The organism is Agrobacterium tumefaciens (genome assembly GCF_009649785.1).
GTDB lineage: Bacteria > Pseudomonadota > Alphaproteobacteria > Rhizobiales > Rhizobiaceae > Agrobacterium > Agrobacterium tumefaciens.
Genome location: NZ_WJOK01000011.1, coordinates 113,001 through 170,671, shown reverse-complemented (window position 1 = coordinate 170,671; position 57,671 = coordinate 113,001). Strand labels below are relative to the sequence as shown.

Below are 57,671 nucleotides of genomic sequence, written 5' to 3'. Positions count from 1 at the left end.
CAGCCATTCTCGGTCGGAAAGCTGAGTTTCGAGTTTTCCAAGGACCGCATGGGCGCGACTAATGACTTCTTCCGGATTGAACTTGGCACCAAAGACGGTGACCAGGCGGGCCGCCGCCGGACCATAAGCGATCTCACCGGCAGCTACCGACAACCAGCGTTGGACCGCTGCGGCGCTCTTCAGGTCATCGGGCAGCCAGTCCGTCCGTCCGGTTTTCTTGGCAAGGTAGACCAGGATCGCGTTGGAATCCGATACGTATTCGCCGTCGTCGTCGAGAACCGGAACCTGGCCAAACGGGTTCATCTTGAGGAAATCGGGCGTCTTGTGCGCGCCGGACATGAGGTCCACCTCAACCAGCTCATGCGGCAGGTTGATCAGTGAAAGGAACAGACGGGCCCGATGCGAGTGGCCCGACAAAGGATGATGATAGAGTTTCATTGTGCGCTCCTGCGAGTATCGTTCGGGTCAATTCCCGATCCGCACCTGCAGATTGCTATTATTACGTGGTGATGAGAACGATCGCGCTTCACACTTCATCATTACGCCAGGTGCAACAATGGCCGCCCAACAGGGTTCGCTCGACGGTATGTGGCATCAGGCCACGCAGCTAAAAAGTTGCGTGGCCTTTAAATGTCACGACAGTACGGCACGGGGTTCGAGAAAGGCCTCGAGCCCAAAGACGCCGAATTCCCGCCCGAAGCCGGATTGCTTGAATCCGCCGAATGGTACCATTGGGTCATGCGGCGCATCGTTGATGAACACGCGGCCTGCCTCGATCTGGTTTGCGACGCGTTTTGCCCGCGCGACGTCGGAAGAAAAGACGTGCGCCTGCAGGCCGTAATCGGTGTCGTTCGCGATCGTGATGGCGTCTTCCTCGTCGCGGTAGGAGATCAGCGATAGCACGGGGCCGAATATCTCCTCGCGCGCGATGCGCATGTCGTTGCGGACGCCGGTAAAGATGGTGGGCTTGACGAACCAGCCGCGCTGCAGCCCTTCCGGACGACCTTCGCCGCCTGCCAGCAGTCTGGCGCCTTCCTCCTGTCCCAGGCGAATATAGCTTTGCACGCGATCCCACTGCTTCTGGCTGACCATCGGACCAACCTGAACCTGTTCGTCGGCCGGTTCTCCCGACCTGAAGTCTTTGATGGTGTGGCTTAGCCGTTCCTCGATTTCACCGAACCTGCTTTCTGGAGCAAGAATGCGGGTTCCGGCAATGCAGGCCTGACCGCTGTTGCGGAACCCTGCCACCAGCACCTGCGGGATGGCGACCTCAAGATCGGCATCGTCCAGAATGATGCTGGGGCTTTTGCCGCCAAGTTCCATTGTGACGCGCTTCATAGTGGCCGCGGCCGCCTGAACAATGCCGCGACCTGTGGCAGTGGAACCGGTGAAGGTGATCTTGGACACGTCGCGGTGAGCCGTCAGTGCCGCACCAACGACGCCTCCATACCCGGTGACGATATTGAAAATGCCATCGGGAAGACCGGCCGCGTGCAGACATTCAGTGATCACCTGCGTCTGCAGGGCGCTCATCTCCGAAGGTTTGATCACCATCGTTGCTCCGGCTGCAATGGCGGCGGAGAGCTTGCCGCAGATAAAACTGTAATTGCTGTTCCAGGGCGTGATCGCCACGGCAACACCCGACGGTCGCATCTCGACATCGGCGCTGCCCATGCGGCGTTGGAACTCGTAGTCCTTCAGCGTTCTTGCCATGTCGAGAAAGACGCTACCTGCGCGTGACGCTGAAAAGCCGATGAAGCCCGATGGCGCACCGTATTCTTCACGCATGGCGGACGCCAGATCGTCGGTTCGGGCGGACACCGCGGCATGCAGCCGGTTCAGCATGTCGATCCGCTCTTTTCTGGTCGTATTCGAAAAGGCTGGGAAAGCGCGTTTGGCGGCAGCAACTGCGCGGTCGGCGTCCCGCTCATCTGCGAGCCGCACGCTGCCGATCTGGTCCTCGGTTGCCGGATTGAAAAGCGGCGCCCATTGATCGCCGTGCGGCGTGACAAACGCCCCGTTGATATAGATCCGATCGATGATGTGCATGTTTCTTCTCCTGTGATGGCTTCACAGCAAAAATGGCATGCGGTAAGTGTTGCGTGTAGTAGGACAAAATCGGACAGCCTGATGAACTGGATTGCGCAATGAGGGCAAGCCTGATCGAGCTTGAAGCGGTTGCCGGCGTCGCGCGTCACGGTGGATTCCGGGCTGCCGCGCGCGAACTGGGTATGTCGTCATCGGCTTTGAGCCATGCGATCGCCGCACTTGAGGAGCGCCTTGCCGTCAGGCTTTTCAACCGCACCACGCGTAGCGTGTCCTTGTCTGCAGCCGGTGAGCAATTCCTATCTGAAATCGCACCTGCCCTGCAGACGCTCGAGAAGGCGATCGAAAATGTCGGTGAACATTCAGATCGGCCCTCCGGGAGACTCCGGCTGAATATGGCGCCGGGCGCGGCGCGCATTCTGCTGCAGCCGCTCATCCTCGAGTACAGCCGTCGATACCCGGATGTCGACATCGAGATAGTGACCGAAAATGCGCTCGTGGATGTGATCGGCAAAGGTTTCGATGCGGGCATTCGTCTCGCCGAGGCTATCTCGCCCGACATGGTGGCCGTACCGATCATTCCGAAAATGCGGTCTTTCGTCGTCGGCTCGCCGCGCTACTTCGACGGCCGTTCAAAGCTTGTCGTCCCAGCCGATCTCGCCCGGCACGTCTGTATCCAGATGCGCATGACAAGCGGGAGACTCTATCGCTGGGAGTTTGAGAAGTACGGGGAAACACACTTGATCGATGTCAGCGGCCATCTGACATTTGATGGGTCTGACCTTATTCTGGAGGCCGCTCTTGCCGGATTTGGGCTCGCCTATCTGGGTGAACATGCACTTGCGCCCCATATTGCCTCAGGCGATCTCATTCCTGTTTTGGAAGACTGGTCTCCCGAATATCCGGGACTTAGCCTTTATTTCTCGCAACGGCGACACATGCCAGCCAAACTGCGTGCCTTCATCGAGCTGATCCGAGAGCGTTCGACTGGCGACAATTGATAACGAGGATGCCTATCTTTGTCGTAAGCCTGGTCGTTGGTGCATATTTTGTCGATACCGGTCTTCTTGCAAACTTGCGAGAAGGCAGTCTGAACAGTCTTCGACGCGACAAGATTCGGCGTGGTGCGCCACTGGAGAGGCGCGATGTTTCCAGCGAGCTCTTTTTTGGTATCGGCGCGCCGATCCTCCAGCCTCGGCGTCCCCTGTATTGTAGGGCGAACAGAGACCGACTTCACGTTTTGAAATGAACGGTCACCGAAAATGAGTTCCCATTCCGTGCCAATGCGGTCATGTCTTTGCAAAACTTGCACGAGCCAGTGTTCGATGACAAACTTTAAAGAGTTGACAGCATGGAAAATCCGGTTGCATTGAATCGCCTTTCTGAAAACACGGTCTTCCGTAAAGGCGACGTTTTCGTACTCTTCGGCGAACTGTTCGGCCGCGGATACGCCACCGGCTTGCTCGACGAAGCGAGACGGGCTGGAATGGAGATTGTGGGGATCACCGTCGGGCGGCGTGACGAGAACAACACGCTGCGGCCGCTCGACGCCGATGAACTGTCTTCGGCGGAGGCCCAGCTGGGCGGCAGGATCATCAACATACCTCTTATGGCGGGTTTCGATCGCGATGCGCCCGCAGACGGGCCGACTCCCACCGATCTCCTGGCAAAAATGACGCTTGAGAGCTGGGAGCACGACAAGCTCGACTGGGACTATGTCAGGCAATGCCGCGACATTGCCAATGCGCGTTTTACGGAATCGCTTTCGAAAGTCATGACCGTTCTCGACGGTATGATCGCCGATGGCCGCAATGTTTTCTTCGCCCACACAATGGCAGGCGGCATCCCGAAGGCGAAGGTGTTCCTGGTTATCGCTAATCGGATCTACAAGGGAACCGGAACCCGCCACATGTCCTCGCAGACCCTGCTCGACAGTGACATGGGAAAACTCATCCTGCAGAATTTTGACGACGTCTCCGCAAACACCTTTCGCCATCTCATCGATTTCAGTGCGGCGATCCGCGAGCGCGTTGAAGCTTCAGGCGGTCAAGTGCGATATACGGCCTATGGTTATCACGGATCGGCGGTCCTCATCGACGGAAGTTATCGTTGGCAGACCTACACCAACTACACCCAGGGTTACGCGAAGATGCGGCTCGAAGGCATTGCAGAGGAAGCCTGGGCTAAAGGGATCAAGGCAACAGTTTATAATTGCCCCGAAATCCGGACCAATTCGTCCGATGTGTTCACCGGTATCGAGCTGCCCCTGATACCGCTGCTGCTTGCGTTGAAGAAAGAAAACGGCGGCCAATGGGCAGATGACCAGTGGCAGGCCTGCCAGCAGCTGCTGGTAGATGGCCTAACGATGGAAGACGTCTTCGGCAAGATCGCCGCCATGCAGGCCAGCGATGTCATGCGTCCGTTCTATGACTTTTCGGCATGGCCCATGGCAAACAGCCAGGCGCAGGCTGATCTCACCATCGGCACGTCCAACGAAATCACCCAGATGCATCGGGATAGCAAGGTGATGATCAGCGATCTGTTGAGCAGTCTCGTTGTGACGGCAACAGGGCAGCTAATCTTCGGTGAATCTTCCGAACCCTCCGGTCCAGTTCTGTGGCTCAACCATGACATTGTGGCTCGGCGACTTAACGCGTCCCACGCGCATTCGAAGTCTTCCGCGCCGCTAATGGGATCCGCGCAGCCTGAGATGGCGTGAAGGCTTCCCAGCCTGGCCTGGAGACCGGGTGCTTTAGCCATGAACGATCCAGAACCACATGGGTGGACTGGTCCCTGGTGGTAAGAAACAACTACCCCGATGCCGAGCTTTTTGTTGATCGTCTCTCCCGGGCCTTGGTCGGATCGTCGCTGATCGCGGCGAGATGCGTTGGCAAGTTGCAGGCTAGGGCTTGCAGGACTAACGTCTACGCCAGATCTGAAGGATATAGCAGCGCAAAAAAATCGGGCTTGCTATAAGACAACTTAGGCTCACACCGGGACACAGTGGTGCGAGCCTGCGTTAACAGGGGATTGAGACATGCCATATCATTTCCTTGAAGTCGCCGTGACGCCAAGCGTCAGAGCCGCTCAGTCTGCCATGGGCGTGGACCAGATCTGGTTGGGTAATGATAGCCGTCCCTCCGATACCCTCACAGAAGACGAGATCGCTTTCATCGCCGCACGTGACAGCTTCTATATGGCATCGGTCTCGGAAACGGGCTGGCCCTACGTTCAACATCGTGGAGGCAATGCCGGTTTTCTCAAAGTCGTTGATCAACGAACTCTGGCCTTTGCCGATTATCGCGGTAACCGACAGTACATCAGCACCGGCAATCTGGCTGCCAATGACCGGGCCTGTCTTTTTCTGATGGATTATGCGCGAAGGGCGAGGCTCAAAATCTATGTCCATGTCGATCGGCTGACACTTGATGCCGACCCGACGCTCAACGATTTGGTATCCGACCCCACATATAAAGGCCGTGCGGAGGGGATTTTCAGGCTTCGGCTTGAAGCGTACGACTGGAACTGCCCCCAGCATATTACTCCGCGCTACACCCAACAGCAGGTCGAGCAGGCAGTCGCTCCTCTTCGTGAAAAACTGATGCAATTAGAAACCGAAAACGCAGCCTTGCGAGCACAGTTGGGAGGACTTCAAACATGAATGAAGTTCTACGACCACCATGTCCCCCGTTCAGCGTGGTGGAGAAAGTCCTGCTTGCCGTCTGTTAGGATATCTGGCAGGCGTTCTTGGCCGCTCCTTTGAGTGCGCGCAACACCTGCAGTGATCAGCCTCATGGGGTACTCACGGTCTACCGGAAATAATTGTCAGCTTTCGGGCTTCGAGTTTGCGGTGAGGCCGTCACAACGCTTCCGACCGCCTTGTGTCGATCGCGGTAATTGTGGAAGAACGGCCAAGAATGTTGGCCGAGCCGCTGCCTTGAGGCTTGTGCCAATGCGTATCGGAGCAAGCCATCAGGCAAGCACAAAAAGTGAGAGAAAATGTTCCGTTTTTCAGTGATAGTGGCTGCGTGCTTGAGTATCAGCGGATGCGGACTAACCAAGGTACCTGATTTTGTGCATGATCGCGACGTGAGCAAGCTGGATGCGGTAGGTGTCAGCCTGGAGGCCGCAAGAGCGATGGCGACGCGAAACGGCTTCCGATGCAACCAAAGCCTTGATCGAAACCGCACAGTCGTGGCCAAAGACAACGTCCAACGCAAGACCGATATCCTTGAGTGCCATAAAACCTCCTTTGACCTGGTCTGCCCGCAGCGACGATACGTGGTTTTCAATGCCGATCCGCAGAGCGGCATAGTTTACAGCGTGGGCCGGCGTATAACCCAACATTCCTGTTTCTAAACCGATGAACTTAAAATGCTCCGGCGTTGAACCTGCCGACGAATGTTCTTTCACGGCAAAGATCGCCGCTGGAACATTGACCCTGCCGATGAAATGTCAGGCCAAGTGCTGTGATCGCGCGTGATACCAAGAGTGCTGGCATAAGTGCTTAACGAAGCAGTCCGTCCACGTCGAACTCCTCCCAGCCGCCGAGCTTCGAGGCCGGATCATCGGAAGACGTCGTTGGCCGCTTCGCAACCTTCTTCTTGAGCGACCGCGTCAGCTTCGCCTGATATGCCGCGCGCCGCCTCTTTTCGGCTTTCGCCTCTGCATCCTCCACCCGCCATTCGTCCACAACGCCACGGTCGAGAAGGTCTTCGACCACCTTGGGGTCAAAGACATGGAACGTGATCTGACGGGCGCGGCCATTCAGTCTGACCGTTCGCGTCCCCGCGCTCGGCAGGCGACCGTCGGCAAGCCAACGATGCCGCTCGCTCGTCTTGATAGTCAGGATGTCCTCGATTTCGCGCGGGATTACCGGCAGTGCAGCGGCCTCCGTCACCACTTTTGTGACGATGGTCGCTGCTGCATTGAAGGCGGTCTTTTCACTGGCCGTCATCGCCAGGGTGAGGTCGACTCCTTCGAGCGAGATCAACTTTTTTGCATGAGCGGGCAGCCTTGCCTGTATTTCTTGAAGGACGCCTTTGGCGCGAACGGCCGACCCCATTGTCACGGTAGCCGGCAGGGTCCATGTTCTGATCAGTTCGATGTGATGTTTTTCATGCTTCGGCATGTCGCACAGATGGTGTTTGAGCGCGTTCAAGTCAAACAGCTAATTGATGGCACTCGTTCACTCGGCCAACTCGCTACGAGGCATGGAAGACACGTCTGATGAACATCAGCCGATCTTTCCTCTCCCTTCGTATTGCTGAAATCTTCCATCAGGATACGCAGGAATGGTGTAGCAGCAGGGGCGTTTCTGCCGGCTTTCTGGCCGGACTGCGGTGATGTTCGCCCTGGTGGGGCGAAAGATATCGCTGAGCTCTCTCTCCCGAGGCTTATTTGGGAGCCCTCGTTGTCGGTTTGTCTCAAGCCCAGGGTGAAGGCTGATCTGCAATAACTGAGTTGAAGTCGCCTATGGCAGCGTAGCGCGCGGCTCGCACCTTTCTGAATTTGCTGCTGTCCACCACCAGATGCTTTTGAACCGAGCGTTGCATAACCATCTGCTTGATCGGCACTTCATGAAAATGTGAGCAGGTGACGCCATGCTGTTCGTCCACGCCACCGGCAGACAAAAATGCCTTGTTGATATTGATGCGCTTCAGCACCTCGATACCCTCATCACCCGAAAACGAAGCCGCTTCCGGATGATAGACCCCCCCGAGCATGATCAGGCGGACATCGGTTCTGCTCGCCAGCTCCTCTGCAACATTGAGGGAATAGCAGATGACCGTGACATGGGCGTTTGCCGGAATTTGCCGCGCCAGATGCGGCATCGTCGTTCCGCAATCGATGAATACAGTGTCATATGGTTCGATTAGAGCTGCCGCCTGCGTGCAGGCGCGCGCCTTGGCAGTTGCATGGCTGTCCTTCTCCTGCTCGAGCACATAGTCGCTGCTGATGGCGCCATCCTGAACCGGAATGATGTAGCCGCCAAGACAGCTAAGCCGCTGACCGTCGGCGGCAATGTCGCGGCGAATGGTAATTTCGGATACGCCAAGCCGGGACGCTGCGTCCCGCAGCCTCAGGACACCCGTTTCCTGAACCAGCCCGGCCAGTGCGTCCAACCTGGCATTGTGTGCACTTATTCTGCTCACCTTATCTCCGCTTTCGGTTTGTCCCTGCGCTTCATATTTCGGTGTTAGTTTCCTTGCAATCGCCCCTCTCTACGCTTGACAGAAGAACAACAAACATGAAACGATCGAAACATAATGATCGGATTGTATCATAATAGTTCGCATTATCGGGAGAGGAAGACAACAGGTTTCTGGGTCACATCGTGGTCCATCTACCGGGGCGTGGGAAGCCTTTTCCGGGAGAATGAGGAGGCGTCGGACGCGTGAGGAGCGGATACCGGCGTTAGGGATCGACCATTGTCGGGTGCTGCGACTGGAATAGGTCCGGCACAGTGCAGTTTCAAAGGGAGGAGTTATCCGTGAACAAGATTTTCGCAACCATCGCGCTTGCTGCCACGCTTTCGGCGTCGGCTGTCTTTGCGCAGAGTGCCGTCGATACATCGAAGGTCAACAAGGAATTGATCACCGCGGCGAGTGGCAAGAAATACACCATTGCGACCGTCGTGAAGGTGGATGGCATCGCGTGGTTTGACCGCATGCGCGATGGCGTCGAGCAGTTCAAGGGCGATACCGGAAACGATGTCTGGATGGTTGGCCCAAGTCAGGCCGATGCCGCCGCCCAGGTACAGATTGTTGAAAATCTCATCGCGCAGGGCGTTGACGCCATCGCCATCGTGCCGTTCTCGGTGGAAGCGGTGGAGCCGGTGCTCAAGAAAGCCCGCGATCGCGGCATTGTCGTCATCAGCCATGAGGCTTCCAATATCCAGAACGTCGATTTCGACATCGAAGCCTTCGACAACAAGGCCTATGGCGCGAACCTGATGAAGGAGCTCGGCAAATCCATGGGCGGCAAGGGCAAATATGTCGCCACCGTTGGCAGTCTGACGTCCAAGTCGCAGATGGAATGGATAGATGGCGCCGTCGAGTACCAGAAGGCCAACTTCCCGGAAATGTCGCAGGCGACCGAGCGGCTGGAAACCTATGACGACGCCAATACCGACTACACCAAACTCAAGGAAGCGATGACCGCCTATCCTGATATCACCGGTATTCTCGGCGCGCCGATGCCGACATCGGCAGGCGCGGGTCGCCTGATCGCCGAAGGCGGTCTGTCGGGCAAGGTCTTCTTCTCGGGCACGGGCCTGGTTTCCGTTGCCGGCGAATACATCAAGAACGATAACATCCAGTACATTCAGTTCTGGGATCCGGCCGTTGCCGGTTATGCCATGAACATGCTGGCTGTCGCGGTTCTCGAGAAGAAGAACGAGCAGATCAAGGCCGGCCTGAATATGGGCCTGCCCGGTTACGAAAGCCTGCTGGTTCCTGACGCCTCCAAGCCACATCTGCTCTATGGCGCAGGTTGGGTCGGCGTGACCAAAGAAAACATGGACAAGTACGACTTCTGATCCGAACCACGGAGGGAGGGGCAACCCTCTCTCCTTACACCCCGTGTTTTCCAGCCTTGCACGAGGCCATTATGACTGAAAATCTGATCGAGCTGCGCCATATCGGCAAGCGGTTTGGCGGCGTGAAGGCGCTCGACGACGTGTCGCTGAGCATTCGCCCGGGAGAAATCCATTGCCTTGCCGGTGAAAACGGTTCCGGTAAATCCACCGTCATCAAAATCATGTCCGGGGTTTACACGCCCGAGGACGGCGAGATTCTGATCGACGGGAAGCCTGTTGGCAAACTCGATCCGGTAAAATCCGTTCACCACGGTATTCAGGTGATCTATCAGGATTTTTCGCTGTTCGGTAACCTGACGGTCGCCGAAAACCTGGCGATCAATACATTCTTGATGGAAGGCCGCAAGACGGTCGACTGGCGACAGGTTCGTCAGCTGGCTCAAAAGGCGTTGGACCGCCTCGGCGTGAGCATCGATCTTGATGCGGATGTCGAAAGCCTGCCCACGTCGGGCAAGCAGATCGTGGCGATCGCCCGCGCTCTCATGGCCGATGCGCGCCTGATCATCATGGATGAGCCGACGACGGCGCTAACGCGCCACGAGGTCGATGCCCTGTTCAAGATCGTGCGCGATATTCAGGCGCAGGGCATTGCCGTTCTCTTTGTCAGCCACAAGATGCGCGAGATGCTCGAAATCAGCGAGCGCCTGACCGTTTTCCGCAACGGCAAGAAGGTTGCCGAAGGACCGATTGCCGAATTCGACGAGCCGGCAATCACACGCGCGATGACGGGGCAGGAACTGACCGCCCACAGCTACCAGTGGGCTCCTCGGGAGGGCGCCGACATGCCGGTGCTGGAAGTGCGCAATCTCTCGGTTCCGGGTTCGGTGGAAAATGCCGACCTGACGCTGAGGCCGGGCGAAATCGTCGGTATTTCGGGCTTGATCGGTTCGGGTCGCACCGAACTTGCACTGGCGCTGTTTGGCATGCGCCCTGACTTTACAGGTTCAGTGCGCCTTGCAGGCCGCGAGGTTCACCCGAGGACCGTTCAGGAAGGTATTGCCTGCGGTGTCGCCTATGTGCCGGAGGACCGCCTGACCGAGGGGCTATTCCTGACACAATCGATCGAGCGCAATATCATTGTCACGTCGATTGAGAAATTCGTCCGCGGTCTTTTCATCAATCGTAAAAAGGCCGACGAAACGACCCGCGATATGTTCTCGGCCATGCAGATCGTGGCGCCGGGACCGCACACGCCGGTCAACCATCTGTCCGGCGGCAACGCACAGCGCGTGGTTCTGGCCCGCTGGCTGCTGACGGGCGCCAAAGTGCTGATCCTGAACGGCCCGACCGTCGGTGTCGATGTTGGTTCCAAAGCACAGATTCATAACATCATCCGCAAACTGGCCGAAAAGGAAGGCCTGTCCGTGCTGATGATTTCCGACGATGTCCCGGAACTGGTGCAGAACTGCAATCGCGTGGTGGTTATGCACCGCGGCCGTTTCGTTGATGAATTGTCCGGAGAAGGCATGACCGAAGACGCCGTTAATGACCGGCTCAAGACGCTGAATTGAGGGGCCGCAAAACATGAAATTCTTCAGAAGCACAGAATTTATTATCGCGGGCGTCTTGCTGGCGGCCATGGTCATTATTGGTACTATCAACCCCGCATTCTGGTCGCTGGACAACATTTTCGGGCTGCTGCGTTCCAATGTCGTGATCGGCATTATGGCGCTCGGCGTCCTGCTGGTGATGATTTCCGGCGGTATCGATGTTTCGTTCACGGCCTTTGCCATTGCAGCGATGTATCTGACTGTGCGCGCCATGGTCTATCTGGGTTATGACGGCGTGCTCGTTCCCTTCGTTTCGGCAACGCTGATTGGGCTGGCTCTTGGTGCGTTCAACGGTTTCATTATCCACCGTTTTAGGATGATCCCGCTGATCGTGACGCTTGGAACCGGATCGATCGTGCGTGGTCTGGTTCTAGGCCTCGTCGGCACCAGCATCGTCAACATCAACAAGATGCCAAAGGAACTGATCGGGTTCGGCAAAACCGACGTCATCTCGCTGACGTCGGCCACGGGATCGACTTTCGGCCTGACCGCGATGTTTGTGGTCTATATGGGTCTGGCATTGGTTATCCACCTCGTCCTCACCTACACCATGATCGGGCGCAGTGTTTATGCCTATGGCGGCTCGCCCGAAGCGGCCAAGCGCGTTGGCTTCAATACGGGCGCGACGATCTTCTTTGTCTATTGCGTTGCCGGTGCGCTGGCAGGTTTCTCAGGGCTGCTGCACTCATCGATGATCTGGCTTGCCAACCCGCGTGACTTTGTCGGTCTCGAACTCGACGTGATAGCGGCCGTGGTTCTGGGCGGGGCATCGATCTTTGGCGGACGCGGCACGGTTCTCGGCACGTTGATGGGCGTGTTCATGCTGGTGATGGTCAAAAACTCACTGATCATCATGAAGGTGGACACCACCTGGCAGCGCGTCGTTGTCGGCCTGATCATCATCGTCGCCACCGCCATCACCGCATGGCGCGATCGCAAAAGCATAGCGTAACGGGAGAGCGCATCATGAAAAATTCGTTCGATATGCGCCGGCTTCTCGGCAACGACAACAACATCCTTCAGCTCCTTGTGATCACCGTCATCGTCTTCGCGCTGATGACCTGGATGAACCCCGGCAAGTTCCTGAATTATTACAACTTCGAGTCCATCAGCTATATCATGCCCGAACTGGGGATCCTCTCCATCGCCATGATGATCGCCATGCTGACCGGCGGCATCGATCTTTCCGTGGTGGGGATTGCCAATCTGGCGGGTATCATCGCAGGCGTCTATTTCCATTCCACCATGGTTCAGGCAGGGCAATCCTCTACGTCGGGCATGGTGTTATACACCGGTCTTGGCATCCTGCTCGCCATGGCAGTCGGCTTGCTGGCCGGTTTGGTCAACGGCCTGCTGGTCGCGAAACTGCGCATTACGCCAATCCTTGCGACGCTTGGCACAGGCCAGGTCTTGATGGGACTGGCACTCGTGATGACCGGCGGGCCGGCGATCGTCGGTTTTCCCGATGCATGGAACTGGATCGGTAACGGTAAAATCTTCGGCATCGCGACTCCGTTCCTGCTGTTCGTCGCCGTGTGCATCATCGTGGCTATCCTGCTGACGCGCTCGACGCTTGGCATCAACCTGATGCTGATCGGGACCAATCCGCGGGCCGCAGTGTTTGCCGGCATCCGCAAAGATCGCATGATGCTGTATTCCTACATGCTGACCGGCGTTCTGGCGTCACTGGCGGGGATCATTCTGTCCGGCCGAACCAATGCAGCGAAATCCGACTACGGTGCGTCCTATCTGTTGCAGGCGGTGCTGATCGCGGTACTCGGCGGCACCAATCCCGCAGGCGGAAAGGGGCGGGTTCTTGGCATCGCCATCGCACTGATCGCCCTCATGCTGCTTTCCTCCGGCTTCCAGATGATGCGGTTCTCCAACCACCTTATCGACTTCATCTGGGGGGCATTCCTCATTCTCGTCATCGCCATCAATGCGTGGCGCAACCCCGGCAGGTGATCTCATGCAGGCGACGGAATTTCATCTCCGCAGGCAGGACTTTACAGACGTCCCGCATCTTCTGGCCGCAACCGATGGGCTGAAGGTCACCGCCTTCCGCTATGCCACCGGCATTGAGGCACTGCAATTGGACAACCGCCTCGGCCGGATCGTCATATTGCCTTTCATGGGGCAGATGATCTGGAGCGTGGCGTTCAACGGCGTCGACCTGACCATGGGAAGCCGCTTTGCCATACCACGACCGGCAGGTTCAATCGTCGAGACCTATGGGTGTTTTGCATTCCACAGTGGCATGCTGCGCAATGGTTGCCCGTCGCCGCAGGACAATCACCCCCTGCACGGTGAAATGCCCTGTGCCGCCATGGACAAGGCCGGTTTTGTCGTCGCCCACGACGCGCGCGGCGCCTATGTTCGGGTAACAGGCGAAGTTGAATATGTCATGGGCTTCGGCGCCAATTATCTCGCCCGCCCCAGCGTGACTTTGCACGCTGAAGACACGCTTTTTGACATGGTCATGGATATCCAGAACCTGTCATCAGCGCCCATGGACCTCATGTATATGTGCCATGTGAACTTTGCTTATGCCGAGGGTGCACGCATCGTTCAGCCCGTGCCGTATACGCCGGAGCAGGTGAAGGTGCGCACGGCCGTGCCCGGCCATGTGACGCCAAACCCCGATTATCTTTCCCTGCTGGAGACGCTGGCAAAGCAGCCTTCAGCCATGGAAGTGCTTAACGAGCCGCAACGTTACGACCCCGAACAGGTGTTTTACATTAACGGCCTGCCGACGGACGGCGAGGGGCTTACGCATCTGATGATGCAGCGGCGTGAGGGCGATGGCTTTGCCATCTCCTATCCGCTTGCCGCCTTCCCGAAGACGGTGCGCTGGATCCTGGTCAATGGGGATTCGCAAGTTGCCGCATTTGCCCTGCCGTCGACCTGCGAGCCGGAGGGCTATCTGGCGGAGAAGGCCAAGAACAACGTGCAGAGCCTGGCACCGGGCGAACGCAGGGCGTTTCCGGTACGGCTCGGCTATCTCGATTGCGCTGCCGCCGATCAGTTCGGCGCCAGGATCAGCGCCCTTTGAAACAGGATATCCAGGGAATTTCGGCATGAGCAAGAAAATCGGGGTCGTAGGCTCCAACATGGTCGACCTTATCACCTATGTGAACCGTATGCCCGGACCGGGCGAGACGCTCGAAGCTCCCGCCTTCGAAATGGGTTGCGGCGGCAAGGGCGCCAATCAGGCGGTGGCTGCGGCGCGTCTTGGCGCTGACGTCATGATGGTCACCCGGGTCGGTGAAGATGTCTTCGCCGACAATACCATTCGCAATCTCGAGAGCTTCGGCGTGGATACGCGTCACGTGGTGAAGGTTGCCGGCAAGTCCAGTGGCGTCGCGCCGATTTTCGTCGAGCAGTCTGGCGAGAATTCGATCCTCATCGTCAAGGGCGCCAATGCCGATCTTCTGCCGGCAGAGGTCGACAAGGCGGCCGCCGATCTGAAACAGTGCGGTCTGATCCTCATGCAGATGGAAGTGCCGGTTGAGACAGTCTATCACACCATCGAACTTGCGGCCCAAAACGGTATCGAGACGATCCTCAATCCAGCGCCCGCCGCTGCCAATCTCGATCCGGAGCGTATTCGCCAGGTAACGTTCCTCGTTCCGAACGAGAGCGAGCTGGCATTACTGTCCGGCTTGCCGACCGAGACCGACGAAGCAATCATCACTGCCGCCCGTTCCCTGATCGCACGCGGTATCCGTACCGTCATCGTGACGCTGGGCGGACGTGGCGCGCGCATGATTACGTCAGATGAGATCGTCAATATCGAGCCCGTCAAGGTAACGCCGAAAGACACCACCGGCGCTGGCGACGCCTTTATTGGCTCCTTTGCCCGCTTTTATGCCGAAACGGGAGAGGTCGTGTCCTCACTGAAGAAGGCATCTCTCTATGCGGCGCATTCCATCACCCGTCCCGGAACACAGAAGGCTTATGCCAGCATCGAAGAGTTCGAGGCATTCTGCCGCGAACATGACCATGCCGCAGCCTGACCCCAAGAATGGACAGAAAATGAGCGAAGCATTCCCCAGAAACAACGGCACGGCTCTCAAACCGGAATGGTTTGAAGATGTATCGGTCAATCGCAGTGCCTCTGAACGGCGGGCAGCAACAATCACCACCCGGCGCTCGGTCAAGAAGGAATATCAGGTTGCCTGGCAGATCAAGGCGATTACCTGCATCGATCTGACAACGCTGTCCGGCGACGACACGGCCGGTCGTGTGCGCCGCTTGTGTGCGAAAGCACGACGTCCGGTCAGGGACGACATTCTTGAAGCACTCGGCCTTGCGGACGCCGGCATCACAACCGGTGCCGTCTGCGTCTATCCGACCATGGTGCCCCATGCCGTCAAGGCACTGGAAGGCACGACTATTCCGGTCGCATCGGTGGCGACAGGCTTTCCCTCCGGCCTAACTCCGCTACCGCAGCGGCTGGCAGAAATCCGCTATGCCGTCGAGCAGGGCGCTAAGGAAATCGATATCGTCATTACTCGCGAGTTCGTTCTGACGCAGAACTGGCCAGCACTTTATGATGAGATCGCCGCGATGCGTGAAGCCTGTGGCGACGCCCATATGAAGGCTATCCTGGCGACGGGTGATCTCAATACGCTTACCAATGTCTATCGCGCCTCGATGGTGGCGATGCAGGCGGGTTCGGACTTCATCAAGACCTCGACCGGCAAAGAAGAAGTCAACGCCACTCTGCCGGTCAGTCTGACCATGGTGCGTGCGCTGCGCGACTACGGCGAACTGACTGGCCAGATGGTCGGCTTCAAGCCTGCAGGCGGGTTGAAGACAGCGAAGGACGCGTTGTCATGGCTGACGCTGATGAAGGAGGAGCTGGGCAATCGCTGGTTGGAACCGGACCTGTTCCGCATCGGCGCCAGCTCGATGCTTGGCGATATCGAGCGCCAGCTCGAACATTTCGTAACCGGTCGCTATTCCAGCGCTCACCATCACGCTGCCGCGTAAGGACTGAAAAAATGCGACCCATCAAGGACATTTTGGAAACCATGGAATATGGACCTTCCCCCGAAGCCAATGGTGATGTGAAACAGTGGCTCGACGCGCATGGACGCTCGTTTGGACATTATATCAACGGCCGGTTCGTTTCTCCGGAGGGCCGCGAGACCATTTCCGTGTCAAACCCCGCAAACGGGGATAAGCTGGCGGAAATCATTCGCGGCAATGAGGAAGACGTCGATCAGGCGGTCAAGGCCGCCCGCACGGCCTTCGCAAAATGGTCGAAGCTGTCGGGTCACGAGCGCGCTCGTTACCTCTATGCCATTGCCCGACATGTACAGAAGCGCGAGCGCTTCCTGTCCGTTCTGGAAACGATGGACAACGGCAAGCCGGTTCGCGAAACCCGCGATATCGACATCCCACTCGTCGCCCGCCATTTTTACCATCACGCCGGATGGGCCGAAATGGTGGAAGACGAGTTCCGTGGTTTCTCGCCGGTCGGTGTTTGCGGTCAGGTGATCCCGTGGAATTTCCCTCTGCTGATGCTGGCGTGGAAGATCGCGCCAGCGCTTGCTGCCGGCAATACCGTGGTACTTAAGCCTGCCGACCTGACACCGCTGACCGCTGTCGCCTTTGCGGAAATCTGCCACGAGGTCGGCCTTCCCGCCGGTGTCGTCAACATCGTGCAGGGCGATGGCTCGACAGGCGCTGCAATCTGCGGCCATGACGGCATCGACAAGGTTGCCTTCACCGGCTCCACTAAGGTCGGTCGCGTTATTCGCGAGCAGATTGCTGGTTCGGGCAAAAAGCTGTCGCTGGAACTGGGCGGCAAGTCACCATTCATCGTTTTCGAGGATGCAGATCTCGATGCGGCGGTTGAAGGTGTTGTTGACGCGATCTGGTTCAATCAGGGCGAAGTCTGCTGCGCCGGTTCCCGCCTGCTGGTGCAGGAAGGTATTGCCGATAAATTTTATGCACGGCTGAAAAAGCGGTTGGAAACCCTGCGGGTCGGCGATCCGCTCGACAAGTCGACCGATGTCGGCGCGATTGTTTCGGCCACGCAGGTGAAACGCATCACGGATCTGGTACGCAAGGGCGTGGAAGAGGGCGGTGAACTTTGGCAGAGTTCCAACCCGTTGCCGGCCACCGGCAATTTCGTCGCTCCCGGCTTCTTCACCGAAGTCGATCAGGCATCGACGGTTTGCCAGGTGGAAATCTTTGGCCCGATCGCTGCGGCGACCACCTTCCGCACGCCGGATGAAGCCGTTTCGCTGGCCAACAATACCCGTTACGGCCTCGCCGCCTCCATCTGGTCGGAAAACATCAACGTAGCGCTTGATCTGGCCGCCCGCGTCAAGGCTGGCGTGGTCTGGATCAACTGCACCAACATGCTCGATGCCGGTGCAGGTTTTGGCGGCTACCGCGAAAGTGGCTTCGGTCGCGAAGGTGCGCGCGAGGGGCTTTACGAATATCTGGCGGCAGACTGGGAAAAGAGCCTGCCGGTTACAAAGCCCGCTGAATCCTTCACGCCATCTGCATTGCCGAACGCTGACAGCAAGATGGCGATTGATGGCCTTGATCGAACCATGAAGAACTATATCGGCGGCAAGCAAGCCCGCCCCGACGGTGGCTACAGTTATTCGGTGACCGGCAAGGGCAACGCCGTGATTGGAATGGCCGGAATAGGCAGCCGCAAGGACATCCGCAATGCTGTGGAAGCAGCGTCCAAGGCAGGCAGCTGGAGTTCCGCAACCGCCCATAACCGTGCGCAAGTGCTCTATTATCTTGCAGAGAACCTCGATGCACGGCGTGACGAATTTGTCGCCCGCATCATCGATAGCACCGGTGTCAGCGAAAAGAAGGCGAAGGACGAAGTCGACGCATCTCTGCGCCGTATTTCCTATTATGCCGCCCAGGCAGACAAGTTCGATGGCGCCGTGCACTCCACCAAGTCGCGTCACGTCACGCTTGCCATGAACGAGCCTTGGGGCATCGTCGGGATCATTTGCCCCGATGAGGCACCCCTCCTGTCGCTGGTGTCGCTGGTGCTGCCTGCAGTAGCGATGGGCAATCGCGTTGTGGTGGTCCCGTCGTCTCGCCATCCATTGATTGCCGGTGATTTCTACCAGGTGCTGGACACGTCGGATATGCCCGGCGGGGTCATCAACATTGTGACCGGCGAAAGCGATCTGCTTGCAAAGACACTGGCCGAGCATGATGACGTTGCGGCTGTGTGGTATTTCGGCTCGACCGAGGGAAGCGCGATGGTCGAGCGGGCTTCTGCGGGCAACCTGAAGGCCACCTGGGTCAATAATGGCCGTCAGCCCGATTGGCTAAATCGCACCGAAGCGCAGGGTCGTGATTATCTGCGCAGGGCGATCCAGGTGAAGAACATTTGGGTGCCATACGGAGCCTGACCGGCATTGTGCACGGGCGACAACTGACAAGATGGCTTACGGAGGCCAACGGTCTCCGTAGGTTTTTTGAATTATACTAATTGCTGCAACCGCATCTTTGCCCTGTTGGCCAACCTGGAAACGTCATTGGCGCAACTTCTGGGTTTCGAGCGGAACGAGCAAGCTAATAAACGGTTGAAAACCGTCGATTTAGTAAAGATCGCTCAGGGCCTTGGCGCCGATCTGGCGCCACAGCCAATCGCGGCTTGCTACGAAATCTCATATCAAAGCGACGCCGACAAAAATCGAACACAAGGGACGCCCCGTTGTCTCCAATAGGTTAGCCGTTCAGGGCGACTCCCAAGGTACAACAGGATGGTCTATTTCTTTTGATTGCCAGCAAAAGCGGCCGTCAAGCCAAGACCGATATACACGAAACCACTGACCCAGCGTTCAGCCTTCAGGTACGCGGGACTGCGCTTCAGCCACTTGCCGGCCGTGCCGGCGGCAAGTGCGTAAGAGCTGTCCGTCAGAACGCCAATCGCTGTGTAAACAAGCCCGAGAAAAGCGATCTGCATAGCCACATGGCCACGATTGACCTCAACGAACTGCGGCAAGAAAGCCAGAAAGAATAGTGCGGTCTTCGGATTGAGGAGATTAACGATAAAGCCCTCACGAAAGAGGCGCATGCGGCTCCGTGTGGGTAAATCGCCCTCGACGCCGGGAATATCCGAGGGGCCAAAAAGCTTTTTGAGGCCAAGCCAGATCAGATAGGCCGCGCCGGCATACTTTACGACGCTGAAGGCGAGCGCGGATGATGCCAGGAGCGCCGACAACCCGACAGCCGCGGCGGCGACATGCACAAGCGTGGCCGTATGGATGCCAAGGATTGAAACGAGCCCCGCAGAGCGACCCTGCTCGACCGAGCGCGCGAAGATGTAAAGAACTGCCGGTCCCGGCACAAGAAGCAGCACCAGTGTAGCGCTGACGAACAGGCTGAGATTTGTTAAGCTGGGAATTACCAAATCCATGATTGTCTTGCCCCGTTTTATATTGCACGAACGATAGCATTGGGCTTGCTCCAATGCCATATCGTCGTCTGCGGCTTGACACTTTTATGGTTTCACATCGCGCCGATTCCTGGTTCCGGGCTCACATGAGCCGCTATGACCTGAAAGACGTCGACATTGTGCCGCCTTTTACTGATGCCATTTGACGAGAGGCTGATAGTGATGCGGCTGACGCATGACGACAAGGTCTTTTCGCCGGACGATGTTCGTCGGATATGGCGTGTCGAGATTGGTGGTATCGACAGCCGCAGCGGCAATCCCCTCCTCATCCAGGATCGCCGATTCCTGACGTGGAAAAGCAAAGGAATCCGGCCCGAATACCGCACTCTTGCCCAGATAACCCTTTTCCTGGTCCAGCACATTGGCGAAGGCGAAATAGACGTTGTTCTCGCCGCCGCGAACGCGAAGCGCATGCCAGTGGTAGGGATCGGCGCCCTTTGGGATCGGATAGTTGTGCGGGATTTTCGTACCGCCATGGCTGCCGGTGAAGGTGCCGGCGATCGCCGAAGGGCAGGCAACAAGATCGCATCCCATGAGTGAAAGCGAACGGATGGCTTCCGGATAAAGCGCGTCGTGGCCAATCGCCAGGCCCACCCGGCCAATGGCAAGGTCGTAGATTTTCCATTCGTCGCCGGCCGTTGCCCAACTGTCGGCGACGCCCAGATGCGTCTTGCGATAGCTGCCCACCAGCCCCTCCGGCCCTGCAAGGACCACGCTGTTATAGATCCTGTCTTCGTCCGCTTCGGCAAATCCGGCGACGATATAAAAGCCGAGCTTCATGGCCAGACGAACGAAGGCGGATACGGTGGGACCAGACAGCGGCTCCGCACGCGTTTGCGGGGCCTCAAGTCCGGTCAGCGACAGTTCCGGGAACACCAGAATGTCCGGCGCCGTTGTCGCCTTAGCCTCGTTTGCGAGCCTTGTTATGTGGGCAATATTGTCTGCAATGACCGAGGTTGGCGCGAACTGGGCAACGGCTGCACGCGATCTGCGTCCGCGCGGGATTGGCTGATAGCCATAGAGGCGGAAGTAATCGCCAGGGTTCCAGGTGAAGCTGTTGGTCATCATGTTCATGTAGAGCTCGGGCCGGCGCGTCTTGAAGACCGGTTCGCTTAAGACCTCGCGGCGACGGGCACGGGCAAGATCGACCTTGCCATAGGCAATTCCGTCGCCTGTGTCGATGGATGCGGCAACCGTTCCGTCGGGCTCGATCAGGCAACTTCCCCCGGAAAACTGCACGGTTCTTTCCAGACCCCACCGATTACTTTCGATGACATAGCAGGCATTTTCGAAGGCGCGGTTGATCCAGTAGGGAGCGGGCGCGCGCTCCTGCAGCCAGTTGGAGATGTGGCATATGATGTCGGCACCGGCCAGAGCCTCCAGCCGCGCCGTCTCGAAGAAGTGCAGATCCATGCAGACCAGCATTGAAATACGTCCGATCTCCGTTTCGAAGACCTCGTGCACGATGTCGCCATTTGCGGCCCATTTTGGCTCGGCGATATAGGGATGCGACTTGCGGTGCCGACCAACGATGCCATCCGGACCGATCAGAACTGCCGTATTGTAATAGAGATCGCTCGCCGGATCGACTTCCGGCATGCCGACGACGATATAGCAGCGGTGTTTGCGGGCAATCGCCTGGAAAACATCGGTTGTCGGTCCGGGGATCGCCTCGACGAAGGGCTTCACCTCGGCCCTGTCGAACCAGCAATAGCCTGTCGTCCCCATTTCGGGGGTGACGATCAGGCGGGCGCCGGCCTGCGCCGCTTCCTCGCAAAGGGCGCTCAGCCGGCTGATATTGCGCGCCTTTTCGAACATGGTCGGTTCGAACTGGATAGCGGCGGCGGTGTAGCTTTGTGTCGGTGTCATGATTGTTCCCATTGTCTTATGAAAGGATGCGTCTTTTCAAACAGCCATATGCCTATGAACCAGCGCGTCGGAGAGCGCGTCGATGGCGCCGGCCGCGACCACACCTCCCTTCTCCAGCATGGCGAAGTGGTGAGAGGCATGCCGCGCAAATGCAACGTTCTGCTCGACGAGGATGATCGTCATGCCGATCTCGCGATTGAGCCGGATGATGATCTTTTCAATCTCCTCGACGATCGAGGGCTGGATGCCTTCATTGGGTTCATCGAGAAGCAGTACCTTCGGATCCGCGGCCAGTGCGCGGGCGATGGCGAGCTGCTGTTGCTGGCCGCCCGAAAGCACACCGCCGGGCCGATCAAGGTTGGCCATCAGATATGGAAAAAGCTCCGGCACCAGTGCCGGAATTTCGCGTTTGCGATCGGTGCGCGCAAAGGCGCCCATCAGGATGTTCTCGCGGATGGTGAAATCGGGAATGATCTCCCGGCCCTGGGGGACGTAGGCGATCCCGGCCCGTGCCCTCATATGCGTCGAAGATGAGCCTATGTCTTTCCCCTGCAGATGCATCTCGCCCGTCATACGGTCGGTCAGCGCCATCAGGGTTTTCAACAGGGTCGTCTTGCCGGTACCGTTGCGGCCAAGAATGCTGGTTACCTTTCCCGCCGGGATATCAAGCGTGACGCCGTGCAGGATATGGCTGCGGCCGTAGTAGCTGTGTACGTTTTTCAATGTCAGCATCAGGATATTCCTTTCGAACCGAGATAGGCCTCGCGGACCTTCGGATTGCTCTCGATATCCCCGACGCTTCCTTCGGCGAGCACCTCTCCCAGATGCAGAACGGTGATGCGTTCGGCGATTTCACGGACGAACCCCATGTCGTGCTCGACGACGAGGATGGTGTGGCGGCCTTTGAGATTTTTGATGATCTGGGCCGTCTTGCGGGTTTCGGCCTGGGTCATGCCCGCCGTCGGCTCGTCCAGCAGAACAACCTTGGGATCCTGGACGATGAGCATGCCCAGTTCCAGCCATTGCGTCTGGCCATGACTGAGATAAGCCGCAGTCACATTCTCCTCCGCTTCGAGGCCGGTGAGGGCGAGTACCTCATCGACGCGTTTGGCTTCGGCGCGTGAAAATCCAAACCGGAGATTGGCAAACACCGATGGATTGCGGCAATTGGCGACCTCCAGATTCTGCCGCACGGTGAGATCGCGAAAAATGCTGGGGATCTGGAATTTTCGACCGATCCCGGCGCGGGCGATCTTGTGTTCCGGCCAGTTGGTGATGTCTGTGTCGTAGACGAAGACCCTGCCTTTTGTGCTGCGGGTCTTGCCGCTGACCAGGTCCATCAAAGTTGTCTTTCCGGCGCCATTTGCGCCGAGCAACACACGCAACTCGCCATCGCGAACGGTAATGCTGACATTGTTGACGGCTCTGAATCCGCCAAAATCGACGCTGAGACCGTCGATGGTCAATGCGATTGCACTCATATTACAATGCCTCGCTTTGTTGCTGTAACGATGAGGATGCCGGGCCTGGTTTGACACGGCGGATAAACTGCCGCAGCACATCGTGCGCGACGCCGCCAAGGCCCCGCGGCATGAACAGGACGACAAGGACGAAGATGAGGCCGATGATCGCTTTCCAGGCCTCGACCAGCGCTTCGGTCTCGCTGACCTCGGCCTCGATCATGTTGATCAGGATCGCGCCGATGCAGGCGCCGAGCAGGGAGGAGCGGCCGCCGACGGCAGCCCAGACGACCATCGTCACCGAGAAAGACAGGTCCATGAAGGTCGGCGAGGCGAACTCCGCGACGACCACATAGAGCATGCCGGCAACGCCGGCGATGCCTGCAGAAATGACAAAGAAGAATACCTGGTAAAGAGAGACGTCGAAGCCAAGATAGCGGGCGCGAAGCTGATCGTCGCGGATCGCCTGTAGGATCATACCTGCACGGGTCTCCACGATGAGACGCGCGCCGATGAGCGTCAGGGACAGGCATGCGGCGCACAGATAATAGGTTGCCCGGCTGTAGGGGTCGAATTCGATGCCGCCGATCGTCAGCCAGCCAAGATCGGTCAGGCCGTTGAAACCGTTCGTCACCGGTTGCGCATCGACCATGACGAGACGCACAAGCAGAACAAGCGCCAGGGTGATGATCGAGACAAAGACACCGGAAATACGCTTGCGGAAAACCAGCATGCCGAGTGCCCCGGCGATCACGACGGGAAGCACGATGCCAAGCACGAGACCCACGGACTGGCTCTGAAACGGAAGCCAGAGGAAGGAGCCCTTGTTGATACAGCAAAGTTCCGTCGGCGCGCCGGGCTCGGCATTCCACAGCATGAAATCCGGAACCGGCCTGTCGGAGCCCTGTTGCAGACTGGTCAGGCTCGACAGTTTCAGCGACATGGCGAGCATGTAGGCGCCCAGGCCAAAAAACAGCCCTTGGCCGAGATTGAGAATGCCGGCATATCCCCATGTGAGCGCAATGGCGACGCCGAGCATGCCGTAGACCAGATATTTCGAAATGCGGTTCAGCCAGAATTCGTCACCGAAAACCGGCGCTGCAAAAATCACCGCGATGAAAAGCACATAGGCGGCGATCTGGAATTTTCGTTCGATGCTCATGTTAGCGCCCCTTGAACGAGAATAGCCCGCTGGGCTTGACGAGAATGACGAGGATGACGACCCCGAAGACGACGGCGCGCGCCAGAATGTCGTTCGTTCCAATCGCCACCAGCGCATTGATTTCGCCCAGAAGCCCTGACGACAGGGCCGTGCCGAAAAGGCTGCCGACCCCGCCGGTCACCACGACCATGAAACCGTCAACGACCATCGTCGTGCCCATGTCGGGGAAAACGGTCTTGAAGCCGGACATCATTACGCCGGCGACGCCCGCAAGGCCGGAACCGAAGGCGAAAGTCAGGGCATTGATGCGTTTCACATCGATGCCGCAAGCGGCGGCCATTTTTGGATTACGGATGATGGCGCGCACCTGCATGCCCGCTGTCGTCCGGTAGAGAATGAACCATGTCGCCAGCGTCAACGTGGCCGTCACCGCGATGATGAAGGTGCGATACGCGTTGATGTCGGCGCCGGCGAACCTGAAGGTGCCCTGCAGATACGAAGGCACGGCGACGTTTTGCAGTCCGGCTCCCAGGCCCTCGATATGAATGCCGAAAAAGCTGAGGCCGAATTCGAGCCTTACGGCCTGCTGCAAAAGGATGGCAATGCCCCAGGTGGCAAGAAGCGTGTCGAGCAGGCGGCCGTAAAGCCTGCGCACCACCACCCGCTCGATCACCAGGCCGAGCAGGGCGGTCACGACAAAAGCTAAGGGAATTGCGAACAGAAGGCCTGTTTTCAGCCAGATGCCCGAGAGGACGGCGACGTAGGCACCGATCATGACCATTTCGCCGTGGGCCATGTTGATGACGCCCATGGCGCCGTAGGTGATGGCAAGACCGAGTGCCACCAGAAGAAGGATTGAGCCGAGACTGAGGCCGATAAAGAGAATGTCGAGCATAACGCCACCGTTCGTGAGAAGGGCGGATCAGACTTTGTCCTGCTCCTTGCCTGCCCCAAAATCGGGTTGGCACCGAGCAGAGGAAAAAACGCAGATCCGCCTTGCCGAGACATGATCCCGCCAGGCATGGCTGGCGGGAGGACGCGGAAAGAGGGGTCAGCCCTTGAGCTTTGCTGCGTCGAGACCGTTGCTGGTGCAGAAAAGATTGCTTTCCGTCTCGCCATAGGCCGAATAGGGCAGCGGCTTGATCGGTGACGGGTAGGCGTTCACGACCTTGCTTTGTCCATCCGGCTGCCATTGGCCGATACGCGGCGTCAGCCAGCAATGCAGGTTGTCGGGGTCGGTGGTCACCTTGCCGCCGGGCGCGTCATAGGTCTGGCCACGAATGCCGGCCCGGATAGCATCGGCGGACAGATCGCCGGATTTCTCCACTGCCTGCTTCCACAGGAATACCTGGAAATAGGCGGCCTCGAGCGAATGGTATGTCACTGCCTTCGGATCGTTGACGAAGGTCCTGAAGCGTTCGATGAAGCTCTTGTTGGCCGGCGTTTCGATCGACATAAAATATGGAAATGATGTGTAGCTGCCCGCCGCATATTCGGCGCCCATGGCGGCGATCTCGATTTCGGAGGTCACTGTCGCGCAGATCGGGATGACCTCCTGCGAGAGGCCCTGGTTCTTGAACTCGCGGTAGAAGGCGATGATCGAGTCGCCAACCACGTTGGAAAGAACCACGTCGGCGCCCGATTCCTTGATCTTGCTGACCATGACAGCCCATTCGGAGTGTCCAAGTTCCAGATATTCGTCCGCCACCCATTCTGCGCCCGCCGCCTCGATCAGTTTCTTGGAAACCTTGGCCATCTCGCGCGGATAGACATAGTTGGAGCCAACGATGAAGAACTTCTTCTTGCCCAGTTTCTCGACAATCCAGGGAATGTAGTTGGAGAGCTGCTGGTTTGGAACGGCGCCGGAATAGACGACGTTGCGCGAGCACTCAAAGCCCTCATAGTGCGTCTGGTAGAACAGCATCGCGCCGCGCCGTTCGAAGATCGGCAGCACGGCCTTGCGGCTGGCAGAGGTGTGGCAGCCGAAGATGGTGGAAATCTTGTCCTTGAGGATCAGTTTCGATGCTTTTTCGCTGAAGGTCTTCGGATCGGAAGCGCCGTCTTCGACGACGACTTCCACCTGGCGGCCAAGAACGCCGCCGGCTGCGTTGATTTCGGCCACGGCCATCATGACACCGTTGGCGAGAAGCTTCTCGGCGACAGAAAGCCCGCCCGTCTGGGAGTAGAGCGCACCGACCTTTATAGCATCGGCTGCAAAGGCCCGGCCGCCCAGCGTCGGCAAGGCGAGTGCGGCGGAAGCGGTGGCTGCGGTTTTCAGAAAGTCACGTCTGTTGAACACCATCTTGGTTCCCCTTTTTTTGATTGGCGCACGCGACGGCACTGCCCGGCTCTACGGCGAGGCTTTCATGCCGAAAAAATACTGGAAGGCCGACTTCACTGTCAGCAGATAACAAAAAACCCGCGAGGCTTTTCACAGCCTGCGGGCACCCTTGCCATCATCGCATCACGGCTGCGCCGCGTGCAACAGCGGCACATGGCTTCGCGAAACGAAGGGATGTGCCGGAGGTGTTCATCTGGAACACATCAAAAACTAATCATGTTTTTGGGAAGGGCGCAAGAGCTGTTCGGCGTTGATAATCGAATTGGCGATTTCATCGATTGGGACCCGCCGAGCCATCGCTTGCTCGCGCATTTCACGATACGCCTCATTCTCGCTCGTGCCGCGATTGGCCATGAGAATGGCCTTTGCCCGGGCAAGCTTCTGGTCTCCCAAGACCTTGCGCTTATATTTACGGGCTTCCTTGACGAGCCTTTGGCGCTCAAGCCAGAGACTGCGCGCTATGGCGAGATTTGTCAGCAGGCCGAACGGTTTGATCGGTCTCTCGACAATGGCAAGCGCGCCGCTTTCCAGAACGATCTGCAATGTGGAGGGATTTTCGTAACCGACGATGGCGAGCATGGTCGGAGCGGGATTAGGGAGGCACTTCAGCAGGCGTTCGATTTCCGGTCGCGCCTCGTCTTCCATGGCAAGAAAGACGACATCCGTGCCGTGTGGCAACTCGGCAGGGACCGGCCAGAGGCAACTGACCGTACAACCGATACGGCGCAGGTGATCAACGAGAAACTCTCCTTCGGATGTCCGGGGATGAATCACCAGAACCTTGAGGTCCCGCAAATCTCTAAGAAGGGCGAAAGACATCGTCGCTCCTTCTCAGACCTGAACACGATGTGGGAACGGCTGCGTCAGATCCGGGCGATATTCTCGCATGAAGGGATCTGGCGCCACGCGCAGCGACGGGTCATGGACGATGTCATAGCTGCCTTGCGCATTTACTTTTGCAACCCTTGGCCACAGATGGGTGTGGTTCGTCAGCCGGTCTATCTTCACAGCGCCCTGCGGAGCGTCGTACTCGACCTCGTAAAGGGCTGGAAGAAGCTGCTCCAGCCCGTCGCCACCGGCCCGCTGCAAAGCTCCCGCATAGAGATAGACCTGGAAATAGGCCGCTTCGGCCGGCGCGGTCGGCAGCATCTGCTGGCCGTATCGCTGTTGGTAAGCCAAGACGAAGGCACGCGCGCGAGGCGTATCCAGGGAGGCGAAAAACGGGGCCGCGGTGATATGCCCCTCGGCCACTTCCGGCCGCATCCGGATCACGTCGGCCTCGCTTGTCGACTGACTGGCGATTGGCATCGTCGCTGAATCAAAACCCGCCTCTTTGAACGCCGTGTAGAAGGGAATGATACCGTCGCCGACGATTGTCGAGTAGATGACATCCGGCCGTGCCGCGCGAATATGCCGGATGATTTTGGCGACATCTTCGGGTTTTAGGTTGAGAGGAACATATATTTCGTCCAGCACCTGACCGCCCAGCTGAAGAAAGAGATCGCTGATCGTCCGGTTGGATTCGTAAGGGTAGACGTAGTTCGAACCCACAAGGAAAACCCGCTTTCCATAATGCTTGGTGAGGAAGTCGACCAGCTGCACGGAGTTTTGGTTGGGTACGGCCCCGGTGTAGATGCAGTGCCGAGAGTATTCAAACCCCTCATACAGTGTCGGATAGAATAGCAGGGCATCTCGAGCTTCGATGACGGGCAGTACGGCTTTGCGGGTGCTAGACATATGGCAACCGAAAACGACCCGGACCCGATCCTCGTCGCAAAGCTTGACCGCAAGTTCCTTATAGAGATTGGGCGTCGATTTAGGGTCATAGGCGACAGGCTCGATCATCCGGCCAAGGACGCCGCCAGCCGCATTGATTTCGTCAATCGCCAGCAAGGTCGCGAACCTCTGGGTTTTTTCGACGGCTCCGGTCACACCCGTCTCGGAGAACAGCACACCGACCCGCCAGCTTTCTGAATGCATCATCGCCCACCAAAAAATAAAAAAGCTCCCGCCCGTTTCCGGTCGAGAGCTACCCTGCTCATGGAATATCAGCGGCCCGTTGAAGCCTGCAAAACGATGATGTCAGTTTCCTTGTCCGGTGGCAACATAGAGGAGAGCTGAAAACACTCGCAAATCTAAAATCATGGGATCAAAATTCTTCCGCGTGTTCGCCTGAGCATCGAGAATACGCACACACCCTCTTTGCTCCACCGAGCGATGTCTAACTACCCTTCATCCGCGCGGCGCTATTCGGTAGCCTGGATGGAACGCGATATGGACATCGGTTCCACCGCCAAGTCGGCTTCGACAGCGGCGGCCAACACCACATTGCTGAGCTGTAACCGGAGGCAATTTATGTCTCAGCTGGATCTTCGATCGCCTTCGCAAGGCGTTCAAGTTCGACGGAGTAGCAAAAAAAACTGAACAGTACCAACAGGATCAAAGCCCCCTGCAGAACCGTGTGACCAAGCGGAGGCAGCGTGTTGGATTCCGGCAAGTGTCGAAAGAAGATCGTTGAGAACAGGACGCCTCCGAACAGGAAGGCCAGGCGTGCGGCAAACGATAAGAGGTGAGATACGAATATGGAGTGGAACGGTGCGCGGACCTCGACCCAACGCATTCTTGTCCAGTAGCTTGCCTGTAAAAGCAGCGCAACCGCAAGGATTGTGAGCAATGTCGACACGGGCACTTGTTGGCGTTCGCCAAGATGGGTGACGACGGCGTAAAAGATCGGGAAGATAACCCGGAGCAGGAATGCGACCGCCAGGGACTGGAGCACGATGAGTGATCCGTAAGCGAGAGCATTTTTCCTTCGATCAGTCATCATGCGCATTCCCTTCGAGCCGCCTGGAGAGGCTGCGCCCTATGGGTCAATGGCCCACCGCCGGCGCAATGATCCCTAGACGCCCTAGCCCACTGACAATCAGCTGGACTGCGACAGCGGTCAGCAAAATCCCGAACACGACCTCTGAGACGACCATGCTCGCTGGCTTCATGTGTTTGGACAGCTTGTCGGTATTGGTAAAAACGACATAGTCGAAAGCAGCGACAATCAGGATCAGAACAGCGACAACTACCGCGCTGGCGACTGAGACAACTTCGCCAGACGCCAGGATTATGACGGTTATGCCGACGGGGTTGAGCAAATAGGGAACCGCAAGCGGGAACACTGCGAGTTTGTCCGGATCGATCGGATCGGCAAGCTCGTCATGCGGCTTTTCCGTCGGTCCGGATGCCATCTTGATCGCTATGAGCGCAAGGATGATGCCACCTGCCACAGCGACGGCGCCGCCGGTTATGTGGAGAAGTCGCATCAGAAGCGCGCCGGTCGCAAAGAGGATCAGTGCTGTGACGAGTGCTGTCAGTACCATCTGGCGGCCGATGCGCACTTTGGTCGCGGTGTCGAAACTATGGGTTTTCTCAAGAAACGGCACGAGGGCAATTTTTGGACCCATGCCGATCAAAAGCAAAAGAAGAAGCTTTCCGACAAGCGTGGCGTCGATGGTGTTGAAGTCCATGGAAGATCCCCTTCGTTGATGATCTGCGCGTGCGCGAGCAGCATGATTGTCCCAGCCAAGCAGTTTCAGTGCGGGCAAACGTCCCAGAAGCCGGTCGTTTTGGCCGGAGACGTGTAATACCAGCACTGGCCGGGCTGCGGCGGTGTACCAGCCAGTGCGACAGCTGCTGCACCGGTGACGACGCCAATGGCTGCGCCTGCAGCTATCGCGGCGCCCGGCCGCCAGTAGCGGCGGGGAGCAACAACGACAACGCCGCGCCGCGCTGGCCGGTAGGCCGGGGCCGCAGGCCGATGGGCAGGGCGATATGCGGGTGCATGACGACGTCCGGCAGCAGCGCAACCGCGCGGTCCGCACGCCGCCACACCGCAGCCTCGGGGGCCGCAGGCTGCAGCCCCACGACGGGCTTCAGCGGTCGAGGGTAAAAGAACCGGTATGCTGATCAGCATCAGCACGGCGATCAGGCTGAGTAGGTGTGATACGATTTTTGAGGTTTTCATTTCATATCCTCCTTGTGATCTTTGATGGCGTTTCGCCTGGTTCACTTCGTGATCAAGCTGGCCCGGGCACGGTCACGGCGTTGTGTTTTGCCAGCGCCTGTTGGGCAGCGGCAGCAAGACCCTCTTCCTTTCCGCCTGCGACTTGCACGGTCGGAACGGCGATCTTGATGCCTTGGGCGTTGAATGCTTCCCGCAGCATTGCATAAGCTCTGCGACGGATGGCCGATTGCAGTTGGGTAGGTTTCAACGTCATCCCAAAGCTCAATTTTATTCCAATGTCTGTGATCTCTTCGACGCCTTTCATTTTGAGGTTCTCAATAATGAACGGCTGGAATTCGGGGTCATCGTACAGGGCTTTGCCCACGGCTTTGGTGATTGCCTTGACCTGGGCGACGTCGGATTCGTAGGACACGGACAGCAGGAATTTGACCACTGACCAGTCGCGGCTCATGTTCTGGACGGCACCCAGTTCACTGAATGGGACGATGAATATCGGGCCCCTGTGGTGCCTAAGCTTGACCGAGCGGAGACTGAACGCCTCGACGGTTCCTTTGTAACTGCCGCTCTGAATGTATTCACCAATCCGGAATGCATCGTCGAGTAGATAGAACATGCCGCTGATGATGTCCTTGACGACGGTCTGCGCACCAAAGCCAATGGCGACGCCTACGACGCCAGCACCGGCGATCAATGGTCCGATCTCGATTCCGAGTGAAGACAGGGCCATCATGATCGCAATCGCTGCAAAAAGGATCATGACGAAGTTGCGCAGGATCGGTAGAAGAGTTCTCAAACGGGTACGCCGCCGCTCCCGCTCGCTTCCAATCTCAAGCGCGGCTTCCGTGTCTCCCATTTTCCGATCGATCAGCACTTTAACGACATTCCATGCCAGATCGACGACGAGGAGAATGATGCCGGCGCTTAGCACTCCACGTAAGAGCCGTAGCGCGGGTGAATCCTGCATCGTCATCTCGGTCAGTCGAACGTCCATGACATCGGCGAGGAAGAGGATGGCTGCAACGATCAGGGCTGCCCTTATCCCACGCTCGACGACAACCGAAACCACTGTGACACGTTTATGACCATCCTCTTCAGCGCCGGAGCGGCGCAGAATGTTGTTTATAGATGCTTTGGTAAGAACGATCGCGCCTGGCAATGCGGCGCAGACGACCATAATCCAGAAAAGCGTCGTCGCGCCCGCCACCCAGAGCAACCAGATACCGGTTAAATAGGCAGTCCAAAGCCAGTTGCGACCATTCAATCCAATCCGGCTGCCCTGTAACGTGGAGGAATGAGGCGGGCGTCGCCATATGGCCTCGATAGCAATGCCGAGAAGAATGAAACCCAGGAAGTAGGCCGCGAGCTGCCGCGCCGGGATCGATAGGCCAAGCGTACCGAGAAGCCGAATGGTCACCCAGCCAAAGGCGTACCAACCCACGAGATAGCTCAGTCGTTTTGCCCAGTGACCTGCCGTCTCGTCAGAGATCGGAACCACGCGGAAATGGCCTTTCTCGTTCGAGCGTGGCGCCAAAAACACATCCAGTACTGCGCTGGCGAGGCGGTAAATGACGACAGCGAACAGGAAGCCGACGACGATTTCCCTAACGATCGGTGGCCACTCAAAAAGCAGGAAGAAACCGATGCTGCCCAGCCCGAACGACAGCACGTAAAAAGCCGCCCAGAGCAGCCGGGCGGTTATGGCAATAATCCTGTGCCAAACGGTCGTGAACGAGGCTTCCGCCATCCATGACCGCCAGCCAGCACTGATCCACCAAAATACCCATTGAGCGGCAAGTCCTGCGACAACAAACGCGACCACCAGCACGATGGGCCGGGTCCCGCCAATCGTCTTGATGTCCTGCTCAAGTAAAGCGGCGCCACGCATTGCTTCGGACGGAAAAGAATGTGCAGCGTCGACCATTGCGGCCGCATGGGCGCGGAAACGCATTGTCGATGCGGCAAACGAGGGACCCGCCTCTGCGCTGGTCGAAGGCGGCGCTTCAGGATTCGCTCCACGAGCAACGTGCTGCAACCATTTCTGAACATCGGGATCCGACATTAGGGTGATGAAGTGCTGGACATTGGGTGGTTGTTCCGCCGGAGCGGGCGCGCCAGGCATTTGCGCTGCTACGGCTGAGATGCCAACGAAAAGGATGAGCATCGCCGCAATAGACGTGCGAGATATTTTCATCAGCAAAAATTTCAGGCGCATTACCATTGTCTGTCCCTGTTGTGGTACCTCGGCGCCCTTCCGAAGGACGCTCGACCCGCTAGTGATGACATGCTTCAGTCGAAGTGTTCGGTGTGTTGCAGTGCGATGATTTCCGTGTCGTGCCACCTGAACCAAGAAGGGACTGAACGCCCCCGGCATAATTGTCTCTGGTGTCGGCATCGACGACGGCAACCGGAGCGGCAAGGATCAGCCCTGCGGTACTGCCCACTGCCGCTGCCGTGCCGGTTGTTGCTGCAAGGATCGTATCTCCAAGGCCAATCTTGCTGTCCGTCAAAGTCTGTCCATCAGAAATCCGGGCTCCAATCAGCCGGACGATCTCTGGCGACTCCGCGAACTTCCCGTGGTTGAGGCTGTCCCCGGCTTTGATCATGGTGAGGTCGATTACCGAGATCTGGCTTTCGGCCAATTCACTCTTGTAGGGAGGCTGCTCAGGGTCGATAGCGCCAAGCCTCGCGACGTTGCCCCACACTCGGCGGGACACGGCCAATGCCCGATCATCCCGGGAGACAAATAAAGTGAATTTCGGATGCTTTTTGCCCATGTCGGCGATCTGTTGCCGGAAGACGTCGACGTCGACGTCGGGAGATGCGAGCATCACATTCTTGAACTTGGCCGGAAGGCTTCCATTGCGAATGGCCATTTGACGAAGCGCCTCGAGCGCGAGCCAGTTACCCATGGAATGAGCAAGGATCGAAACTTCCTTCACCTGCTTATCCCTGGCCAGATATTGAAAAAGCAACTCCAGGGCATTGCGCGTATAGTTGGTGCTCTCGCGGTCGTAGCCGTACGCAAGCAGGCTTCCGCGCGACGGCCAGGTGACCAGTACGGGAGCGCTCGCTACGCCGGAATCCTGGACGATTTGGGCAAAGCGATAGACCGAGTCTTCAAATCGATTGTTGAAGCCGTGAATGAAGACCAGCACGCTGCCGTCACGGCTCTTTCTGACGGAAGCGCTCAGCCATTTCCGAGCATCGTCGCGGCTGATTTCCTGTGCCTTTAACGTCGCAAAATCAGTGGCTGGATTGGGAGGAATCCTTTTCGGCCAGGCAACATTACCAATCTTGCGGACATTTCCCGGAGGGATGGACACGGTGATCTCCGCGAAGGCCGCATCCCTTGCGCGTTCACCCGTAAACATCTCGCCTTTGTTCGCGGAGCGACTACGCGTTGTTGTGATCAGCATGTCCACCTTGGTGGATGTGGGGGCGCTATCGGCAACAGGGACAAGAACGTTTTTCGCGTGGCCGCCGCAACCAACGAGAGCTGCGAACATCACACAAAAAGGGAGCCTTCCCATTCGATATGGAAAGCGTCCGTTACGGAGGTCCCTTGTATCGTTGCCGTTCACCAGATCGCCCGCCGCCATATGTCACAGCTTTGTCCTCGCCACGTCGGCGCACAAAAAACCTATGCGAATGACGGGCTGTTTTCCCGTAACATCGGGTATGTTACGGGCATCCGGCGGACGATGCCGTCATCTGAATGCGTGAAAGTGTGGAAGTTGCCAGAGACAATCACACGCGGCCCCGTAACCGTCGTCTTTCTCGCCCGCTCGCTAGCGTGTTAAAACATGCGAGACCTTGACGGTGCTGCAATCCAACCTCGGTAAGCTGACCGCACCAGCGTATATTACGGTAACATACTGCACGAGCCGCGCTTCATCAAAGAATATGCCATCGAGACATTCGGCGTCGCCGTGACGCTGTGAGGGTGGGAGAGGACAATGGATGAAGGTGTGGCTGCGGTCAGGCTGCGGTTTCCCACAAGAGTTCAGGCCATCAACGAGCTTTCGTCGCGCGACGTCATATTCTGTGAAATCTGCCAGGATTTTGCCGAAGCCCAGACGGAGTTGGCAAGATGGGAGGCGGCTTCTTCCGATCCGGTCCGAGATGACCGTGTGGCCGAATACAGGGAATTGTTGGCGGCCCTTGGCAGAGAGATTGAAGATGCTCTCGCCCGAGCCACCGTTGTCTCTCTTCATCGCTCACCCGGTCCGCGCCCGGTGTAATTCCGCCGGATGGGCAGTTAACTTCGAAGGAACGAGATCGTGGCTTCCGAGATATCACACGAGCCTGTAGCTACCCCGCCACCCCGCAATCCCCTGCGGAGGATCGCTTTCGCTGTCGTTTGTCTGGCGCTGGTCCTGTTCGTGCTGTCAGTCTTCATGGAGCGGCGGACACCATCAACATCTCAAGCGCAGGTCCAGGCGTATGTCGTTGGCATAGCGCCTGAAGTCACAGGTCGCGTCGTGGAAGTGGGCGTTAACGACAATACGCGGGTGGAGGCCGACCAGATCCTGTTCCGAATTGATCCCCAGCGCTACCAACTCGCCGTGAACGAGGCGGAGGCCGGTCTGGCCAGTGTCGGACAGTCAATCGGCGCATCGACCGCTGCGGTGGATGCCGCCCAAGCAAAGCTTGTCCAGATCCGTGCCGACAGGGACAACCTTCGCGACCAATATGCCAGGGCCTCCGAACTCCTCAAAAACGGCGTGTTTTCAAAAGCCCGTTTCGACGCCGCCAAATCTGCCTTCGATCAGGCAGAGGCCTCGGTTTCCGGTGCGCAGGCTGATCTCACCAAGGCCCGCGAGCAGCTCGGCCCTTCCGGAAACGACAATCCGCAACTGCGCGCAGCTCTTGCTGGATTGGAGAAGGCCAGGCTGGACCTGATGCATACCACAGTGCGGGCGCCTTCGTCCGGGGTCGTGACAAACCTTCAGCTCACCAGTGGCAAGGTCTTGCCAGCCGGCCAACCGGCCATGACCTTTATCGATGTGGGCACCATCTGGATCAATGCCGCGTTCAAGGAGAACAGCCTCGAAAATGTCGTCGTCGGCAACAGGGCGGAAATCCTTTTTGATGCCCTTCCAGGCCGACTGTTCCCTGCCACGGTAGAAAGCGTCGGCTTCGGTGTCTCGCAAGGGAGCACGGATCCGAGCACCGGGTTGCCAACCATGCGCAGTGACAGCGGCTGGGTCAAGGAAGCGCAGCGGTTTCCGGTCCGTCTCAATATCGATGAAGCTCAAAGACCCAAGGGCGGCGTGCGCTACGGTTCGCAGGCGACCGTCATCATCTATACCGGTAACAATCCGGTCGCCAATGCTTGGGGATCACTCTGGATCCGTATCATGTCGGTGCTCACCTATGTCAACTGACAGCACCGCCGCCGAGCAGAAACGAAAAGGATTGCGGGTCACTCTTGCGGTTTCGATCGGCTTTGTGCTGGCGGTGTATTGGGGGGCCTTTGTTCCGTTCCTCGGGCCGCTTTTCGCCGCGCAATTTCTGCTGGGAAGCTCTCGACCGATGCCGCTTGCCAAGACACTTGGCGCGGCGCTCGTCATTCTGGTCGCGGGAATGGCGATGATGATCTTGACCAGCAGCCTCGGCAATCGTCCTGTTCCCTTTCTCCTGCTTCTGGGGCTAACCTATTTCCTGTGTTTTGCCTTACAGACGTCGGGAAAGGGCGGGCCTGCGGTCTTTCTGGTGTTGGTGGTCGCGATCATCGTTCCGCTGCTCGGTATTTTGAACGATGAGTTGGCCAATTCCATCCTCTCGATTCTTGTTGGTGGCGTGTTGTCGGGCACGCTTTTGACGTGGCTCGCCCATGCGATCTTTCCCGAACCGGTAGTTCTGGACGGAAGTGCCGCGCCATCCTTCGACCATCCGCCGGCTCTGCTGAGAGCATTGGCAAATACGCTGATCCTGCTGGCATCTGTCGTGATCTGCCTGACGAGCGACAATCTGACGGCCGCGGCGGTCATTCCGATCACCGTTGCATCCTTACTCGGCCAGCTCGACGTCGCCGCAAGCACGCGGGCAGCTGTTGGGCTTATAATGGTCAATCTATTCGGCGGCGTCCTCGCATCTTTAGCTTATGCGATCCTTACGCTTCGCCCCAACCTGTTCTCGATCTTTCTGATTGTCCTTGTCGTTGCCCTCTTTCTGGGAGGTCGGGCAGCAGCTCCTACCAGGGAGGCGCCGATGTTTGCCGGTGCTCTGACGATTTTCCTTATCCTGTTCGGGCTCGGTGTGTCGCCCCTGCCTGGCAGTGCTGCGGAGAGCTTCGCCACCCGCATTGTCTATATCGCGTTAGCTTTGACCTACACTCTGTTGCTCGCCACCATTCTGTGGCCCAGAAGGCCGCACCTGAGAAGGATAAACCCATGAAAACGCAGCTCGTCTGATTTCTACAGCGGTGCGTGGATCTGGAAGTATCCGCGTAAGATGTGGGCGTTCGAAAAGGCCTGAAGGAAAGAGATATTGGCGTCACCTTTCCTACCTGCCCGTTTGGTACGTCGCAGCGGGCGGCATTTCGGTTTTCAGCGTATTAAGCCTCTGCGCTAGCGCGGCTGCAAATCCGAAGCACTGATGGTTATCGCGGCGGGTTCTTTAATCTTGGGAGGCAGCATTCCGGCTTTGCGAAGTCCCTCTACCAGTCGGTCACGATCACCTGGCTGTACGTTCCGCATCGCCAGTTCTTCAACGACGTTTGGCAGGAAGTCCGGGCGCATTCGAACGAAAATCTCTGCCTCGTGCCGGGCTTGATCCATCATTCCGGCATCTGCGTATATGACCGCCGCAACCGCATGAAACAGCGGAAATTTTTGCATATCAGCCTTGGTGATCTCGCGGACGGCGGTTGAATTGTCGTGGAGCATGTAGGCTGCAAGAGCGCGTGTGCCGTTATAATAGCCGCTGCCGCCTGGGTTGAGTGCGATAGCCTGATCAAGTAGGTTGGCTCCCCGTTGCCACTGGCCGCCAAGGGCTAGTCTGGTGCCGAACTCGCCCATCAACTCGGTGTCGTTGGGGTTGGTAGCGAGGGCCACTTCGCCTACTCGCATCGCCTCGGTAAGCTCCCGGTTGAAAAACAGGGCCATCATCAACGCCTGAAGCCCTCGCGTGTCGCTCGCATCAAGCTGGGTCGACCGCCGCGCCGCGCGAAGCGCCCGCTGCAATGGTGTTTCCGGACCTTGGCCCCTATTGAATTTGAAGCGGTCTTCATCGAGATAGATGATTGATAGCATCGCCCAGGCAGTGGAAAAGGTCGGATACCGCGCAACGGATGTTTCCAGGCATTCGCGAACGTGTGCATGCTCTTCGGGGCTGAGCTCGCTACGATATGCGTAAAAGCGCAGGCTGCATTCGTATGCACCAAGATCCTGCGGTGGAGGATTTGCGGTGTCGGCCTGTGCCATCACACCATATGGCTGCGCAATGGCGGTGGCGACTCTTCTGGCCACGTCCGCCTGTATGGAAAACAGGTCTTTCGATCCGAGATCGTTGTCATAATCCCGGGACCAGACTATTTCGCCATCGTCGGTGTCCAGAAGACGGGCTGTCACGCGCAGGCTGTTTCCAGCAGTTCGCACACCCCCTGTCAGAAGATAACGGGCGCCCAGCTCCTCCCTAACTTTGGATACATCGACGTCCGACGGCAGCGCTTTGGACGTCTCGCGACCAAAGACCTTGATCTCCTTGAAGCGGGGCAGGGCAGTCAGAAGCTCCTCCGTAAGCCCGAGGCTGTATAACTGGGCGTTTGGTCCATCGCCCAAATTGGCGAAAGGAGCCACAATTAGGGCGGGTCTGTCGGGAGCCGTGCTTTCGGCTAACTCTTCTGTTGGCGCCAATCTTGAGTGACTTGAGAATTGATAGGCAGACGCAGCCGTAAGCAGGGCGAGGCAAGCAAGCGAAAGCCGCCTCACGCTCCACCATCGGACCATCGGCGATAGCTGTGAGGTCGGAACGGACCCATTATCGACCTTCTTGGAAACGACCGCAGTATTCAATGAGAACACCGGGGCATATCCGCCCTTCGGTATGTCGATCCTGACCGGGTCCTTGTGACCTTCCACCAGATAATAACGTTCTAGCGAACGCCTTAGACGCGCGGCCTCGATCCGCACGACCGGATCGTCCTGCGTGAAGCTTTCATTGCGGCCGAATACCTCAATTGCGATGGAGTAACCCTTGATGCGGGCGGCCCGCCCGGCGATGGCTTCTTCGACAACATATCGCAGAAATGCGGCACTTCGCCCCAAGCCGGGAAACTCCGCGCTCGCGACGATGCGTTCGAGTTGCGACCGGATTTCCTCTATTCCCGGAGGGTCTCGTGCTGCAGTTGAAGCCGTGGACACCGTCGTCTGCATAGCCGCCTCCCGTCCCCCTCGAGATTCATCGCATGCGTGTAGTGTGTTGTGAGCTTACACCCGAGATATGGGCGCGTCCATTGTTCCGTCGAGCCGTCGCCTGTGAAAGCCCGCTGTTTTTGTCTTTATATGCACATAAGGCTAACGCCTTGAGCAAACGTTTCGTTAGTTGCGGTGCCCGACGATTGCACCCGATCAGGCATTTAAGATCGAGAGCGAGCTGGTTGCCATGTTCTTGGCGTCCCAACAGCATGTCCCCGGTGGTGCTACATTTCCATCATCTATGCCGACTGATACGTCCGCTTTCCGTGGACGGCAACGCCGTAGTTTCGACTGCAACAGAGTTGACTCTGGCAACTGGGCAAAGCGCCTGCATTCCAGTCGTGAATTGCGAGGCGCTATGGCCGGCTGCTAGTCGGGCCTCCTGCAATCTGAGATGCTTGTGGTACTGACTAGGACTGAACGCTGTTATCGCCAGAAAATGGCGATGCAGGCTTGCGCGGCTCATGCCGCTGGCATCGCGATCTTCGAGATGGTCGATGCGGTGTTCGTGCCTCTTTTCCGGTACTTCGGTTTCATCGACCCAGCCATAACGCAGACGATATCTCAGGGTCTCCCGCGCGTCACGCGATGGCGCGAGGCTTTGGCTCTACGAGCGAGTGTCGTCGCAGCGGTCAGTCAGGACTACGGTCAGCGGTTCAAGCAACCTCTGGCCGCGCACCGGGTGCTTTTGGCGGATTGATGCCCCCCAGGCCAGCCTTTGCTCGCTTGGTGTCTTGACCCGGGGGCGCTCCGAAGAGGCGCTTGTACTCACGGCTGAACTGCGAGGCGCTCTCATAGCCGACGGCGAACGCAACTTCGGCTGCACCTGCCTGGTTCGCGATCATGCGTCGGCGGGCCTCGTGGAGCCGGATATATTTCTGATACTGAAGCGGACTGACGGCGGCGACGGCTTTGAAGCGATCGTAAAAGACGGATACACTCATGCCGGCAAGTGCCGCGACCGCCTTGAAATCGAGACGCTCGGCGTAGTGGTCGCGTATCCAGGCCATGGCCTTTCGGATGTGCATCAGCCGCGAGTCGGCCCCGGCAATCTGACGCAGCAGGCCGCCATGCGGCCCCATCAGCAGCCGAAACATCAGCTCATGCTCCAGAGACTGAGCCATGACCGGGATTTCGGATGGGCGATCGAGCAGTTCTACCAATCTCCCCCAAGCACCGAGAAGCGACGCACTCGCGGTGCTGACGCCGTATCCCGATTCCATCGGCAACTCCGGCATCGCCGCCATCTCAAGGACGAGGTCGGACAGCATAGGCGGGTCTAGATATAAACCGATTGCGACAAACGGTCTGTCTGGCGACGCTTCGCAAACTTGGCCCAAGGCGGCAATCTCGGCTGCGACGATCATGCTTTGGCCGGGTCCGTATTCAAACATCTTATCGCCGATAAACATGCGCTGCGTACCCTGGATCACCAGGGACGCCGCAGGATCGTAGATCAGCGGATCCACCTCGGTCGTATGGTCGAGAGTATACGCGAACAGTCGCGGCAATTTAAGACTGGGACGGCCAGCATGGCGCATGGCGATGGCGCGTATTTTGTCGAGTTCGCTCATGGAGTCACCCTAAGTCGATTGCCCAGTTCTATCAAGTATTCCGGAAGATCAGGCAAGAGTGACGGAAGTTTCGGCATCGTGGCATTGGGGTCGAAATCCTACTATCGCGGCAAGACAGAGGCCAACGGGGCTTCTGATGGCCCAGGAGAAACTGCCATGCCCACCCCAATCGAAACCGTTTCGGCTTTTTGCGCCACGTTCGTTGAAGACGGCGGAAGGCCAGCCGTGCGCCGCTGGTTCACACCCGCCACGCGCTGGGTCAATGAGGGCGTGTCGGTCACGACGGGCGCCGACGAGGCCATTGCGATGATCGACGGACTGGAGACATCGCTGGGAATCTCGACAGTCCATATCGATATGCTCGCGATTGCCGCCGATGGATCCCGCGTTCTCACCGAAAGGCTTGACCGGTTCGAGCGCGCCGACGGCAGTGAAATCGGGCGCGTGATGATCATGGGAATTTTCGAGCTTGAAGGCGACAAGATTGTCGAATGGCGGGACTATTTCGACGTAACCGCCGTCCAGAAGTTCTCTGCCGGCTAGCACGGCAGCTTGCGAACGATGATGTTGAGTGCAGGGACTATTGTCTCCGCACTCAACACAAGGCAGTCGACTGGACTTTCGACGACAGGCCGCAATCCTTCCAAAGCAGATGGGCCACGTCCCGAAGGCTTCGCACCGCGAAGACTTCAAATTGTCAGTAGGTCTTTAGCTGGAAGCGAATTGTCATGTCTTTCGAGAAACTCCACCATGGCAGCCTTGAGCGCCACGCCACTGACGCGGGTCCTCATCATATCCCTGGTCAGCGTCGCAATGATCTCGGCAGCTTCGCAGACCGGCAGACCACCATCCCTGATATTGGAGACACAATTTCGGCTGGAATCCAGGTTTCCCGACTTGGGACCGTAAGTGATGTAAGCACTGAGGCTGTCGGCAGCTGAAAGTCCCGGACGTTCGCCGACAAGCACGATCGTCAGTTTTGCACCTAATGCCTCACCGGCAGGATCGCCGAGCGCGACGCGCGCCTGGCTCGCCAGCACAATTGGTGCAGCGGTCAGGTTCAGGATAGCGAGCTTCGGAACAAGCGCCTCGATCAACGGCACGGCATTGAGATCGATCGCGTGGGACGACAGGCCGTCCGCGACGATAATTGCGACATCATAGCCATTGATCGTTCTCTCATGTTTCAGCCGTTTTTCGGATTCCGCCGCAAGCCGCCGGCCAAGATCCGGCCGCCGCACATAGGTGCTGCGGTCACTTGCCATGCTATCGACATTGACAGCCGGAAGGCCGAGACGATCGAGCCTGTCTGCCAGCGAGGGCCGGTCGACGCTCGTCCAGACCGCTTCGCGTGCCCGCGCGTGGTCGAGAAGGAAGGCAAGTTGAGCGCGTGTCGGAAGACCCGCGCCATGACGGCCGAGCGAAACACGCGCATCGGTCATATCCTTGATAGTGAGGTTTTTTCCGGCAGCAGTGGGTTCTCGCACCTCTTCCATGTCAGGCTCCGATCAATGCGCTGTTGCGGACATAATTGGAAAGCGCGACAGGCTCGCCGACCAGCGCGCCATCTGGATCGGTCAGGCCGATTTCGAAAAGCCATTTCTCGAACTCTGGTGCGGGTGGCCGTTTCAGCGTCTCGCGGCAATAGACGGCATCGTGATGCGATAACGACTGGTAGTTCAGCATGATATCGTCGGCGCCGGGAACGGTGATGACGAAATTGACATTGGCTGCGCAGAGGAGCGTCAACAGCGTATCCATGTCTTCCTGATCAGCATCGGCATGGTTGGTGTAGCAGACGTCGACGCCCATCGGCAGGCCAAGGAGCTTGCCGCAGAAATGATCCTCGATGCCGGCACGGATGATCTGCTTGCCGTTGAACAAGTATTCCGGCCCGATGAAACCGACGACCGTATTGACGAGCAGCGGATCGAACTCGCGCGCCACGGCATAGGCACGTGCCTCCATCGTCTGCTGGTCGACGCCGAAATGCGCATCGGCCGAAAGCGCCGCGCCCTGCCCAGTCTCGAAATACATGACGTTTGCGCCCGGCATGCCACGACCAAGCGACCGCCCCGCCTCATGTGCCTCCTTCAGAAGCGCCAGATCGATGCCGAAGCCGCGATTGGCCTTTTCCGATCCCGCCACCGACTGGAAGACGAGATCGACCGGCGCACCCCGTTCGATTGCCTGGATCGCCGTCGTTACATGGCCAAGGCAACAGGTCTGTGTCGGGATCGCAAGCTTTTCCCGCAATTCGTCGAGCAAGGAAACGATGCGGATATAGTCATCCGTCGCATCGGTCGCGGGATTGACGCCAATCACGGCATCTCCCGACCCCATCAGCAGCCCGTCGATGGCAGACGCTATGATACCGCGGCTGTCATCGGTCGGGTGGTTGGGCTGGTTGCGGGTGGAAAGCCGCCCGGCGAGCCCGATCGTGTTGCGGAATCGCGTCACGACACGTCGCTTGGCAGAAACAGCTATCATGTCCTGAAGGCGCATGATCTTCGAAACGGCCGCGACCATTTCCGGCGTCAGTCCGAAGGTCACCGCCTCCAGCCGCTCATGCGACGTCTCGGGCTTGAGCAGCCATTCGCGCAATTCACCGACAGTAAGCGAGGAAACTGCGGAAAAGGCTGCCGGATCGTGCCGTTGCGCGATCAGTCGGGAAACCTCGTCATCCTCCGACGAAATGAGCTCCTCGCGGAGAAATGCTTTCAAGGGGAGATCGGCCAGCGCCATCTGGGCTGCCAAGCGCTCGACCGGGCCTTGCGCCGCAATGCCGGCCAGCTGGTCGCCGGAGCGCTCCGGGGTTGCTTTCGCCAGCAGCATTTTCAGGTCATCAAAGCGGAAGACAGTCTGCTCGATTGTCGTTGTATAGGGCATTTGTTCACGTCACCGGTTGAGGAGGGCCAGGGCTTCGTCATGAAGTCTCGGGGTGGCCGACGCCAGAACCCGTCCGTCGGAATGGATCGAAAGCGCATTTCCCCGCCAGTCCGTAATGCATCCGCCGGCACCCGTCACAACGGGCACGAGAGCCATGTAGTCGTAAGGTTGAAGTCCCGTCTCGAGAGCGATGTCGCAATGGCCGGAAGCGATCAGACCATAGATGTAGCAGTCTCCACCGAAACGCCGCAGCCTGGCTTTGCGGGAGAGACGCTCGAAGCTTTCAGCTTCGCTGTCCACGAACATATCCGGCGAAGTCGTATAAAAACGGGCGCTTGAGATGTTCTCGCAGCCGCTGGCGTGGGCCGGCTTGCCAGCAAAGAGTGTCTCTCCCGGCCGGCCCTGCCAGCGTTCGCCGGTGGCCGGAATATCGATCAGACCACAGAATGGCTTTTCCTGAAATGTCAGTGAGACAAGCGTACCAAACAGCGGGAAACCGGTGATGAAGCTCTTGGTGCCGTCGATCGGGTCCAGCACCCATGTAAAGGCGTTACCTGCCTTTACGCCAAACTCCTCACCATGGATGCCGTGATCGGGAAAACGCGCCTCGATCATCTCGCGGAGATGTTTTTCGATCGTCCGGTCGGCGATTGTCACCGGGCTATCGTCGAGTTTTGAGATAACGTCGAGCGGGGTTCGGAAATAGGAGAGCGCCAGCGGACGCGCGGCGTCGGCAAGTTCCGCGGCGAAGGTGATATAGGTCGCAGCTTCTTGCGGGCTGATATCGGTGACTGGCATCAAAGGGCTTTCAGGAACAGGGGCCAACGGGGGTCGTGGATGATCGAGCGGGCGCGCATATGCTTCCAGATTCCGTACTTGTAAAAGTCGAAATCGAGGGTCGATATCCGGTTTTGTACCATCGCCCAGGTGCTCCACTTGATGTCGGCGAGTGCCTTGTGGACGATGAAGCGAGCGTGATGCGCCTTGTCGTAACGACCGAAATACTCCTCGATTATCTCGCAGTCGGTCGCCTCGGAATAGAACATCTCGCCACTCCAGATCGCGAGATCGTAGAGCCTCTCATTGTTCGACGCATATTCGAAATCGATCAGCTTGATCGACTTGTCGTCACCGATCAGGAAATTGCCCGGCATCGGGTCGTTGAAACAGGGAACCAGATCGAGCCCGGATGCCTCAAGCGCGGCGCGCGCCTGTCTGTAGTTGCGCAAGAGCCAGTCGTGGTCGAGCGGCCAGTGGCCGTCAAGCTGGCGCACTTGGTCGAAATGTTCCTCGATCATGTCGAAGACGGTTTTTGTCAGCGGCAGGGCAGGAGCATCGTGAAACTGCCGGTAGACGCGCACCGCTTCGTTGCGGATCGCCGGGTCTGCAAAATCCCTATGTGTCGAGGCGCGGCGACCGTCGATGAACTCGGCGATTTCGATGTCGAGGTGATCGAGATAGTCGAATGTCTTCGGGCCGATTCCGATCACTTCCGCCTGCTTGCTGGCGGCAGCGGCGGCCTTGCGATCGATGAACATCTCGGTGCCGCGGCCGGGAATCTTTAGAAAATAGCCACGCTCTTCACCTTCGACCTCGATGCGGAAATTGGTGTTGCTGATTCCGCCGGAAACCGGACTGTAGCGCAGCCGCCGTCCTTCCCAAGGTGGTACCTGGATGATTGCAGCCTCAACTGCCCGTTCGGCATCGGATCGTGCCATTCCCAGTTCATTCATAGGCTTGTTCCCGTTATTGTTTCTAGCCCGTTATCGTTCTCGTATGCCTAGAGCGCTCTCAGCCTGGCCTCGAAATCCGGCTGGCCGAGCAGCATTCGGCAACGCAGGAACCGCCAGCCGGCATATTTCAGGAATTCGACACCCCGCGGCGGCGAACGAAGCTCCAGTACGAGGCTGCGCAACGCCCAGTAGAGGTCGTCTGCCGCCGCATAGACACGGCAGCGGTTGAAGTTTCTTTCGCTGAAACCTCCATCGTGCATTTCCAACAACGGCCTCATCTGGCTTTCGAACTGGTAGAGTTCGTTCATCTGAACGCCGAGCTGGTAGTATGGGTCGATGTCGGCAGCCATGTCGAAGTCCACGAGCTGCATTTTCCCGTCTGGGCCCAGCATGACATTCGAAGCCTGCGGATCACCATGGGCCGGTTTCAGGTCCACGCCGGCCGCTGAAACTGCCTCGCGGATCGGCGTCATCCAGGAGAGCATCCATTCGACATCGCCGGGCAGGCTGGTGGCATCGGCACTCACGATCGCCCAGAGCTGATCGATGCCGTCGAAGACTGACCATGTTCGGCCAGTGGAAACACTCCCTGCGATCGTCGTCTGCATCTCGATCAGGCGGGCAACAGTTTGCGGCTTCATCAGATCGTCGATCCTTGCCGCTCGCCAGCCGTCGCCAAGTCGGGCAAACAGCATGCTGGCCGTCCCGGCATCGTAACCAATCGGCTCTGGCGAAAGACCAAGGCTGTGAAAACGGTGTGCCGCAGCATTTGCGGTCTCGGCATCCACGAGATCGGTTACCTCATCGGCACCGAGACGCAGGAAATAACGTGCCTCCCCGTCTGTCGGCGCGACCACGAAACCGCAGGATTCGACGGCATGATAGGACGGCGATGCGACAGCTGCCGTCGCCGGCGCATAGGAAGGGGTGTCGCCAATCACTGCGGAAAAGACTGAAAGCGCCTTCTCCGCGCGGGCTTCCATCGGTGATTGAGGAGAGCCCGATCTCTTCATTCGGCAGCCTCGCTGAGTTCGACAACTTTCAAACCTTCGCAGGCGATCTTGTAAAGCATGTCCGCCACTATCTGCGTGCCAAGGGCCTGGTCTTCAGGCGAGGTATACTCGGTCGGGTGGTGGATGACGCCGTCACGGCTCTGAACCGCCAGAACCACCGCCGGGCAGACATCGGAAACGGCAACGGCATCATGGCCGCCGATCGTATCGAGGTGACGGGCGCTCTGGCCGAGATGCGCCGCAGCACTTTGCGCAAGCGTCACCAGGCCCGGTGCGAACCTTCCCGCCTTGCGGCGGTCGATGGAGCGGACCTCCGAGGTGACGCCGGCTTTCATCGCCGCTTCCTCGATCTTGATCTTCATCTTGCGTTCCGCCTCCGTCAGGACGTCTGGCGATCCCGAGCGCAGCTCGATGAACAGCACGGCTTCGGCCGGCACGACATTGGGTGAATTGGGGAAGACTTCCAGGCGGCCAACCGACGTATGCAGGTCCAGTCCGTGTTCGGTCGATATCTGCTTGAGATCGGCGATCAGATAGGCAGCAGCAAGCAGCGCATCCTTGCGATCTGCCATCGGGGTTGCGCCGGTATGTGCCTGGCGTCCATGGAAGGCGAGGCGATATTTTGTCGCGCCCCAGAACCGCGTGAAGATACCGAACCGCTCCCCGGCGCGGCTGAGCGTCGTGTCACCTTCTATATGCAGCTCGATCAATGCGTCGGGAATTTCCACCTTTTCCTTGCCAGCATAACCGATCTCGTCCAGCGACTGGCGCACCGTAATGCCATCACCGTCGGCCCGTTCGAGCGCCCATTCCAGGTCAATGGCGCCGGTAAACACGCTGCTGCCGAGCAGGCTCGGCTGGAAACGGGCGCCTTCCTCATTGGTCCAGTTGACGATCTGGAAGTTGCAGGCGGACAACCTGCCTTCCGCCTTGAGACGTTCGCTGACGGACAAAACCGCCTCGCAGGCGGCGATGACACCAAGCGCTCCGTCGAACCGGCCGCCGTTCGGCTGGCTGTCGATATGGGAGCCGACCATGACGACGGGCGCATTTGCGCCCGCCAAGGTCATCTTGCCGAACTGGTTGCCGATCGAGTCCACGGCCTGCTCGAAGCCGTTTTCGGCAAACCAGTGCCCCAGCCAGTCGCGCGCCATTCCGTCTTCCCTGGAAAGCGTCAGGCGGGTCATCGAGCCATCGGGGCCGCCGCCAAAAGTGGAGAGGGTCTCCATCAGCATCTGGAGCCGCTCGGCATTGATCGGGACAGGGGAGGAGGAGACGTCAGGCATGTATGATTTCCACTTTGGATTGATTGAATTGATCTGAAAATTCCCGCGCGATGACGCCGCTGGTCACCACCGCGTCGATTTCGCTGAGGCCGAATGTGTGGATGGAGCCGAGGCGCCCAAACTTGGAACTGTCGGCAACAATGATCGAACGTTTTGCCTGGGCCTTGGCGACGCGGCGCAGGATCGCCTCGTCCTCGCCGAAATCCATGAACCCGCGTTCGGCGTGAATGGCGCTGATGGCGATGATCGCGAGATCGAAGAAATGCTCCTTCAGCGCGGCCACGGTCTCATGGCCGTATGTCGCCTGATAATCTGGGCGCATGCGACCGCCAAGAACCCGCACACTTGCCTGCGGCAGATTGAAGAAGTGGGCTGCGACCGCCAGCGAATTGCTGACAACGGTCAAGTCCTTGCGCGTCTCGATATGTTTTAGGCAGGCAATCGTTGTGGTGCCGGTATCGATGAACACCTTCATGCCGTCCTCAACCAGCGACGCTGCGGCCTCGCCGATCTTGGCTTTCTCGCGTGAGCTGACACGCAGTCGGTCGGTAAACGGCTGATCGCTTTCCTGCTGGTCAAGGACCGCGCCGCCATAGACGCGGCGGGCATAACCGCGCATCTCAAGTTCCTTGAGGTCGCGCCGGATCGACTCCTGGCTGACCTGCAGATAATCGGCAAGCTCCCTCACATTGACGCGCTGGGTTTGCTTCAGCATGTCGAGGATAAGCTTGAGGCGATGTTCGGTGAAACTCATGAATGCACCCTGGACTAGTGATCGTTGCGGCCCCGTCTGTGGCGCCGCAACCATGGTCAGGCTAAAGCCATTTGACGGGTTGCGTCATCGAGAGCCAATGGCTGGATGAGATGACAGGCGGCGAAATCCTGGCTGCCACGCGCGGTAAGCGCGGGCTGCAGGCTGCCGCATCTCTCCATCGCACGCGGACAGCGCGACTTGAAGCTGCAACCTGGAGGAATATCGATCGGGCTTGGCGGTTCACCTTCCAGAAGGCAGTCTTCCGCCTTGTAGCGGCGTTCTTCAAGTGTCGGCATCGCGCTGAGCAACGCCATTGTATAAGGATGTCCGGGATCGAAGAACAACCGCTCGTTATCAGCCAGTTCGAAGACCTCGCCGAGATACATTACCGCCACACGGTTGCAGACCTTGCGGACCATCGCAAGGTCGTGGGAGATGAAGATGTAAGTGAGGTCGTATTCCTTCTGCAGCTTCTGGAAAAGATCGAGAAGCTTGAACTGTTCTGTCTGGTCCAGGGCAGAAAGCGTTTCGTCCATGATCAGTATTTCAGGCTCCAAAACCAGCGCACGGGCAACATTGATGCGCTGGCGCTGGCCGGCACTCAGGCCGATCGGCAATTCCTCGTAGAGATCGGCGGAGAGGCCGACTTCGCCCATGACCTTGAGCACCCGCTCACGAATTTTGGCACTGTCCTTCCATCCGTGCGTGCGAAGCGGGCCCTCCAGCATCTTCCCGACCGATGTGCGTGGCGGCAGGGAGCCGAACGGATCCTGCAGTACCATTTGCAGCTTCTTGCGGAAGGTCAGAAGGTCTTTGCCACCGAGCATGGCGATATCGTCGGCACCGCATAGAACCTGGCCGGAGCTCGGCAGTTCCAGCCTGCTCAGAAGCCGCATCAGCGTCGACTTGCCACAACCGGATTCACCGACGATCGCGAAACTGTCGCCGCGCCGGACATCGAAGGTGACGTTGCGAACCGCACGCACATGGTTGAAGCCACCGAAGCCGGTCTTCTTCTTTACCCTGTAGACCTGTGAGGCATCGCGCAGGCTCAAGACAACGTCGCGTTTGTCGTTGAGACGCGGCATCTCGGTCTTTTCGATCCAGATCTTCGGCGTCTGTTCGACAAGCTCCTTCGTATAGGCATATGCAGGGGCGGCGATCAGCCTTTCGGTTTCCTGTTCCTCGACGATGCGACCTTTCTCCATCACCAAAATCCGGTTGCAGGCTTCGCGGGCAACGGGAAGGGAGGAGGAGACGAACAGCACAGCGGTATTGAAACCATCTGTCAGTTCCTTCATCAGACGGATGACCTGGGCTGCGACGGTAACGTCGAGCGGCTGGGTGACGTTATCTGCAATCAGCAGCGCCGGGTTCGTTACCAACGCATCAACGATCAGTGCGCGCTGCATCATGCCGCCGGAAAACTGCGAAGGGTAGTCGCTGAAACGGCTGCGGGCCGAGGGAATGCGGACGGCCTCCAGAAGCTCGATCGTGCGCTTTTCCGCCTCTTTCCGCGAGGTTCCTGGAACGACCGCACGCAGCTTCTCGACGATCTGGACGCCGACCGGCAGTGTCGGATCGAGTGCACCCATCGGATTGGCGCCGACATAGGCGACCCGGCGGCGCAGGGTACGCATCTCGTTCTCGGAGATGCCGTAAATATCCTTGCCTTCGAAGAGGACGCTGCCGGAACGCACGGAAAGCGGCGGTTCCAGCCAGTTGACGACTGCCTTGGACAGCACCGTCTTGCCGGCTCCGCTGGCCCCGACCACACCGACGATCTCTCGCGGCGCGAGGCTGAAGGAGATATTGTCCAGAATAATCTTCGCCTTGTCCGAGCGACCGGCATTAACGGTGAGGTTTTGCAGCTCAAGAAGCGGCTTGATCATCACTCGGACCCTCCGTGAATGGTGTTGCGGGCCCGTTCCAGCGAAGCGCCTATGAGATTGATGCTGGTTAAAGTGAGGCCGAGGAAAATGCCGGGCATGGTTGCGATCCACCAGGCGTTCAGAAGATACTTTCGGCCATCGGCAATGATATTGCCGAAGGTCGGGGTCGGCGGCTGGACACCCAGGCCGAGGAAGCCGAGTGTCGATTCAAAGATCATCATGCGCGCCACATCAAGCACCGAGGTGAAGATCACCGGCGGCAGGAGCAGCGGCAGAAGCAGGCTGACGATAATGCGGAAATCGGTCGAGCCCCCAAGTTTGGCAGCGCGCACATATTCCCGTTGCCTTTCCGTCATCACAATGCTGCGCATGATGCGCGCATAGACCGGCCAGCTTGAGAGACCAAGCACCAGGACGATGGCCGGAATTGTCGGGCGCGACACGCCAAGAACGGCGATCGCCAGAATGATCATCGGAATAGATAGCTGCGCATCGGTCAGACGCATGATCAGCGTGTCGATACGACCGCCGAAGTAACCGGCAATCGTGCCGAGGGCACAGCCGATGATGAGTGTCACTGCAACCGATGCAATCCCGATCAGGAAGGAATAACGCAGGCCGACAAGCGACCTCACCAGCATGTCGCGGCCAATCTGATCGGTGCCAAGCGGGTGGCCCCAGCTCCAGTTGTCGCCGAAGAAAAGTGGCGGCAGAAGGCGGGCCTTCACATCCATCTTTGTCGGGTCGACGCCACTGATTTCCGGATAAAGTGCGGCGGCAATCGCAAGCAGCAGGAAGATCGCAAGACCAATGCGAAAACCGGGCGTCGATGCGGCGCGATCGAATATGCGGCGCGCAATCGAGCGGCTTGCCATTTTAGAAATGATCGGGGTGTCGAGTGCGGATGTGATGGACATCAGTATTCAAGCCTCGGATCGATGGTTGTTGCGACGAGATCGACGACAATGTTGATCAGTACAAAAATGGCGCTCGTGACGATCGCGATACCCTGGATCAACGGAAAGTCGCGCTGCAGCACGGCGTTGATGGTCAGAAGGCCGAGCCCGGGATAATCGAAGATATATTCGACGATGATGACCCCGCCGAGCAGGCTGGAGAATTGCACACCGAGCAGGTTGAGAAGCGGCACCGAGGCGTTGCGCAGGGCATGGTTGGAGATGATCCGCGAACGGCTCAGGCCACGTACGCGTCCGACTGCCACATAGGGCTCCATCATCTGGCTGGATACGGAACTGACCAGCGTGCGGATCAGCACCGGAGACAATTCGACCGCCAGCACGATTGCCGGCAGGATTGTGTAGGCAAAACCCTGATAGCCAATGGCAGGAAGCCATCCGAGCTTCACCGAGAAAAGCAATGCCAGAACGATGCCGAGCCAGAAATTCGGCAGCGAGATGAATATCGATGAAATGTAGAAGGCAAGCTTGTCTGGCCATCTGCCGATCGAAAGCCCGCCCGCAATGCCGATGATTGCCGAGAAGATCAGTGCAATCACCAGTGTCACGGCCGCCAGTTGAAGCGTCATTGGAAGTGCATCGAAAATCAGGTCGAAGACCTTTGCTCGTTCGCCGCGAGTTGAGTCGTTGAATGTCGCGCCACCGGTCGAGGCGCCGTTTGCCGGGCGCACGAAGGACTGGCCAAGATCGCCACGAACCACACCGCCCATGTAGCCACCGAATTGCACCAGTATGGGATCGCGAAGGCCCATGTCGGTTGCGATCTTTTCGATCAGTGCTTCGGGCGCCATGCCGCCCGCCATAAGGCGTACCGGGTCACCCGGCACCACCCGCAAGAGGGTAAAGATCAGCAAGGACACAAGGAATATGATGATGGCGCCCTGCATGAGGCGTCGCATCAGGAAGTTCACGGCAAACATTCAGTCACTCCGCTCGAAAAGTCACGGGCAAGTCCACACGCCGCCTGATCGCGGCGTGTGGCTGATCACGGTCAGGCAGCAGGTTTGGCCGCGTCGATCGACCCGTCGGGATAGATGTACATGCCCTCAAAGTCCTTCTGCATTGCGTGGATCATCACGGATGTGAACAGCGAGAGTGCCGGCATCTTGGCGGTGATGAGAGGCATGGTCTCTTCCTGAAGGATCTTCTTGCGCTCTTCCAGCGTCGGTGCCGAACGTTCCTTATCGAGGCTGGCATCGATCTCCTTGTCCTCAATGCCGCAGATGCGGTGCGAGGTGGAATGGAAATGGGTGCGCAGGACCAGATCCGGTTCCGGAGACGCTGTCGACCAGCCGCAATCGACCATATGGCCCGGGCCGCCGCCGGGGCGATGGTACAGTTGCTCGTTCCAGGCCGCAGGTTCAAGCACGGTCAGGCTGACGTTAAATCCCTGCTCCTGCAGCATGGCGGTCAGCATCTCGCCATATTCCTTGGTCTTCGGATAGAAGCCGACGGACGTGATGTATTCAAGTGGCGGCAGGCCCTTGCCGTTTGGGAAACCGGCTTCGGCGAGCAGGGCCTGGGCCTTCTCGGGGTCGAATTTCGGGTAGTTCGCCAGATCGACATAGCCGAATTTGACCGGCGAGACGAAATTCGACGAGGCATGGCCGGCCGAGCCCATCAGTTCCATGATCATGTCGCGATCGATCGAATGGCAGGCGGCAAGACGGATACGCGGATCGTCGAAAGGCGGTTTCGAGCAGCGGAACCACAGATACTTGTTCTCGACCGAAACGACCTTGTTGATGAAAATCGCCGGATTGTCCTTGATCGTGTCAACCTGTTCAGGCTCCAGACGTTCAACGATCGAAGCCTGGCCGTTCATCAGCGACAACATACGGGTGGTGGAGTCGCCTGTGAAAGTGAAGTTGATGCCGGGAATGGCTGGCTTGCCCTTGAAGTAGCCGTCATAGGCTTGCATCACGGTGTCGTTGCCGCGCTGTTCGACGAATTTGAAAGGACCGGTGCCGTTGAGCCGCTGGGAGAGCGGGCCGCCGGGGCCGCCGGCGACATCCTTGGCCGACATGATCGGCAGGAAGGATGCAAGAAAGATGAAGAGATGGGCCGGATAGCCGCCCTTGGATGTGTCGACGATGACGGTGTAATCGTCCGGTGTTTCGATCGTCAGCGTCTCGGTCGGGCCGGGATACCACTGCGCCGGACGATCTGCCCTGGAGCCGTATTCGAAGGTTGCCTTGACGTCTTCCGCCTTGAACGGCTTGCCGTCATGGAAGACGATACCTTCGCGCAGCTTGATCTGTAGCCGGTGCGGGTCAAGCAGCTTGATGTCGGTGGCCAGTTCGTAGACGACCGCGCCGGGATCATCGAGTTTCATCGGCGTGCGGGTAAGAAAGCCCATGACGAAACCTTCGATATTCTTCTGAGAAAGTGTCGTATGAGCGGTCGGGTCCCAGTTGCCGGTAATGTTTTCGGCCGACAGGAACGTCATGGTCTTGCCGGCCTGTGCGAAGGCCGGCGAGATGAAGAAGTCAGGATTGATCTGCATGTAGCCAGCGACGGCGGCTGCGCCCGCGGATCCTTGCAGGAAGCGACGACGACTGAATTCTGAACCCATCGAGTTCCCCTTTTCTATTTTGAATAAACCGTCAAATCAGTCAAAACGGTCAAATCAGTCACAAGCAAACAGCGTGCCAATCTCGATTTCTTGCAAGAATCGCGCTTTTGGTTCGATGCAATTTGTGGGATTTGACCATTTATTGGTCGAATGAGAAAGATTTAAGCGACCAGCCGGATCGCTAAAATTACGGGGTTACTTCTGCCGTTGAATCGGGGGATGCTGAGCCGTTGTCAGGATGTGTCCGAAACGGACAGCGACGATGATTTCAAGCGCCGCCGGATTGAAACTCTCACGAGAGTTCAACTGAATATTTCGTTTGCTCTTTTGATGGCGTGAATACATCAACAGCGGGCAGTACATCCGCCGATCCATTTCGTGTATGCCCGCCCGCATTTTTGCTGCGGCCTCATCTCTCTGCCGCCTCAGTTGATCACTTGATCCTTCATAGTGATTAATGCTGTACGATGGGTGATCGCGGTTATAGTGACGTCGCCGGCACGGGCTGTCGGTTCCGTCGTTTCACGCTGGGCTGGCCTCAGTAAGGAAAATAAGAGCAGGACCAGAAGAAGGTTCTTGCCATGGCAATTGGCCGTCTTTCACCGCCCGAGAAATTTAGGTCATGCTTGCCGACGTCACGGGTAAGGCCGCTCGGTATGGCAACCGTTCGGTCATAAATCGCAGCCTGCATATTGCGTGTTTACGGCTGATATCAGCCGCTATACTGCTCTTTCAATATCCCAATGAATTGCTCGTCCGCGAATGCTTGGCGCTGCCCGTCTCTTCAGGGTAACCGACCCTACCAGGATTAAAGGACGTTTTGCGGCCCCGGTCACAGGCCATCCGCAAAAGGCCAGGCGGATTGTAGGCGTCCAGTTGCCCTGCGCGACGTGATTGAAGGTCCCACCTGAGTGGGTTTAAATCAACCTCAGTCCCGTGCCGGGATCAAACACGTGTAGGTCGGACGATGCCACTTCAACACCAAGCACCTCGCCGATGGCGGGTCTTATGTCCGCAGGAACAGAAATATTGATCTCGTGGCGGTCGTTTTTCAGGCAGATCAGACGTGTCTCACCGTGGAACTCGTTCCGCTCGACGGTGCCGCGAAAGGCTTGAGCATCCTGGTTTATGCGAAATGATCCGGGCCGAATTCCAACGGTAACCTCACCGGAACGGAGGCCTGCCGGAGCTGTAAACCTGACAAGATTGTCGCCCAGCCACTCCTGCGTCATCTGCAACTGAAGAAAATTCATGTTCGGTGTGCCTATGAAGCCGGCAGCAAACACTGTCCGAGGCGCCTGATAAATTTCTTCGGGCGTGCCCATCTGCTCAATACGGCCGTCCTTCATCAGGACAATACGGTCGGCAAGCGTCATGGCTTCGAGTTGGTCGTGAGTGACATATATGCTTGTCGTTTTCAGGTCGCGGTGGAGGCGCGCGATCTCGACCCGCAGGCTGCCGCGCAGCTTGGCATCAAGGTTTGAAAGCGGTTCGTCAAACAGGAAGACCTCCGGGGTCTTGATCATGGCGCGGGCGATGGCCACTCGCTGCTGCTGTCCGCCGGACAGTTCCGTCGGCTTGCGCGCAAGATAGACGCCAAGACCGAGCGCGTCGACCACAGGCGCCAGGCGCTGATCGATCGCGGCTTTTCCTATTCCGGCCCTCTCGAGACCGAAAGTGATATTGTCCCGCACGCTCATATGGGGGTAAAGCGCGTAGTTCTGGAACACCATCGCGATGCCCCGGTCACCCGGATCGCGATCGTTCATCCGCTCGCCACCGATGAGCAGATCCCCGCCTGAAATCTCTTCAAGCCCGGCAATCATCCGCAGCATGGTGGATTTTCCGCAGCCTGACGGGCCGAGAAAGACGACGAATTCGTGGTTGTCGATCTTCAGGTCAAAATCCCGCATGACCTCAAGCGAACCATAGACTTTCCTGATCCCCCGGCACTCAACAGTGGCCATCACTTCGTCTCCCCGTCCACGACGATCTGCAGCTTTACGTCCTCTGGCCGGCCTTCGGCCGCCCTTTCGAAGGCCTTGATCGATTGATCAAAGGCATAGGTGCCGGAAACCAATGGCTTCAGGTCGACCTTGCCTGCGGCGATCAGCGCCAGTGCACGGTCAAACACGTTGGCGTAGCGGAAAACCGTTTCAATACGGCATTCGCGGAAGCAGGCCGCCGCAAGGTCTACCGCGACGGGTTCGGGCGGCAGACCGACGATAACGACTGTTCCGCCCGGGCGCACGACCTTGAAGAGATCACGGACCGCGGCCGGTGCGCCGGAGCATTCAAAGACGATATCGGCTCCCCAGCCTTCTGTCGCCTCGTTGACGGTCTCAATGACATCGACCTCCTTGAGGTTGATACCAGTGATGCCGCCATAACTTTCGGCCAGTTTAAGTTTTGTTGCGGAAATGTCCGAGATCAGCACTCGCGAGCAGCCGCCGGCAAGGGCAGCCAGTGCCACCATGATGCCGATGGTTCCGCAGCCTGTAACAACCGCCGTATCGCCGGGCGTGATCTTCGCCCGGGCGGCCGCCTGCATGCCCACGGCAAATGGTTCAACCATCGCGCCTTCGGCGAAGGAGACATTGTCAGGCAGCTTGTATGTGAAGCTTGCCGGATGGACTGTCTCCGGGCACAAGACGCCGTGCACCGGCGGCGTTGCCCAGAATGTCACGGCAGGATCAACATTGTAGAGGCCGAGCCGCGACGCACGCGATTTCGGATCGGGGATGCCCGGTTCCATGCAGACGCGGTCGCCGGGCTTCAGATGGGTGACGTTGGCGCCGGTCTCGGTGACGGTTCCTGCTGCCTCGTGGCCGAGAACCATGGGCGCGTTCACGACGAAGTCACCGATGCGACCATGGGTGTAATAGTGTACGTCGCTGCCGCAGACGCCAACAGTATGGATACGAATGCGAACGTCATCCGGCCCCAACTCTTGAGGAATTTCGATATCGCGCAGGGAAAGTTCGCCGACATGTTCGAGGACAAGTGCTTTCATGGGTCAGTCAACCTTGGTCAGTTTTCTTGGAAAATGCGGCGTTGAGGCCACCGGCAAGCACTCCGAGCAGGATCAGCGGTGGCAGCGACAACAGGACGACGGCGGCGTTCAGAATTCCCCAGGGCACATTCATGCCGAGCTGCGACATCTCGGACGCGATGATCGGCAGGGTCTTTGCCTTCGAGGTCGTGAGCATCATGGCAAGCAGGAACTCGTTCCAGACAAGGACGAAGGAGAAGGCAATGGCGCCGAAGACCTGGAAACGGGCAATCGGCAGGGCGATGCGGAAGAAGGTCGCATATGGGCCAAGCCCATCCACCCGGGCAGCTTCTTCAACGTGAAGGCTGACACGCTCGAAAGCCGGCACGGAAAGCCAGATGGTGATCGAGGCTGTCACAATGAGATAGGTCACGATCAGCGACAGCCGGGTGTCATAGAGATCAAGACCGAGCCAGATGACCAGCATGGGAATAGCGATCGCGACGGGCGGCAGAAAGCGCAGCGACAGAACGAAGAACTGCGCCTCCGCCGTGATCCTGTTCTTGAACCGGGCGATCACATAGGCCGCCGGTACACCGAGTACGGCGCCAAGCACGACCGCACTCGAGCAGATGATCAACGAATTGGTAAGTGCGCGCGCCACCGAGCGGCGATTGAGCACATAACTCATATTGTCGAAGACAGGCTGGAAGATAAGCTTTGGCGTTGACACCAGCAGATCGGCATTGGTCTTGAAGGCGTTTAGCAGGGTCCATAGGAGTGGCAGCACGACAAGTGCAGCGGCAAGAACCAACAAAAGCCTGAGCAGAAAGGTGGATATCTTCATCGGTTCAGCCTCTTCCAGGTAAAGGTAAAGGTGACGATGGTCAGGACCATCATGATGACGGCCATGGAGGACGCATAGGAGATCTTGCCGGCTTCTATGAAGCCTTGGGAATAGGCATACATGTCAAGCGTCTCGGTTGAGATGCCGGGACCGCCGCGCGTCATGACGTAAACGAGGTCGAAGGAGCGAAGACTCTCGATCGCCTTGACCAGCAGCAGACTGAT

General features: G+C 58.2%; 51 protein-coding genes (2 of these 51 cut by a window edge). 15 read left to right on the top strand and 36 right to left on the bottom strand.

What is annotated here, in order from left to right; genetic code table 11:
- Both GH784_RS14130 and GH784_RS14125 read right to left on the bottom strand, forming a co-directional pair.
- A protein-coding gene (locus GH784_RS14130) for a glutathione S-transferase family protein (protein ID WP_065687675.1) crosses the window boundary here: on the bottom strand, window positions 1-438 show its 5' portion. 174 nt of this gene lie to the left of the window's left edge; only the first 438 of its 612 coding nucleotides appear in the window; it begins with the start codon at window positions 436-438; the stop codon falls past the left edge of the window.
- Window positions 439-633: 195 nt separating this feature from the next.
- Window positions 634-2,049: an aldehyde dehydrogenase family protein gene (locus GH784_RS14125; protein WP_003517028.1), complete on the bottom strand. Its 1,416-nt coding sequence runs from the start codon at window positions 2,047-2,049 to the stop codon at window positions 634-636.
- Between the two features lie 98 nt (window positions 2,050-2,147).
- Between GH784_RS14125 and GH784_RS14120 the strand changes: the two genes are divergently transcribed.
- The 3 genes from GH784_RS14120 (at window position 2,148) to GH784_RS14110 (ending at window position 5,707) form a co-directional block, all read left to right on the top strand.
- Window positions 2,148-3,047, top strand: coding sequence for a LysR family transcriptional regulator (locus tag GH784_RS14120; protein ID WP_013637534.1), 900 nt, complete (start codon window positions 2,148-2,150; stop codon window positions 3,045-3,047).
- Between the two features lie 350 nt (window positions 3,048-3,397).
- Window positions 3,398-4,765: an enoyl ACP reductase FabMG family protein gene (locus GH784_RS14115; RefSeq protein WP_065687674.1), complete on the top strand. Its 1,368-nt coding sequence runs from the start codon at window positions 3,398-3,400 to the stop codon at window positions 4,763-4,765.
- 318 nt (window positions 4,766-5,083) lie between these two features.
- Window positions 5,084-5,707: a pyridoxamine 5'-phosphate oxidase family protein gene (locus GH784_RS14110; RefSeq protein ID WP_035200808.1), complete on the top strand. Its 624-nt coding sequence runs from the start codon at window positions 5,084-5,086 to the stop codon at window positions 5,705-5,707.
- A 392-nt stretch (window positions 5,708-6,099) separates the two neighbouring features.
- On the opposite strand, the gene GH784_RS14105 is transcribed toward GH784_RS14110, so the two are convergent.
- From GH784_RS14105 to GH784_RS14095, 3 genes are all read right to left on the bottom strand, one after another.
- Window positions 6,100-6,459: a hypothetical protein gene (locus GH784_RS14105; protein ID WP_236736209.1), complete on the bottom strand. Its 360-nt coding sequence runs from the start codon at window positions 6,457-6,459 to the stop codon at window positions 6,100-6,102.
- 94 nt (window positions 6,460-6,553) lie between these two features.
- A complete protein-coding gene (locus GH784_RS14100; protein ID WP_035200805.1) occupies window positions 6,554-7,177 on the bottom strand; it encodes a hypothetical protein in 624 nt (207 codons plus the stop codon).
- A gap of 295 nt (window positions 7,178-7,472) precedes the next feature.
- Complete coding sequence (locus tag GH784_RS14095; protein WP_013637539.1) at window positions 7,473-8,201, bottom strand: DeoR/GlpR family DNA-binding transcription regulator; 729 nt, start codon at window positions 8,199-8,201, stop codon at window positions 7,473-7,475.
- 338 nt (window positions 8,202-8,539) lie between these two features.
- On the opposite strand from GH784_RS14095, the gene GH784_RS14090 reads away from it, so the two are divergent.
- From GH784_RS14090 to GH784_RS14055, 8 genes are all read left to right on the top strand, one after another.
- Window positions 8,540-9,586: an autoinducer 2 ABC transporter substrate-binding protein gene (locus tag GH784_RS14090; protein WP_003517012.1), complete on the top strand. Its 1,047-nt coding sequence runs from the start codon at window positions 8,540-8,542 to the stop codon at window positions 9,584-9,586.
- 71 nt (window positions 9,587-9,657) lie between these two features.
- The gene (locus GH784_RS14085) at window positions 9,658-11,157 is read left to right on the top strand and encodes a sugar ABC transporter ATP-binding protein (protein ID WP_003517010.1); all 1,500 of its coding nucleotides are present in this window, start codon (window positions 9,658-9,660) and stop codon (window positions 11,155-11,157) included.
- Between the two features lie 13 nt (window positions 11,158-11,170).
- Window positions 11,171-12,148, top strand: coding sequence for an ABC transporter permease (locus tag GH784_RS14080; protein WP_065687672.1), 978 nt, complete (start codon window positions 11,171-11,173; stop codon window positions 12,146-12,148).
- 14 nt (window positions 12,149-12,162) lie between these two features.
- On the top strand, window positions 12,163-13,161 hold the full coding sequence (locus GH784_RS14075) for an ABC transporter permease (RefSeq protein ID WP_013637542.1): 999 nt from the start codon (window positions 12,163-12,165) through the stop codon (window positions 13,159-13,161).
- A gap of 4 nt (window positions 13,162-13,165) precedes the next feature.
- Entirely contained in the window at window positions 13,166-14,248 is a 1,083-nt protein-coding gene (locus tag GH784_RS14070; protein ID WP_013637543.1) for an aldose 1-epimerase family protein, read from the top strand.
- 25 nt (window positions 14,249-14,273) lie between these two features.
- On the top strand, window positions 14,274-15,212 hold the full coding sequence (gene rbsK / locus GH784_RS14065) for a ribokinase (RefSeq protein ID WP_013637544.1): 939 nt from the start codon (window positions 14,274-14,276) through the stop codon (window positions 15,210-15,212).
- Window positions 15,213-15,231: 19 nt separating this feature from the next.
- Window positions 15,232-16,191, top strand: coding sequence for a deoxyribose-phosphate aldolase (gene deoC, locus GH784_RS14060; protein ID WP_025591671.1), 960 nt, complete (start codon window positions 15,232-15,234; stop codon window positions 16,189-16,191).
- An 11-nt stretch (window positions 16,192-16,202) separates the two neighbouring features.
- A complete protein-coding gene (locus GH784_RS14055) occupies window positions 16,203-18,599 on the top strand; it encodes an aldehyde dehydrogenase family protein (protein WP_065687671.1) in 2,397 nt (798 codons plus the stop codon).
- 359 nt (window positions 18,600-18,958) lie between these two features.
- Here the strand turns inward: GH784_RS14055 and GH784_RS14050 are convergent, their stop codons facing one another.
- The 14 genes from GH784_RS14050 to GH784_RS13985 all read right to left on the bottom strand — a co-directional run bounded on the left by GH784_RS14050 (window position 18,959) and on the right by GH784_RS13985 (window position 34,025).
- Window positions 18,959-19,609, bottom strand: a complete 651-nt coding sequence (locus GH784_RS14050) for a LysE family translocator (RefSeq protein ID WP_013637548.1) — start codon at window positions 19,607-19,609, stop codon at window positions 18,959-18,961.
- Between the two features lie 168 nt (window positions 19,610-19,777).
- Entirely contained in the window at window positions 19,778-21,529 is a 1,752-nt protein-coding gene (locus GH784_RS14045; protein ID WP_025591675.1) for a nitrilase-related carbon-nitrogen hydrolase, read from the bottom strand.
- A gap of 24 nt (window positions 21,530-21,553) precedes the next feature.
- Entirely contained in the window at window positions 21,554-22,249 is a 696-nt protein-coding gene (gene urtE, locus GH784_RS14040) for an urea ABC transporter ATP-binding subunit UrtE (RefSeq protein ID WP_003516996.1), read from the bottom strand.
- Window positions 22,249-22,998, bottom strand: coding sequence for an urea ABC transporter ATP-binding protein UrtD (urtD, locus tag GH784_RS14035; RefSeq protein ID WP_013637550.1), 750 nt, complete (start codon window positions 22,996-22,998; stop codon window positions 22,249-22,251). Before urtD ends, urtE begins: the two co-directional genes overlap by 1 nt.
- A 1-nt stretch (window position 22,999) precedes the next feature.
- The gene (gene urtC / locus GH784_RS14030; RefSeq protein WP_013637551.1) at window positions 23,000-24,139 is read right to left on the bottom strand and encodes an urea ABC transporter permease subunit UrtC; all 1,140 of its coding nucleotides are present in this window, start codon (window positions 24,137-24,139) and stop codon (window positions 23,000-23,002) included.
- A gap of 1 nt (window position 24,140) precedes the next feature.
- Complete coding sequence (gene urtB / locus GH784_RS14025; protein ID WP_013637552.1) at window positions 24,141-25,034, bottom strand: urea ABC transporter permease subunit UrtB; 894 nt, start codon at window positions 25,032-25,034, stop codon at window positions 24,141-24,143.
- A 156-nt stretch (window positions 25,035-25,190) separates the two neighbouring features.
- Window positions 25,191-26,441 (bottom strand): transporter substrate-binding domain-containing protein, encoded by a 1,251-nt coding sequence (locus GH784_RS14020; protein ID WP_112153450.1) that lies wholly within the window; start codon window positions 26,439-26,441, stop codon window positions 25,191-25,193.
- 249 nt (window positions 26,442-26,690) lie between these two features.
- A complete protein-coding gene (locus GH784_RS14015) occupies window positions 26,691-27,299 on the bottom strand; it encodes an ANTAR domain-containing response regulator (protein WP_003516987.1) in 609 nt (202 codons plus the stop codon).
- Window positions 27,300-27,311: 12 nt separating this feature from the next.
- On the bottom strand, window positions 27,312-28,463 hold the full coding sequence (locus tag GH784_RS14010) for a transporter substrate-binding domain-containing protein (protein WP_153793526.1): 1,152 nt from the start codon (window positions 28,461-28,463) through the stop codon (window positions 27,312-27,314).
- Window positions 28,464-28,833: 370 nt separating this feature from the next.
- Window positions 28,834-29,307 (bottom strand): hypothetical protein, encoded by a 474-nt coding sequence (locus GH784_RS14005; protein ID WP_013637555.1) that lies wholly within the window; start codon window positions 29,305-29,307, stop codon window positions 28,834-28,836.
- Between the two features lie 43 nt (window positions 29,308-29,350).
- A complete protein-coding gene (locus tag GH784_RS14000) occupies window positions 29,351-29,998 on the bottom strand; it encodes a MarC family protein (RefSeq protein WP_003516981.1) in 648 nt (215 codons plus the stop codon).
- Window positions 29,999-30,063: 65 nt separating this feature from the next.
- Window positions 30,064-30,495, bottom strand: coding sequence for a hypothetical protein (locus tag GH784_RS13995; protein WP_013637556.1), 432 nt, complete (start codon window positions 30,493-30,495; stop codon window positions 30,064-30,066).
- 52 nt (window positions 30,496-30,547) lie between these two features.
- Window positions 30,548-32,713: a mechanosensitive ion channel family protein gene (locus tag GH784_RS13990; RefSeq protein ID WP_111802819.1), complete on the bottom strand. Its 2,166-nt coding sequence runs from the start codon at window positions 32,711-32,713 to the stop codon at window positions 30,548-30,550.
- A gap of 52 nt (window positions 32,714-32,765) precedes the next feature.
- On the bottom strand, window positions 32,766-34,025 hold the full coding sequence (locus tag GH784_RS13985) for an alpha/beta hydrolase (protein WP_035201433.1): 1,260 nt from the start codon (window positions 34,023-34,025) through the stop codon (window positions 32,766-32,768).
- 426 nt (window positions 34,026-34,451) lie between these two features.
- Between GH784_RS13985 and GH784_RS13980 the strand changes: the two genes are divergently transcribed.
- Genes GH784_RS13980 through GH784_RS13970 form a run of 3 tightly spaced genes read left to right on the top strand, consistent with a single transcriptional unit; the run spans window position 34,452 to window position 36,894 of the window.
- The gene (locus GH784_RS13980; RefSeq protein ID WP_112153449.1) at window positions 34,452-34,736 is read left to right on the top strand and encodes a hypothetical protein; all 285 of its coding nucleotides are present in this window, start codon (window positions 34,452-34,454) and stop codon (window positions 34,734-34,736) included.
- 39 nt (window positions 34,737-34,775) lie between these two features.
- Window positions 34,776-35,882: an HlyD family secretion protein gene (locus GH784_RS13975; RefSeq protein WP_112153448.1), complete on the top strand. Its 1,107-nt coding sequence runs from the start codon at window positions 34,776-34,778 to the stop codon at window positions 35,880-35,882.
- Window positions 35,872-36,894, top strand: coding sequence for a DUF2955 domain-containing protein (locus GH784_RS13970; RefSeq protein ID WP_112153447.1), 1,023 nt, complete (start codon window positions 35,872-35,874; stop codon window positions 36,892-36,894). Before GH784_RS13975 ends, GH784_RS13970 begins: the two co-directional genes overlap by 11 nt.
- A 173-nt stretch (window positions 36,895-37,067) precedes the next feature.
- On the opposite strand, the gene GH784_RS13965 is transcribed toward GH784_RS13970, so the two are convergent.
- Both GH784_RS13965 and GH784_RS13955 read right to left on the bottom strand, forming a co-directional pair.
- The gene (locus tag GH784_RS13965; RefSeq protein ID WP_153793525.1) at window positions 37,068-38,873 is read right to left on the bottom strand and encodes an adenylate cyclase; all 1,806 of its coding nucleotides are present in this window, start codon (window positions 38,871-38,873) and stop codon (window positions 37,068-37,070) included.
- A 698-nt stretch (window positions 38,874-39,571) separates the two neighbouring features.
- Window positions 39,572-40,489 carry an AraC family transcriptional regulator gene (locus tag GH784_RS13955; protein WP_003516963.1) on the bottom strand — a complete coding sequence of 306 codons (918 nt, stop codon included), beginning with the start codon at window positions 40,487-40,489 and terminating at the stop codon, window positions 39,572-39,574.
- A gap of 156 nt (window positions 40,490-40,645) precedes the next feature.
- Between GH784_RS13955 and GH784_RS13950 the strand changes: the two genes are divergently transcribed.
- Window positions 40,646-41,032 (top strand): limonene-1,2-epoxide hydrolase, encoded by a 387-nt coding sequence (locus GH784_RS13950; RefSeq protein ID WP_025591684.1) that lies wholly within the window; start codon window positions 40,646-40,648, stop codon window positions 41,030-41,032.
- Between the two features lie 146 nt (window positions 41,033-41,178).
- On the opposite strand, the gene eutC is transcribed toward GH784_RS13950, so the two are convergent.
- The 15 genes from eutC to GH784_RS13875 all read right to left on the bottom strand — a co-directional run.
- A complete protein-coding gene (eutC, locus tag GH784_RS13945; protein ID WP_153793524.1) occupies window positions 41,179-41,985 on the bottom strand; it encodes an ethanolamine ammonia-lyase subunit EutC in 807 nt (268 codons plus the stop codon).
- 1 nt (window position 41,986) lies between these two features.
- On the bottom strand, window positions 41,987-43,378 hold the full coding sequence (locus GH784_RS13940) for an ethanolamine ammonia-lyase subunit EutB (RefSeq protein ID WP_013637566.1): 1,392 nt from the start codon (window positions 43,376-43,378) through the stop codon (window positions 41,987-41,989).
- A 9-nt stretch (window positions 43,379-43,387) separates the two neighbouring features.
- Window positions 43,388-44,176, bottom strand: a complete 789-nt coding sequence (gene hisN / locus GH784_RS13935) for a histidinol-phosphatase (RefSeq protein WP_065687655.1) — start codon at window positions 44,174-44,176, stop codon at window positions 43,388-43,390.
- On the bottom strand, window positions 44,176-45,111 hold the full coding sequence (locus GH784_RS13930; protein WP_035200787.1) for a choline/ethanolamine kinase family protein: 936 nt from the start codon (window positions 45,109-45,111) through the stop codon (window positions 44,176-44,178). Before GH784_RS13930 ends, hisN begins: the two co-directional genes overlap by 1 nt.
- Before the next feature lie 47 nt (window positions 45,112-45,158).
- Window positions 45,159-46,124: a phosphotransferase gene (locus tag GH784_RS13925; protein ID WP_035200785.1), complete on the bottom strand. Its 966-nt coding sequence runs from the start codon at window positions 46,122-46,124 to the stop codon at window positions 45,159-45,161.
- Entirely contained in the window at window positions 46,121-47,410 is a 1,290-nt protein-coding gene (locus GH784_RS13920; protein WP_019565881.1) for a Zn-dependent hydrolase, read from the bottom strand. Before GH784_RS13920 ends, GH784_RS13925 begins: the two co-directional genes overlap by 4 nt.
- Complete coding sequence (locus GH784_RS13915) at window positions 47,403-48,164, bottom strand: DeoR/GlpR family DNA-binding transcription regulator (protein ID WP_013637571.1); 762 nt, start codon at window positions 48,162-48,164, stop codon at window positions 47,403-47,405. The genes GH784_RS13920 and GH784_RS13915 overlap by 8 nt, the downstream gene beginning before the upstream one ends.
- Window positions 48,165-48,220: 56 nt before the next feature.
- Window positions 48,221-50,056, bottom strand: a complete 1,836-nt coding sequence (locus GH784_RS13910) for a dipeptide ABC transporter ATP-binding protein (RefSeq protein ID WP_111802240.1) — start codon at window positions 50,054-50,056, stop codon at window positions 48,221-48,223.
- Window positions 50,056-50,973: an ABC transporter permease gene (locus tag GH784_RS13905; protein ID WP_035200782.1), complete on the bottom strand. Its 918-nt coding sequence runs from the start codon at window positions 50,971-50,973 to the stop codon at window positions 50,056-50,058. Before GH784_RS13905 ends, GH784_RS13910 begins: the two co-directional genes overlap by 1 nt.
- Window positions 50,973-51,953 carry an ABC transporter permease gene (locus GH784_RS13900; RefSeq protein ID WP_035200780.1) on the bottom strand — a complete coding sequence of 327 codons (981 nt, stop codon included), beginning with the start codon at window positions 51,951-51,953 and terminating at the stop codon, window positions 50,973-50,975. The genes GH784_RS13905 and GH784_RS13900 overlap by 1 nt, the downstream gene beginning before the upstream one ends.
- A 71-nt stretch (window positions 51,954-52,024) precedes the next feature.
- Window positions 52,025-53,608 carry an ABC transporter substrate-binding protein gene (locus tag GH784_RS13895; protein WP_025591696.1) on the bottom strand — a complete coding sequence of 528 codons (1,584 nt, stop codon included), beginning with the start codon at window positions 53,606-53,608 and terminating at the stop codon, window positions 52,025-52,027.
- Window positions 53,609-54,525: 917 nt separating this feature from the next.
- Complete coding sequence (locus GH784_RS13890) at window positions 54,526-55,575, bottom strand: ABC transporter ATP-binding protein (RefSeq protein WP_003516945.1); 1,050 nt, start codon at window positions 55,573-55,575, stop codon at window positions 54,526-54,528.
- Window positions 55,575-56,621 carry an NAD(P)-dependent alcohol dehydrogenase gene (locus GH784_RS13885; RefSeq protein ID WP_035200777.1) on the bottom strand — a complete coding sequence of 349 codons (1,047 nt, stop codon included), beginning with the start codon at window positions 56,619-56,621 and terminating at the stop codon, window positions 55,575-55,577. Before GH784_RS13885 ends, GH784_RS13890 begins: the two co-directional genes overlap by 1 nt.
- Window positions 56,622-56,628: 7 nt before the next feature.
- Window positions 56,629-57,447 (bottom strand): carbohydrate ABC transporter permease, encoded by an 819-nt coding sequence (locus GH784_RS13880; protein WP_003516943.1) that lies wholly within the window; start codon window positions 57,445-57,447, stop codon window positions 56,629-56,631.
- Window positions 57,444-57,671, bottom strand: the final stretch of a protein-coding gene (locus GH784_RS13875; protein ID WP_003516941.1) for a carbohydrate ABC transporter permease. The gene runs 636 nt beyond the window's last position; the window shows 228 of its 864 coding nt (coding positions 637-864); the start codon falls outside the window, past its right edge; its stop codon occupies window positions 57,444-57,446. Before GH784_RS13875 ends, GH784_RS13880 begins: the two co-directional genes overlap by 4 nt.

Coding starts and splice junctions, on each gene's coding strand:
- rbsK (WP_013637544.1), top strand. CDS start 14,274: ATGAGCAAGAAAATCGGGGTCGTAGGCTCCAACATGGTCGACCTTATC.
- deoC (WP_025591671.1), top strand. CDS start 15,232: ATGAGCGAAGCATTCCCCAGAAACAACGGCACGGCTCTCAAACCGGAA.
- GH784_RS13910 (WP_111802240.1), bottom strand. CDS start 50,056: ATGATCAAGCCGCTTCTTGAGCTGCAAAACCTCACCGTTAATGCCGGT.
- GH784_RS14075 (WP_013637542.1), top strand. CDS start 12,163: ATGAAAAATTCGTTCGATATGCGCCGGCTTCTCGGCAACGACAACAAC.
- GH784_RS13940 (WP_013637566.1), bottom strand. CDS start 43,378: ATGCCCTATACAACGACAATCGAGCAGACTGTCTTCCGCTTTGATGAC.
- GH784_RS14000 (WP_003516981.1), bottom strand. CDS start 29,998: ATGGACTTCAACACCATCGACGCCACGCTTGTCGGAAAGCTTCTTCTT.
- GH784_RS14055 (WP_065687671.1), top strand. CDS start 16,203: ATGCGACCCATCAAGGACATTTTGGAAACCATGGAATATGGACCTTCC.
- GH784_RS13900 (WP_035200780.1), bottom strand. CDS start 51,953: ATGTTTGCCGTGAACTTCCTGATGCGACGCCTCATGCAGGGCGCCATC.
- eutC (WP_153793524.1), bottom strand. CDS start 41,985: ATGGAAGAGGTGCGAGAACCCACTGCTGCCGGAAAAAACCTCACTATC.
- GH784_RS13915 (WP_013637571.1), bottom strand. CDS start 48,164: ATGAGTTTCACCGAACATCGCCTCAAGCTTATCCTCGACATGCTGAAG.
- GH784_RS14080 (WP_065687672.1), top strand. CDS start 11,171: ATGAAATTCTTCAGAAGCACAGAATTTATTATCGCGGGCGTCTTGCTG.
- GH784_RS13970 (WP_112153447.1), top strand. CDS start 35,872: ATGTCAACTGACAGCACCGCCGCCGAGCAGAAACGAAAAGGATTGCGG.
- GH784_RS13880 (WP_003516943.1), bottom strand. CDS start 57,447: ATGAAGATATCCACCTTTCTGCTCAGGCTTTTGTTGGTTCTTGCCGCT.
- GH784_RS14100 (WP_035200805.1), bottom strand. CDS start 7,177: ATGCCGAAGCATGAAAAACATCACATCGAACTGATCAGAACATGGACC.
- GH784_RS14125 (WP_003517028.1), bottom strand. CDS start 2,049: ATGCACATCATCGATCGGATCTATATCAACGGGGCGTTTGTCACGCCG.
- GH784_RS14010 (WP_153793526.1), bottom strand. CDS start 28,463: ATGATGCATTCAGAAAGCTGGCGGGTCGGTGTGCTGTTCTCCGAGACG.
- urtE (WP_003516996.1), bottom strand. CDS start 22,249: ATGCTGACATTGAAAAACGTACACAGCTACTACGGCCGCAGCCATATC.
- GH784_RS13980 (WP_112153449.1), top strand. CDS start 34,452: ATGGATGAAGGTGTGGCTGCGGTCAGGCTGCGGTTTCCCACAAGAGTT.
- GH784_RS13890 (WP_003516945.1), bottom strand. CDS start 55,575: ATGGCCACTGTTGAGTGCCGGGGGATCAGGAAAGTCTATGGTTCGCTT.
- GH784_RS13990 (WP_111802819.1), bottom strand. CDS start 32,713: ATGGTAATGCGCCTGAAATTTTTGCTGATGAAAATATCTCGCACGTCT.
- GH784_RS13955 (WP_003516963.1), bottom strand. CDS start 40,489: ATGAGCGAACTCGACAAAATACGCGCCATCGCCATGCGCCATGCTGGC.
- GH784_RS14050 (WP_013637548.1), bottom strand. CDS start 19,609: ATGGATTTGGTAATTCCCAGCTTAACAAATCTCAGCCTGTTCGTCAGC.
- urtC (WP_013637551.1), bottom strand. CDS start 24,139: ATGAGCATCGAACGAAAATTCCAGATCGCCGCCTATGTGCTTTTCATC.
- GH784_RS14015 (WP_003516987.1), bottom strand. CDS start 27,299: ATGTCTTTCGCCCTTCTTAGAGATTTGCGGGACCTCAAGGTTCTGGTG.
- GH784_RS14115 (WP_065687674.1), top strand. CDS start 3,398: ATGGAAAATCCGGTTGCATTGAATCGCCTTTCTGAAAACACGGTCTTC.
- GH784_RS14070 (WP_013637543.1), top strand. CDS start 13,166: ATGCAGGCGACGGAATTTCATCTCCGCAGGCAGGACTTTACAGACGTC.
- GH784_RS14020 (WP_112153450.1), bottom strand. CDS start 26,441: ATGGTGTTCAACAGACGTGACTTTCTGAAAACCGCAGCCACCGCTTCC.
- GH784_RS13965 (WP_153793525.1), bottom strand. CDS start 38,873: ATGCAGACGACGGTGTCCACGGCTTCAACTGCAGCACGAGACCCTCCG.
- GH784_RS14110 (WP_035200808.1), top strand. CDS start 5,084: ATGCCATATCATTTCCTTGAAGTCGCCGTGACGCCAAGCGTCAGAGCC.
- GH784_RS13920 (WP_019565881.1), bottom strand. CDS start 47,410: ATGCCTGACGTCTCCTCCTCCCCTGTCCCGATCAATGCCGAGCGGCTC.
- GH784_RS13995 (WP_013637556.1), bottom strand. CDS start 30,495: ATGAAAACCTCAAAAATCGTATCACACCTACTCAGCCTGATCGCCGTG.
- GH784_RS13930 (WP_035200787.1), bottom strand. CDS start 45,111: ATGAATGAACTGGGAATGGCACGATCCGATGCCGAACGGGCAGTTGAG.
- GH784_RS13905 (WP_035200782.1), bottom strand. CDS start 50,973: ATGTCCATCACATCCGCACTCGACACCCCGATCATTTCTAAAATGGCA.
- GH784_RS13885 (WP_035200777.1), bottom strand. CDS start 56,621: ATGAAAGCACTTGTCCTCGAACATGTCGGCGAACTTTCCCTGCGCGAT.
- GH784_RS13950 (WP_025591684.1), top strand. CDS start 40,646: ATGCCCACCCCAATCGAAACCGTTTCGGCTTTTTGCGCCACGTTCGTT.
- GH784_RS13925 (WP_035200785.1), bottom strand. CDS start 46,124: ATGAAGAGATCGGGCTCTCCTCAATCACCGATGGAAGCCCGCGCGGAG.
- GH784_RS14085 (WP_003517010.1), top strand. CDS start 9,658: ATGACTGAAAATCTGATCGAGCTGCGCCATATCGGCAAGCGGTTTGGC.
- GH784_RS13895 (WP_025591696.1), bottom strand. CDS start 53,608: ATGGGTTCAGAATTCAGTCGTCGTCGCTTCCTGCAAGGATCCGCGGGC.
- urtB (WP_013637552.1), bottom strand. CDS start 25,034: ATGCTCGACATTCTCTTTATCGGCCTCAGTCTCGGCTCAATCCTTCTT.
- hisN (WP_065687655.1), bottom strand. CDS start 44,176: ATGCCAGTCACCGATATCAGCCCGCAAGAAGCTGCGACCTATATCACC.
- GH784_RS14045 (WP_025591675.1), bottom strand. CDS start 21,529: ATGGGAACAATCATGACACCGACACAAAGCTACACCGCCGCCGCTATC.
- GH784_RS14005 (WP_013637555.1), bottom strand. CDS start 29,307: ATGATGACTGATCGAAGGAAAAATGCTCTCGCTTACGGATCACTCATC.
- urtD (WP_013637550.1), bottom strand. CDS start 22,998: ATGAGTGCAATCGCATTGACCATCGACGGTCTCAGCGTCGATTTTGGC.
- GH784_RS14120 (WP_013637534.1), top strand. CDS start 2,148: ATGAGGGCAAGCCTGATCGAGCTTGAAGCGGTTGCCGGCGTCGCGCGT.
- GH784_RS13985 (WP_035201433.1), bottom strand. CDS start 34,025: ATGGGAAGGCTCCCTTTTTGTGTGATGTTCGCAGCTCTCGTTGGTTGC.